Origin of the sequence: Micromonospora sp. CPCC 206171, assembly GCF_036906755.1 — a bacterium.
In the GTDB taxonomy this organism is placed as follows: domain Bacteria; phylum Actinomycetota; class Actinomycetes; order Mycobacteriales; family Micromonosporaceae; genus Micromonospora; species Micromonospora purpureochromogenes.
Window position 1 is genome coordinate 1 of record NZ_JBAKHT010000010.1, and the last position, 57,671, is coordinate 57,671.

Consider the following 57,671-nt stretch of genomic DNA (forward strand, 5'->3'; position numbering starts at 1 on the left):
GTCCTCGGGTTGGGGCACGGTCGAGCAGATCACCGACCCCGAGTACTCGACCAAGGCGTTCCTCAAGGGCCTCAAGCAGGTCGACGGCTGGCAGGACATGCCGCTGACCAAGGCCGCCCAGACCGTGCAGGTCTCGGCCTACCCGGACCACTACGCCCAGTGGGAGCAGCAGGCCGCCGACCTCGTCGCCAAGCACTGGAACAACTGACCCACCTGAACGACACGCTGGCCGGCACCCCGAACCCGGGGTGCCGGCCAGCGGCATATCCGCCCGGGGTCAGACGCGGAAGCCGGCGGCGCGGGCCGCCTGGCGTTCCCGGCGGCGGTCGGAGCGGCGGCGCAGGAACCAGAAGAGGAAGGCCACCAGCCCCAGCAGGAAGGCCAGCACCAGCACCGGCAGGACGATCGCCACCAGGGACATGACCACGCTGGTCGCGTCCTCGGCGGTGCTGGCCACCGGCGCGCCGAAGCCCGCGGTGGTGGCGTTGACGACCGGCCGGGCGGCCGACTTCAGCAGGTGCACGCCGAGCGCGATGACGACACCGCTCACCACCGGCACCCACTGGTGGGACGAGAAGAAGCTCCCGGGGTCGCTGACCGTCACGGTCTCCGAGCTGGCGCCGGCACCGAACGCCAGGCCGCCGGCGGTCGGGCGGACGACGGTCTGCACGAGATCGTTGACGTGGTCGACCACCGGGACCTTGTCGGCGACGACCTCGACGGCGAGCAGCACCGCCAGGATCAGCACGACCCAGCCGTTGCCCAGCCACTGCCAGCCGCTCGGCAGGTCGATCAGGTCGGTGTAGCGGGCGAGCAACCCCATGATGATCAGAGGGATGTAGGCGTTCAGGCCGGCCGACGCCGCGAGACCGGTACCCGTGAGAACTTCGAACACGAAATCAGCATCGCACCGGCGCGCCAGGTCCGCTCGGTGGCTACGGCCGGGTCCTCGGCTACCCTCGTCGGGTGCGGCTGGTGATTGCGAAGTGCTCGGTGGACTACGTCGGACGGCTCTCGGCACATCTGCCGCTGGCCACGCGGCTGCTGATGGTCAAGGCGGACGGCTCTGTGTCGATCCACGCCGACGACCGGGCGTACAAGCCGCTGAACTGGATGAGCCCGCCCTGCCGGCTCGAGGAGGCTCCGGGCGTCTGGCGGGTGGTCAACAAGGCCGGCGAGGAGCTGCGGATCACCCTGGAGGAGATCTTCCAGGACACCTCGTACGAGCTGGGTGTCGACCCGGGCCTGCGCAAGGACGGCGTCGAGGCGCACCTGCAGGAGTTGCTCGCCGCCAACCCGGAGACCCTCGGCGAGGGCTTCACCCTGGTCCGGCGCGAGTACATGACCGCCATCGGCCCGGTCGACCTGCTCTGCCGGGACGCCAACTCCGGCGCGGTGGCCGTCGAGGTGAAGCGGCGCGGCGAGATCGACGGCGTGGAGCAGCTCACCCGCTACCTGGAGCTGATGAACCGCGACCCGCTGCTCGCCCCGGTCGCCGGCGTCTTCGCCGCGCAGGAGATCAAGCCGCAGGCCCGCGTGCTCGCCACCGACCGGGGGATCCGGTGCGTGGTGGTCGACTACGACAAGCTGCGCGGCATCGAGCGCGACGAGCTGACCCTCTTCTGACCCACCGCCCGCTCAGCGCCGGCCGTACATCACCTTGGCGGCCTTGACCAGGCGCGCCACGTCGGCGGGGGTCCGCTCGAAGGTCATCGACGGCAGCAGCGACCGGGCCCGCCGCCGGGTGATCGACTTGGCCCGGCCGAACTCGCGCAGCCCGTCCTCGCCGTGGATCCGCCCGAAGCCGGAGTCACCCACCCCGCCGAACGGCAGCGTGGACATGCCGGCGAAGGTGAGCGCCGAGTTGACCGAGGCCATGCCCGAGCGCAGCCGCCGGGCGATCGCCACGGCGCGCTTGCGACCGAAGACCGAACCCCCCAGGCCGTACGACAGCGCGTTGGCCCGGCGTACGGCCTCGTCGGCGTCGCTCACCCGGCTGATCGTCAGCGTCGGGCCGAAGGTCTCCTCGCGGACGGCGGCCGAGGTCTCGGGGACGTCCACCAGCACCGTCGGGTGCACGTACGGCGGCTGGACCGCGCCCGGCCCGCCCAGCACGGCGCGGCCGCCGGCGGCGACGGCGTCGTCGATGTGCCGCCGGATCACGTCGAGCTGGCTGGGCATGGTGATCGGGCCGATGTCGGCGCCCTCCGCGCCCACGGTCAGCCGGCCGGCGCGGGCGACCACCTTGTCGACGAAGGCGTCGTAGACCGGTTCGACGGCGTAGACCCGCTCGATGCCGATGCAGGTCTGGCCCGCGTTGGTCAGCGCGCCCCAGACGCACGCCTCGGCCGCCGCGTCCAGGTCGGCGTCGGCGTCCACGATCATCGCGTCCTTGCCGCCGGCCTCCAGCAGCACCGGGGTCAGCGACTCGGCGCAGGCCGCCATCACCTTCTTGGCGGTGGCGGTCGAGCCGGTGAAGGCCAGCTTGCCCACGCCCGAGCGGCACAGCGCCGCGCCGACGTCGCCGAGACCGTGCACCGCGGTCAGCACCGGCTGCTCCGGCACCACCTCGGCGAAGGCGTCCACCAGCCACTGCCCGACGGCGGGGGTGTACTCACTGGGCTTGAGCACGACGGCGTTGCCGGCGGCGAGGGCGTACGCGGTGGAGCCGATCGGGGTGAAGACCGGATAGTTCCACGGGCCGATCACCCCGACCACCCCGTACGGCTGGTATTCGAGGTGCCCGGAGAACTCGGCCAGGATCAGCCGCGAGCGGACCCGGCGCGGCCCCAGCACCCGGCGGGCGTTGCGGGCGGCCCAGTCGATGTGCTCGATCGCGGTGAGGATCTCGACGATGGCGTCGGCGACCGGCTTGCCGCCCTCGACGTGGACCAGCTCCGCCAGCTCCTCGATCCGCCGGGCGAGCAGGCCGCGCCAGCGCAGCAGCCGCTCCCGGCGCCCGGTGAAGCCCAGACCGGCCCACCACTCGCCGGCGGCCCGGGCCCGCTCGACCGCGCGGGCGACGTCGTCGGGGGTGGCCACGGGGAAGCGGCCGGCTTCGGCGCCCGTCGCGGGGCTCGTCGAGACCAGCCGATCGCCCTCGATGACCGGGGTGCCGGGGACATGGACAGCCGTCATGGCGGAAGTCTAGACCCGGAGATTACCCACCGGTAGGGGTGGCCGGAGCCGTCCTCGGCCGCCCGTCGCGGACCGGCCGTGCCGCGCGCCGCCGACCGTCGCCGCCTCCGCCGCGCCGTCCGCTCGCCGCCCGACCGGTTGACGGTAGTTGTCCGGCCGGGGTCGCGCAGGTGTCCCCGCGGGTGGTGAGGTGGGCGGGGGGAACTGGCACGCTGACGCGGGGGCGACACTGGGTGGGGAGCTGACAGTCCATGGAGGACCATCCGGAACTGATACCGCTGTTGACGGTGGCGGGCGGGGCGATGCGCGGGGCCAGCTTCCGGCTGAGCATGCGGCCGCAGGTGATCGGCCGCGCGCCGACCGCTGACATCGTGGTGACCGACGCGCACCTGAGCCGGCGGCACGCGGAGGTGCGGCTGACCGACGCCGGGGCCGTCCTGGTGGACCTCGGCTCCACCAACGGCACCTGGCTGAACGACCGGCGGATCACCGGCCCGGAGCAGCTCTGCGACGGTGACCTGGTCCGGCTCGGCCGTACCGAACTGCGCTTCTTCGACCCGGGCCTGGCCACCACCGACCCGGTGGGGCTGCGCTTCGCCGGCGGGGGCCCGGTCCGCCGGGACCACCGGCCGACCCTGCCGCTGCCGCTGGCCAACCCTGCTACCGCACCCACCGACGCCTGGCCCGCCGGCGGCGCACCGGTCGCGTCGGCGGCCGGGACCGACGGCGGGGCCTGACCGCTACCACCGCTCGGCGGTGCGCCGGGTCGGCGAAAGCCCTGCACCGGGGCGAGCGGGTCGGGTCCGCGTGCGTCCGGCACATCCGGCAGCGAAGGATCGTGGGCGGCCGGCCCATGGACCGGGGGACGCCGCCGTGGCAGCATGCCGCGGATGGAGATCGCGCAGCGGACCGTCACCGCGAACGGCATCACCCAGCGGGTACGGGTGGCCGGACCGCCGGACGGCGTGCCGGTCCTGCTGGTGCACGGCAACGGCTCCTCCTCGGCGTTCTGGGAGCCGCTGGTCCGCCGGCTGCCCGGGACGCTCCGGGTGGTCGCGCCCGACCTGCGCGGGTACGGCGACACCGAGACCGCCCCGGTGGACGCGACCCGGGGACTGGCCGACTTCGCCGACGACGTGGCCGCCCTGCTCGACGAGCCGGGTCTCTTCGCCGCCGGCGCGCGCCCGGTGGTGGTCGGGCACTCCCTCGGTGGCGGGGTGGGGATGCGGCTGCTGGTCGACCACCCGGACCGGGTGGCGGCCCTGCTGCTGGAGGCCCCGGTCTCGCCCTACGGCTTCGGTGGCACCCGCGACCTCGACGGCACCCCGACCACGCCCGACTTCGCCGGCACCGGCGCCGGCTCGGTGAACCCGGACTTCGTGGCCAGGCTCGCCGCCGGCGACCGGAGCGCGGACGCCCCGACCAGCCCACGCAGCGTGCTGCGGACGACCTACGTCGCCGACCCGGCCTCGCTGGGCGAGGACGAGGAGCTGCTGCTGGACAGCCTGCTCAGCACCGCCACCGGCGAGGACAACTACCCCGGCACGGCCGGCACCTCGCCGCACTGGCCGGGCACCGCGCCCGGGTCGCGCGGCGTGCTCAACGCGCTCGCCCCGGCTTACTTCCGGCTCGCCGACGAACTGGTCGCCGTCGAGGTCAAGCCGCCCGTCGCCTGGGTACGCGGCGACGCCGACGTGATCGTCTCGGACACCTCGCTGTTCGACCTGGCGTACCTGGGTTCGCTGGGGATGGTGCCGGGCTGGCCGGGGGAGCAGGCGTGCCCGCCGCAGCCGATGGTCGGGCAGACCCGGGCGGTGCTGGAGCGGTACGCCGCGACCGGCGGCACGTACCGGGAGGTGGTGCTTCCCGGCTGCGGGCACAGCCCGCACGTGGAACGGCCGGCGGAGTTCGTGGCCGAACTGCTGGCGCTGACGGGGGTGCCGGCGACGAACTGACCCGGTGCGTGAAATATCCCACGGCGTCTCGACAACGCAGCGTCGCGTGGCAGACTCCGGCGCATAACCTTAGTCGCCGTTCAAGTCGGCGGGGTGCGGAGCAACCAGGGGAGGCCGGTCGTGGCGCGCGAGTTCACCAGTGTGGGTGTGGTGGGTCTGGGCACCATGGGTGCCGGCATCGTCGAGGTGTTCGCCCGCAACGGCATCGACGTCGTCGCGGTGGAGATCTCCGCGGCCGCCCTGGAGCGCGGCCGGGTCACCCTCACCGGCTCCACCGACCGGGCCGTCGCCAAGGGCAAGCTCGCCGAGGCCGACCGGGACGCCCTGCTGTCCCGGGTGACCTTCCAGGTCGGGCTGGACGCGCTTCACTCGGTGGACCTGGTGATCGAGGCCGTCCCCGAACACCTGGATCTGAAGCAGCGGATCTTCGCCGAGCTGGACCGGGTCTGCAAGCCCGAGGCCATCCTGGCCACCAACACCTCGTCGCTGAGCGTCACCGAGATCTCGGTCGCCACCACCCGGCCCAACCAGGTGATCGGCATCCACTTCTTCAACCCCGCCCCGGTGATGAAGCTGGTCGAGGTGGTCCGCACGGTGGTCACCTCCGCCGACGTGGTCGCCGACGTCGAGGCGCTCTGCGAGCGGCTCGGCAAGGTCGACGTCACCATCAGCGACCGGGCCGGCTTCATCGCCAACGCGCTGCTCTTCGGCTACCTCAACCACGCCGTCAGCATGTTCGAGTCGCGGTACGCCACCCGCGAGGACATCGACGCCGCCATGAAGCTCGGCTGCGGCCTGCCGATGGGTCCGCTCGCGCTGATGGACCTGATCGGCCTGGACACCGCGTACGAGATCCTGGACACCATGTACCGGCGGGGCGGTCGCGACCGCCGGCACGCCCCGGTGCCGCTGATCAAGCAGATGGTCACCGCGGGTCTGCTCGGCCGCAAGTCCGGCCGGGGCTTCTACACCTACGAGCGGCCGGGCTCGCCGGTGGTCGTACCCGACGAGCAGACGCCGGTGGCGTCGGAGTCGGCACTCGCCGACGGCGCCCGGGCGATCGCCAAGGTCGGCGTGGTCGGTTCCGGGACGATGGCCACCGGCATCATCGAGGTCTTCGCCAAGGCCGGCTACGAGGTCGTCTCGGTCACCCGGGGCGCGGAGAAGTCCGCCAAGGTCTTCGAGTCCGTCAAGACCTCGCTCAACAAGGGCGTGGTGCGGGGCAAGCTCAGCGAGGCCGACCGGGACGCGGCGCTGGGCCGGATCAACTGGTCCGCCACGCTGGAGCACCTGGCCGACGTCGACCTGGTGGTCGAGGCCGTGGTCGAGGAGCTGAGCGTCAAGAAGGCCCTCTTCGCCAGCCTCGACGAGATCTGCAAGCCGGGCGTCGTGCTCGCCACCACCACTTCCTCGCTGCCGGTGATCGACGTGGCGATGGCCACCCAGCGCCCGGCCGACGTGGTGGGCCTGCACTTCTTCAACCCGGCGCCGATCATGCCGCTGGTCGAGGTGGTGCAGACCATCCGCACCTCGGCGGAGACCACCGCCACCGCCAAGGCGGTCTGCGCGACGCTGGGCAAGACCGGCGTGGTCTGCGGTGACCGCTCCGGGTTCATCGTCAACGCGCTGCTCTTCCCGTACCTGAACGACGCGGTGAAGATGCTGGAGGCCAGCTACTCCACCGCCGACGACATCGACTACGCGATGAAGCTCGGCTGCGGCTACCCGATGGGCCCGTTCGAGCTGCTCGACGTGGTCGGGCTGGACGTCTCGCTGGCCATCCAGCGGGAGCTCTACCTGGAGCTGCGCGAGCCGGGCTTCGCCCCCGCGCCGCTGCTGGAGCACCTGGTCACCGCCGGTTACCTGGGTCGCAAGAGCGGCCGGGGCTTCCGCGACCACACCCGTCGCTGACCCGGCCGACACGTCGCCGTGACGGTGTCCTGAGGGTGTGATCTTCGACGGCGTCCCGGTGGCCGATGACCTTGGCGAGCCGATCGGCGGAGACTGACCGTAACCTTGGGTAGGTGAGCCCCCGTCGCAATCGTCCCCGCCGGGACGACGCCGCCCACCTGGAGCCCGACCGCGTCCGCCAGGGCGTCGCCGCGGTGCAGCAGTGGCGCGACGGCGAGTGGCAGGTACGCGGGATCGGCGGCGGGGCGTCCACCAAGACGTACCGCTGCCCCGGCTGCGACCAGGAGATCCGCCCCGGGGTGGCGCACCTGGTGGCCTGGCCGGCCGACGGGACGGGCGACCTCACCGACCGCCGGCACTGGCACAGCGGCTGCTGGCGGGCTCGGGACCGGCGCGGCCCGGCGATCCAGCGCGGGCGCAGCGCGCCGAAGTACCGCTGAGCGACCTGGATCACCCTGTTTCCGCCCGGGCGGGCGGCGGCGGTGAACTCGCGCCAGACTTGAGCGGTGAGCACACCGATCCGCGCGTCGTCGATCCTGCCCGGCCACCGGGAGGACATCGAGCTGCACACCGCCGACGGCCTGCGCCTGGTCGGTGAGCTGGCCCGGCCGGTCGACCGGGAGCCGGTGGCCACCCTGGTCTGCCTGCACCCGCTGCCCACCCACGGCGGGATGATGGACAGCCACGTCTTCCGCAAGGCGGCCTGGCGGCTGCCGGCCCTGGCCGACCTGGCCGTGCTCCGGTTCAACACCCGGGGCACCAGCAGCGTCCGCGGCACCAGCGAGGGCGCCTTCGACGCCGCGGTGGGGGAGCGCTACGACGTCGCCGCCGCGATCGAGTACGCCGAGTTCCACGAGCTGCCGAACATCTGGCTGGTGGGCTGGTCGTTCGGCACCGACCTGGCCCTGAAGCACGGCTGCGACCCGGCGGTGGCCGGCGCCATCCTGCTCTCCCCGCCGCTGCGTTTCTCCGAGCCGGCGGATCTCGCGGTGTGGGCGAAGTCGGGCACCCCGCTCACCGCGCTGGTGCCCGAGTTCGACGACTACCTGCGGCCGGACGAGGCGCGCGAGCGCTTCGCGGCGGTGCCGCAGGCCGAGGTGGTCGGGGTGCCCGGCGCGAAGCACCTCTGGGTGGGCGACGCCGAGACGGTGCTGGACGAGATCGTCCGGCGGGTCAATCCGGCCGTGCCGCTGCCGCTGCCCACCACCTGGGACGGCCCGATGGAGACCGGCGACGTCAGCGCGTACGCCGACCGCACGGTGGCCTCCTTCGCCGACACGCCCGTCCCGGGCCCGGCGCGGGACTGAGGATCAGCGGGCCTCCTGCCGGGGCAGCACCACCTCGCGCAGGATGAGCTGGAGCGCCGCCACGGTCGGGATGGCGATCAGCGCGCCGACCACGCCGATCAGCGCCACCCCCAGCAGCGCGGCGAGCAGGGCGGCCACCTCGTTGACCTCCACCGACCGCCGCATCACCTTCGGGTAGATCAGGTAGTTCTCCACCTGCTGGTAGATCAGGAAGAAGGCCACGCAGGCGATCCCCGTCGGCAGCCCGGTGGCGAACCCGACCAGGGCGACGATCACCGCGCCGAGGGTGGCGCCGATCTGCGGGATCAGGTCGGTCACCGCGACCACCACGGCCAGCGCGAACGGGTACGGCAGCCCGACGGCCAGCGCGAAGACGAAGGTGCTCACGCCGGCCAGCACGGCGATGCTCAGCGCGCCCACCATGTACGCCCCGACCTTGGTCAGGATCGCGTCGCCGATCAGGCTGACCCGCTGCCGCCGCGAGCGGGGGACCAGCGCGTACGCCAGGGCGCGCAGCTTGTCGAAGTAGGCCAGGAAGTAGATGGTCAGCACCAGCACGGTCAGCGCCCGGAGCAGGGTGCCGAAGATGAGCTGGGCGCCGCCCAGCACACCGCCGAGCGCCCGGCCCACGGTGTCGGCGTTCGCCGCCGACTGCACGCGCTCCATCACGTCGTACCGTTCCACCAGGTCGTTGACCGTCTGGCTGCGCCGCAACTCCTCGATGTAGCTGGGGATCTGGTCGACGAACTCCCCGGTCTGCGTCACCACCGGCGGCACGAGCGCCACCAGGCCGCCGGCGATCAGCAGCACCAGGGTGAGCACCACCGTCGCCACCGCGAGACCGTGCGGCACTCCCCAGGCGCGCAGCCGGACCACCGCCGGGTTGAGCCCGACCGCCAGGAAGAGCGCGATGACCACCAGGACGAGGATGCCGCCGGCGTTGCGAACGCCCAGATAGAGCGTGTACGCCAGCAGCACGCCGAGCGCCCCGGTGAAGCCCACCAGGAAGCTGCTCCGCCGCAGCGGCCGCCCCGGCTGGCCGTAGCGCCCCGAGGGGGTCGCCACCGGAGCGGCCGGCTCGAATTCGGTCGGGTCGGTTTCGGTGGACGTGGTCGCGTCCGCGCCGGCCGCAAGCCGTTCCCCGGCAGGCTCGAAGTCCGTCGGGTCGGCGTCGGTCGCCGGGTGCTCGCCGTCGCGCGGGGAGCGTCTCCCGCCGGGCGTGGTGGGTCGCCTGCCGGCGTCGTCCCGAAATTCGCCCGCCACCGGTTCGTCCTGTCCCACCCCGACCTCCCCGGATCGTGCCCCGGCGGTACCGGACCCGTCGGACCGTCCCGGCCCGAGCCCCGGGCCGGCTCCCTGCCCGGAGGGTAGTGGCCGGCAGGTGCCCGAGCCAGCCCTGCCCGCGATGTCCGGCCGCCGTCCAGCTCTGCCGGACCAGTCACGCCCCGTCGGCTGGACGGTCTTCCGCCTGGGTCCGCCCGCGCCGGCTGCCTGCCGACCGCGGTCCGTCACCTGGAGGGTCGCACCGCGCCGGCACCCCGACGGTCCCCTCGGCTCCTGTGCTCTGCTGCCCAACCGGCGACACTGGGAGCGCTCCGCTGTTGCCGGGACCGCAGCAGAGCAAGCGTGCGGCGCAGGGGTGTCGTCGGGGCCCGGTCGCCAGGACGCTGGCGGGGGTCGGCGCGGCAGCGGTTGGGGACCGTCGTGGGTAGGGACCGTCGTGCGTCGCGACCGTGGCGGCGCCCAGACGGTTGTGGGTCCGAGACCGCACCGGTTGCGGGCCGTCGTGGGTCGGGACTGTCATGCGTCGCGACCGCGGCGGCGCCGGGACGGTGGTGGGTTGGAGACGTGGCGCCGCCGGCACGATTGTGGGTTCGAGACCCTGGCGGGGGCTGGGTCGGCGGTGCCTCGGGACCGTCGTGGGCCACGTCGAGGCAGTTCACGACCGGGACAGGCTCAGGACCGCGGCGGCGGAGGGCGATCCGGTCCGGCCCGGTGGCGACACGGGCGGCCGGATCACCGCGCGGCCGGGCGGCCGTTCCGGCGCTCGCCGCCGCCGGAACGGCCTCGCTCACTCCGACTCGGCGGTGACCTTGCTCGGCTTGGCGCCGCGCTCGTCGGTGGTCGGCTTGGTCGGCCGCTTGCCGTTCTCGCCGGTGCTGGTGATCTTGGTCGGGGTGGCCTCGCGGCCGCCCGTGCCGGGCACCGCGGCCACCGTCGGCTCCCCGTCGACACCGGCGCTGGCCGTGCCACCGTCCACGGTGGTCACCGGCTCGGCCGCCGGGCGGGCCTTGGGCTTCGTCCCGTCCGTGCCGGCGGCCGGCTGCGCGTTCGGCCGGGCCCCGTCCGTGTCCGACGCGGTCCTCGCGCCGTCGCCGGAGACCCGGGCACCGTCGGCGATGGCCTTCACGGCGTCGGCCTTGGGCTTGGCGCCGTCGGCGGTGGGCTTCCCGCCGTCGGTGCTCGGGGTGACGCCGGCGAGCGCCGGAGCGGCACCGTCCGTCGTCGGTACGGCCGCCGTCCCGGTGACCTTCCGGAGCTGGAGCTCGGTGATCTGCCGCTGGAGCTCGTCGGACTCCTGCCGCGCCTGCCAGGTCTCCTGGCGCAGGTCGGCGAGCTGCTGCTGGGCCTGCGCGATCTCCAGCATCACCTGGGCGAGCTGCTGCCGGCCCGCCGCCGCCTCCTGCTGCGTCGCGGCCAGGTGCTGCTGGGTGGTGGCCAGGTGCTGCTGGGTGGTGGCGGCGTACTCCTCGAACTGCCGGCGGGACGCCGCGACGTGCTCGTCGGCCTTGCGGCGCTTGTCGGCCGCGTCCGTCTCGGCCCGTTGGAGCAGCGTGGTGGCCTCCTCCTCAGCCCGGCGACGCATGGTGAGCGCGTCGACCTCGGCGGACCGACGGACCTCGGCGGCGCCCTGCTCGATCTCGTCGCGGCGCGCCGTCCACTCCCGCTCCAACTGGTCGTGGCGGGTCTTGTGCTGCTTCTCCAGCTCGTCGCGGCGCTTGGCGTACTCCTGCTCGATGGCGGCGCGGCGCTGGGCCAGCTCCCGGTCGGCGGCCTCCCGCCGGCCGTTGACCTCCTTCTCCACGCCCGCCCGCCAGGCGCCCAGCTCCTGCTGCGTCTGAGCGCGGGCGTGCTGCACGTACGCCTCGGTCTCGCTGCGCATCCGCTGCACGTACGCCTCGGTCTCGGCGCGGTTGCGCTTGGCCGTCTCGGCGGCCTCCGTGGTCAGCCGGTGCGCCTCCTGCCGGGCCCGACCTCGGGTGCCCTTCGCGGCCTCCTCGGCGTCGTCGGTGATCCGCTTCGCCTCCTGGAGGGCCTTGGCGTGGGTGGCCCGCCCGGCCTCGGCCGCCGACTCGGTGAGCCGCTTGGCCTCCTGCTGGGCCTTGGCGTGCACCTCCTTGGCCGCCTCGCGCAGCTCGGTGGCCTCCTTCTGCGCCTTCGCCAGCGCCTCCTTGGCCGTCTCGCGCAGCTTGGTGGCCTCCTGCTGGGCCCGGCTGTGGATCTCCTTGGCCGTGTCGCGGAGCTGGGTTGCCTCCTGCTGCGCCTTCGTCAGCGCCTCCTGGGCGGCGGCGCGGAGCCGGGTCGACTCGTCCTGGGCGGTGGCGCGCAGCCGATTCGACTCGTCCTGGGCCGTGGCCCGCAGCCGGGCCGCGTCCTCCTTGGCGCTCTTGAGCGCGGCCGTCGCCTCGGCCTTGCGGGCGGCGGTGTGCCGCTCCTCCTCGGCGCGCCGCGCCGCCAACGCGATCTCGAAGTCCTTGAGTGCCTGGGCGGCTTGCTCGCGGGCCTCGTCGATGATGTGCTCGGCGGCGGCGCGACGGGCCTCGATCTCATCGTTGGCGGCGCTCAGGATGGCGTCCGCCTGCTCCTCGGCGAGGGCGAGGATCTGCTCGACCCGGGGCCCCAGGTGCTTGAACGAGGCGCGGTCCACCACGCCGATCTGCTTGCGCACCTGGGCCAGGTCCCGCTGGAGATGCTCGACCTGCCCGGCCAGCTTGTGGATCTGGGTGTACGCCTGTTCCCGCTCGGCCGTCAGGGTCGCGATCTCGTGCTCCGCACGAGCGACGTACCGGTCGACCTGTCGTTTCTCGTACCCCCGCAGGGCGGACTCGAAGCTGGGCTCCGTGGTCACGTCCCCGCCGAGAGCGAACAGTTCCTCGCCGTGCGACATGCCCCCATCCTCACACGCATCCGGTCCTGCTGGGGCGATACGGACGCCCCTGTTGCGACCTACTTCACCACGGCCGTACCGGCCGTATCAGGGGTTGGGAAACGCATACGGCGCGGGGTGTCACCGGTCACCCGGTGTCACCCCGCGCCGTGAACTCATGCCCCGACGGTGCGGTGGGTCAGCTGGCCGTCTCCGCGGTCGCCCGCTGCTCGGTGCCGGCGGCCTTGGGGGCCTCCGGCTTCGCCGGCGCGGCGGCCGGCTGCTGCGCCGGCACACCCGGCACGATGCCGGCCAGGCCGGAGAGCATCTGGCCGAGCTGGGAGGTGACGGCGTCCTTCTGACGGGTGAGGTCCTCGACCTCGCGGCGGGCCGCCTGGGTGGTCAGCTCCGCCTCGGTGCGTGCCTCGGTGAGCAGCCGCTTCGACTCGGCCTTGGCCTCGTTGAGGGTCTTCTCGGCCAGCGCCTTGGCCTTGTCGACGGTCTCGTTGGCGGTGCGCTCCGACTCGACCCGGCGGGCCTCGGCGCGCTGCTCGATCTCCTTGGCGCGCTCCTGCGCGGCGCGGGCCCGCTGCTCGGCCTCGCCGACCAGCTTCTGGGTCTGCGCGACCTGCGCGGCGTGCCGCTCGGACTCCTCGCGCTCGGCCTTCTCGCGGCGCTCGGCCAGCTGGAGCTCCAGGGCCTGCAGGTCCTTGTCCCGCTTGTCGCGGGCGTCGGTGAGCAGCTTGGTCGCCTCGGCCCGCTTCTCCTCGGCCTCGCGTGCGGCCTTGGCCCGCTGCTGGGTGATCTCCCGCTCGGCGGTGGCGCGCAGGGTGGCGACCTCACGCTCGACCGTGGACTTCAGCTCGGCCACCTCGTGCGCGGTGACCGTACGCAGCTGCTTGGTCTCCCGGTCGGCGTCGGCGCGCAGGGTGTCGGCCTCGCGGCGGGCCTGCACGCGGACCTCGGCGGCCTCGCGCTCGGCGGCGGTGCGGACGTTGCCGGCCTCCCGCTCGGCGGTGGCCTTCATCGCCGCGGCCTCGGCGCGCGCCTTGTCGGTGATCTCCCGGGCCTCCAGGCGGGCCGCGGAGAGGATGCCCTCCGACTCGCGCTTGGCCTCGTTGCGGTGGTCGTTGGCCTGCTCCTCGGCCAACCGCAGGATCTGCTCGACGCGAGTGCCCAGGCCGGAGAGGGTCGGCCGGCTGTTCTCCTCGAGCTGCTTGCTGGTGTCGGTGAGCTTCTGCTCGAGCGCGCTCTGGCGCTGCTCGGCCTGGCGGAGCCGACGCTGGGCGTCGTTCATCCGCTGCTCGGCCTCGGCGCGGGCCTGCTCGGACTGGGTCAGCGCGGCGGTCATCCGGCCGATGAAGTCATCGACCTGGTGGGTGTTGTATCCGCGCAGGCCGACGGTGAAATCTGGCTGCGAGTTCGCGTTATCGAAGAACGCGAGAGGGGAGGACTGCTGCTGGGGCATTGGGACATACTCGCAGACCCCCCGGGGTCGTTCGCAAGAGCGGTCCCGAGCTTTCGTGTCCTCATTACATGGTCAACTTCCGTACTCGGCGGACACCGGACCAATCGGCGATCTTGGCAGGTCCCGGGCAGGCCGAGGTCACGCCGAGTGAGCGGGAAAAGGGCCGCGGGGGATGCCCGCGGCCCTTTGTCCGTCGTCACTCGAATGGGGGTGCGCCGCCCATGTGGAAAGGCAATGGCGGCCTCACCGCAATGGGCATGCCGGCATCACCCGGACGGCTCAGTGGCCGCGGAACCGGTTGATCGCGTCCTCGTGCCGGGAGCGCAGCTCGGTGTCCCGGACGCCCAGCCCGTCGGTGGGGGCGAGGCAGCGCACGCCGACCTTGCCCTGGTGGGCGTTGCGGTGCACCTCGTACGCGGCCTGCCCGGTCTGCTCCAGCGGGTAGGTCCGCGACACCGTCGGGTGGATCAGGCCGAGGGCCACCAGCCGGTTCGCCTCCCACGCCTCGCGGTAGTTGGCGAAGTGGCTGCCGACGATCCGCTTGAGGTGCATCCACAGGTAACGGTTGTCGTACTGGTGCAGGTAGCCGCTGGTGGAGGCGCAGGTGACGATGGTGCCACCCTTCTTGGCGACGTAGACGCTGGCGCCGAAGGTCTCCCGGCCGGGGTGCTCGAAGACGATGTCCGGGTCCTCGCCGCCGGTCAGCTCGCGGATCCGCTCGCCGAAGCGGCGCCACTCGTCCTGGTCCTGGGTCTGCTCGTCCTTCCAGAAGCGGAAGCCCTCGGCGGTGCGGTCGATCACCAGCTCGGCGCCCATCTTCCGGCACAGCTCGGCCTTCTCCGGCGAGGAGACCACGCAGACCGGGATCGCGCCGCCGTTGAGCGCCATCTGGGTGGCGTAGCCGCCCAGGCCGCCGGAGGCGCCCCAGATCAGCACCACGTCGCCCTGCTTCATGTTGGCGCCGTGGTGCGAGACCAGCTGCCGGTACGCGGTCGAGTTGACCAGCCCGGGGCTGGCCGCCTCCTCCCAGCTCAGGTGGCGCGGCTTGGGCATCAGCTGGTTGGCCTTGACCACGCACAGCTCGGCCAGGCCGCCGAAGTTGGTCTCGAAGCCCCAGATCCGCTGCTGCGGGTCGAGCATGGTGTCGTCGTGGCCGGCGGCGTCCTCCAGCTCCACCGAGAGGCAGTGCGCGACGACCTCGTCGCCGGCCTTCCACTTGGTCACGCCGGGACCGGTGCGCAGCACCACGCCCGCCGCGTCCGAACCCACCACGTGGTACGGCAGGTCGTGCCGGCGGGTCAGCTCGGAGAGCCGGCCGTAGCGCTGAAGGAACTTGAAGGTCGGCAGCGGCTCGAAGATGCTGGTCCAGACCGTGTTGTAGTTGATGGCGCTGGCCATCACCGCGACCAGGGCCTCGCCCGGGCCGAGCTCCGGGGTGGGCACCTCCTGCAGGTGCAGGGCCTTGCGCGGGTCCTTGTCGCGGGTGGCCATCCCGTCGAACATCCGGGTGTCCTCGGCCCGGACGACCACGCCGCGGTAGGTCTCCGGTACCGGCAGTCCGGCGAGACCGGCGAGTTCGCGCTCCGGTCGGTCGGAGCCTTCCGCCGCCATGATCGCTTCGAGGATGTCCTGCACGGTGACCTCCCGTTCGTCCGCACCCACGCCGGGGGGCAGGGGTGCTGCCATCGTCGGCGCCGGTGCGACCGACCGCCATGTCGGCAATCGACACATCCGGCACCGGTCGCGCTCCTTGTTGGGCCGGGACGTTACTGAACGGTAGCTAGGGCCGGAAGTCCTGTGTGAAAAAGTGCATTGGCCGATGCGTAGAGGTGTCCGCGCCGCACCCGTACCGCGCACCCCCGCGCTTGGCCCTGTTCCCCGGGGCCGGCCGGCGGGGTCCGCCGGCACCGTTCGCGGCATGTCGCGGTGTCCGGCGACGGGGACACCGCGACATGCCGCGAACGGCACTGCGGAACGGGCGGGCGACGGTCAGTGGGCGTCGGCGGCCGGCTCGACCAGCTCGACCAGGACGCCACCGGCGTCCTTGGGGTGCACGAAGTTGATCCGGGAGTCGGCGGTGCCGCGCTTCGGCTTCTCGTAGAGCAGCCGTACGCCCCGCTCGCGCAGCGCGGCGCAGGCGGCGTCGATGTCGACCACCGTGTACGCCACCTGTTGCACACCCGGCCCGTTGCGGTCCAGGAACTTGGCGATGGTCGACTCCGGGGTCAGCGGGGCGAGCAGCTGCACGCAGCCGCCCTCGGTGGTCGGGCCGACGGCCAGCATCGCCTCGCGTACGCCCTGCTCGGTGTTGGTCTCGACGTGCACGCACCGCATGCCGAAGGTGCGCTGGTAGAAGTCGATCGCGGCGTCGAGGTCGGCGACCGCGACCCCGACGTGGTCGATGCGGCGCAGGCCGATGTCTGTGACATAGTCGGCAGCGGGCTCGACGGGGGAGTTCTCAGCCATGGCGCTAGTCTGACCGAACAATCGTTAAGGCGTACAGGTCGGCACCCCCTCGGAGGCAGGCAATGGCTTCGGTGATCATCAGCGGCGCGCGGACCCCCATGGGGCGCCTGCTGGGCAACCTCAAGGATCTCCCGGCGACGAAGCTCGGCGGCGTCGCGATCAAGGCGGCGTTGGAGCGCGCCGGCGTCGCTCCGGACCAGGTGCAGTACGTGATCATGGGGCAGGTGCTCCAGGCCGGCGCCGGGCAGATCCCGGCCCGGCAGGCGGCGGTCGAGGCCGGCATCCCGATGTCCGTACCGGCGCTGACCATCAACAAGGTCTGCCTCTCCGGTCTGGACGCGATCGCTCTGGCCGACCAGCTCATCCGGGCCGGCGAGTTCGACATCGTGGTGGCCGGCGGCATGGAGTCGATGACCAACGCCCCGCACCTGCTGCTCGGCCAGCGCTCCGGCTACAAGTACGGCGACGTCACGATCAAGGACCACATGGCGCTCGACGGGCTGACCGACGCCTGGGACTGCTGCGCGATGGGCGAGTCCACCGAGAAGCACGGCGTGCGGCACGGCATCACCCGCGAGGAGCAGGACGCGTTCGCCGCGAGCAGCCACCAGCGGGCCGCCGCCGCGCAGAAGAACGGCCACTTCGCCGACGAGATCACCCCGGTGGTCATCCCGCAGCGCAAGGGCGAGCCGCTGGTGATCAGCGAGGACGAGGGCATTCGTCCCGACACCACGGCCGAGTCGCTGGCGAAGCTGCGCCCGGCGTTCACCAAGGACGGCACCATCACCGCCGGCAGCTCCTCGCCGATCTCCGACGGCGCCGCCGCCGTGGTCGTGATGAGCAAGGCCAAGGCCAAGGAGCTGGGGCTGACCTGGCTGGCCGAGATCGGCGCGCACGGCAACGTCGCGGGGCCGGACAACTCGCTGCACTCGCAGCCGTCCAACGCCATCCAGCACGCCCTCAAGAAGGGCGGTCTGAGCGTCTCCGACCTGGACCTGATCGAGATCAACGAGGCGTTCGCCCAGGTCGGCATCCAGTCGGCCCGCGACCTCGGGGTCAGCCCGGACAAGGTCAACGTCAACGGCGGCGCGATCGCGCTGGGCCACCCGATCGGCATGTCCGGCGCCCGGCTGGTGCTCACCCTCGCGCTGGAGCTCAAGCGCCGGGGCGGCGGCACCGGCGCGGCCGCGCTCTGCGGCGGTGGCGGTCAGGGTGACGCGCTGATCATCCACGTGCCGGCTGGGGCCGAGAGCCAGCAGTGAGCGCGCGGAGCGAGTCGGTGCTGCGAGCTTCGCAGCCGTGAACAAAGGGACCACAGTGAGCGACGCCGTCGATCACGTCCCGGCGACGGCCACCGGGCCGGTGCGCCGCAGCCGGGACGTACCGATGCTGGTGGAGCGGGCCCGCGCGGGTGACCCCCGCGCGGTGGCCCGGCTGATCACCCTGGTCGAGTCCGGTGACGAGGTGCTGCCGCAGGTGGCGGCGGCCCTCGCGCCGTACGCCGGTCAGGCCCAGGTGGTGGGCCTGACCGGCTCGCCCGGGGTGGGCAAGTCGACCACCACCAACGAGCTGGTGCGCGCGCTGCGGGCGCGGGGTCACCGGGTCGGGGTGCTGGCGATCGACCCGTCCAGCCCGTTCACCGGCGGCGCGATCCTCGGCGACCGGGTCCGGATGCAGGACCACGCCACCGACCCCGGGGTCTACATCCGCTCGATGTCCAGCCGCGGCCACCTCGGCGGGCTGTCCGCGGCCACCCCCCAGGCGGTGCGGGTGCTGGAGGGCGCCGGCTGCGACGTGGTGCTGGTGGAGACCGTCGGCGTCGGCCAGGCCGAGGTCGAGGTGGCCTCGCTCGCCGACACCACCCTGGTCCTGCTGGCCCCCGGCATGGGCGACGCGATCCAGGCGGTCAAGGCCGGCATCCTGGAGATCGCCGACGTCTTCGTGGTCAACAAGGCCGATCGGGACGGCGCCGACGCGACGGTCCGCGACATCCAGGGCATGATCGCCCTCGGCGAGCGTGGGCCCGGCGAGTGGCGTCCGCAGGTGGTCCGGGCGATCGCCGCGCGCGGCGAGGGGATCGACGACATCGCCGCCGCCATCGACAAGCACCGCGGCTGGCTGGAGCGGCACGACGAGCTGCGCCGCCGCCGGGAGACGCGGGCCGCCGCCGAGATCGAGGCGATCGCGCTCGGCGCGCTCCGCGCCCGGATCGGTTCACTGCGCGACGGTACGGAGCTGTCGACGCTCGCCGCCAAGGTGGCCGAGGGCGCGCTCGACCCGTACGCCGCCGCGGACGAGCTGCTGGCCCAGCTCGGCTCCTGACCGGTCCACTGCGGACCCGCCCGCCTAGTACGCTCGCACCGCCACATGGCGAGCGTGGGGCTGGACGAGTGGGCGGGTAGACCATGGCTGACGAGGCGACGCAGGAGCTGTCGGTGACTCCGGACGCGGTGGCGGGCGGGACGACGCACGTCTCCGACGAGGTGGTGGAGAAGATCGCGGTGGTCGCGGCCCGGTCCGTGCCCGGGGTGGCCGAGCTCGGTGGCGACGTCGCCCGGTTCTTCAACGCCGTGCTCGACCGGGTCGGCCTGGACCAGGTCGGCGACGCGCGGCGGGGCTGCTCGGCGCACGTGACCGACGGTGCGGCCGTGGTCAACCTGGTGCTGGTGATCTCCGCCGGGCACCCGGTGCCGCAGGTGACCGACGCGGTACGGGCGGCGGTGACGACGGCGGTCGAGGCGTACGGGCTGCGCGCCGACGAGATCAACATTCGGGTGGACGACGTCGCGCTCGACGCCCCGGCCGGATGAGGTTACCGACCGGTACGGACTTCCTTAGCGATCGTTCAGGACTCCGTTCTACACTCGGTGTTCAGTCGAGGACTCGAGGAGGAGCCCCGCGGATGAACGCCGACGAGATCGCAGCCGGACGGGCACGCTGGCAGGCCCGCTACGACGCCGCGCGAAAGCGGGACGCCGACTTCACCACGCTGTCCGGGATGACCGTCGACCCGGTCTACGGCCCGCCGGAGGGCGCCGCGTACCCGGGCTTCGACCGGATCGGCTGGCCGGGCGAGTTCCCGTACACCCGGGGCCTCTACCCGACCGGCTACCGGGGGCGCACCTGGACGATCCGGCAGTTCGCCGGGTTCGGCAACGCCCAGCAGACCAACGAGCGCTACAAGATGATCCTGGGCGCCGGCGGCGGCGGGCTCTCCGTCGCCTTCGACATGCCGACCCTGATGGGGCGCGACTCCGACGACCCGCAGTCGCTCGGCGAGGTCGGCCACTGCGGCGTCGCGGTGGACACCGCCGCCGACATGGAGACGCTCTTCGACGGCATCGACCTGGCCGGCGTCACCACCTCGATGACCATCTCCGGCCCGGCCGTGCCGGTCTTCTGCATGTACCTGGTCGCCGCCGAGCGGCAGGGCGTCGACCTGTCCAAGCTGGACGGGACGCTGCAGACGGACATCTTCAAGGAGTACATCGCGCAGAAGGAGTGGCTCTTCGACCCCGAGCCGCACCTGCGCCTGATCGGCGACCTGATGGAGTACTGCGCCCGGGAGATCCCGCGGTACAAGCCCCTCTCGGTCTCCGGCTACCACATCCGCGAGGCCGGAGCGACCGCCGCGCAGGAGTTGGCGTACACCCTGGCCGACGGGTTCGGCTACGTCGAGCTGGGGCTGAGCCGCGGGCTGGACGTCAACGTCTTCGCCCCGGGCCTGAGCTTCTTCTTCGACTCGCACGTCGACTTCTTCGAGGAGATCGCCAAGTTCCGCGCCGCCCGCCGGATCTGGGCCCGCTGGCTGCGCGACGTCTACGGCGCGACCAGCGAGAAGGCCCTCTGGCTGCGGTTCCACACCCAGACCGCCGGGGTGTCGCTGACCGCGCAGCAGCCGGTCAACAACGTGGTACGGACCGCCGTGGAGGCGCTCGCCGCGGTGCTCGGCGGGACCAACTCGCTGCACACCAACGCCCTCGACGAGACCCTGGCCCTGCCCACCGACGAGTCCGCCGAGATCGCCCTGCGTACCCAGCAGGTGCTGATGGAGGAGACCGGCGTGGTCAACGTCGCCGACCCGCTCGGCGGCTCCTGGTACGTCGAGGCGCTCACCGACAAGATCGAGGCCGAGGCGGAGGAGATCTTCGCCCGGATCCGGCAGCTCGGTGGCGAGGGCCCGCACCAGATCGGCCCGATGACCTCCGGCATCCTGCGCGGCATCGAGGACGGCTGGTTCACCGGCCACATCGCCGAGTCGGCCTTCGTCTACCAGCAGGCGCTGGAGAAGGGCGACAAGCGGATCGTCGGCGTCAACTGCCACACCGGCACGGTCGCCAAGGAGCTGGAGATCCTGCGCATCTCGCACGAGGTGGAGCTGGAGCAGCGTCGGGTGCTCGCCGAGCGCAAGGCCGCCCGGGACGACGCCGCCGTCACCGCCGCCGTCGCCCGGATGGTCGAGGTCGGCCGCACCGGCGAGAACATGATCCCGGCCATGCTGGACGCCGTCCGCGCCGAGGCCACCCTCGGCGAGATCTGCGACGCGCTGCGCGCCGAGTGGGGCGTCTACCGGGAACCCGCCCGCTTCTGACCCCGCCCCCGCCCTCCGCGACCGGTGCCTCGCCGGTGGCCCGAAAGCACCGCGAAAGGTGCGAACGGCCACCCGTGCGGGCGCGCTCGCGGAGGGCGGTCGCGGTAGCGGCCGGGTGGGCGGTGAGCAGGGGTGAGAGTTGCAACTGTCGCCGTCGCGGTTGATCTGAGTTCCGCGGGACACGTGCGAGACTAGATAACCATGAGCGACCCACGGATCACCTCGTCGATCTTCACCCGCGGCGCGGTCGACCTCAGCGCGCTGCGCAGCACCGCACCGGCCAACACCCGCCCCAGCACACCGACCCAGGCCGGCTCGTCCGCCGGTCTCCCGGGCGGCCCCGCCACCGGTGGCGGCGGCCTCGCCATGGTCGACGTGACGGAGGCGACCCTCCAGTCCGAGGTGCTCGAACGTTCGCTGACCACACCCGTCGTCGTCTTCTTCGGCGCGGCCGGCTACCCGGAGAGCGACCAGTTCGCGCCGGTGCTGGAGCGGCTGGCGACCGAGGATGCCGGTGCGTGGGTGCTGGCCCGGGTCGACGTCCAGGAGAACCCCCGGATCGCCCAGATGTTCCAGATCCAGGCGATCCCGACCGTCTACGCGGTCGTCGGCGGCCGGCCGATCGACGCGTTCCCCGGCGTCGTCCCCGAGCCGCAGCTGCGCCAGTGGATCGCGGCGGTGCTCAAGGCCGGCGGCGTGGCCGTGGCCGAGCCGGAGGACCCGCGCCTCGACGAGGCCGACGACGCGCTGATGAGCGGCGACCTGGACGCCGCCGAGCGGGCGTACAAGAAGATCCTCGCCGAGTCCCCGGCGGACCCCGCGGCGGAGGCCGGCCTGGCCCAGGTCGGGGTGGCCCGGCGGGTCGCCGGCGTCGACCCGCAGGCGGCGGTCGCCGCCGCGCAGGCCGCCCCCGACGACGTCGAGGCCCAGCTGCTCGCCGCCGACATCGAGGTGCTCAGCGGCCTGGCCGAGCAGGCGTACGCCCGGCTGGTCAGCCTGGTCCGGCGGACGGCCGGCGACGACCGGGAGAAGGTACGCCAGCACCTGGTCTCGCTGTTCACCATCGCCGGCCCGGACGACCCCGCGGTCGCCTCGGCCCGGCGGGCCCTGGCCAGCGCCCTGTTCTGAGTTCTAGCACGCCAGCGCGGGCCGGCGTTCCGGCCGGCCCGCCCGACCACCGAGGACGGGAGCCCATGATGCGCCGGATCGCCGTCCTCGACGCGCCGACAAACCTGGGACTGCGCCCACCCACGTCCACCTCCGTCCCCGGTTGTGGCAAGGCGCCCGGCGCGCTGCGCGACCACGACCTGCTCGCCCGGCTGCGGGCCCGCGACGCCGGCTGCCTCACCCCGCCCCGGTACGACCCGGGCGACTGGCGGCCCGGCGACGGCGTCTGCCACGCCCGGGAGATCTCCGGCTACTCGGTGGCGCTGGCGGACCGGATCGGCGCGATCATCGACCGGGGCGAGTTCCCGCTGGTGCTCGGCGGCGACTGCTCGGTGCTGCTCGGCTCGGCGCTGGCCATGCACCGGCTCGGCGAGGCCGTCGGTGGCCGGATCGGCCTGGTCTTCGTCGACGGCCACTCCGACTTCCGGCACCCCGGCAACGCCTCGTACGTGGGGGCGGCGGCGGGGGAGGACCTGGCCCTGGTGACCGGGCGCGGGCAGGCCGACCTGGCCGCCATCGAGGGGCGGCGCCCCTACTTCCGCGACATCGACGTGGTGGTGCTCGGCATCCGCGCGCAGGACGAGTACCGCCTCGACCTGCAGGCCGCCGGCATCACCACCCGGCCGGTGCCGGCGCTACGCGCCGAGGGCGCGGCCCGCACCGCCCAGTGGGCGCACGAGCAGCTCGCCGACTGCGCCGGCTACTGGGTGCACATCGACGTGGACGTGCTCGACCCGGCGGTGATGCCGGCGGTGGACGCCCCCGACCCGGGCGGGATCGCCTTCGCCGAACTGGAGATCCTGCTCGCCGGGCTGGTGGACACCCCGCACTGCCTCGGCGTCGAGCTGACCGTCTTCGACCCCGACTACGACCCGGACGGCTCGTACGCGGCCGAGATCGTCAACACCGTCGTGGCCGGCCTGGCTCCGGTGTCGGCGCCGGAGGCGGTACCGCCCCGGCTGCTGCCGGCTGCTCCGCCGCCGCAGCGCGTCCGGTCCACCGGGCCCGGGGCCCTCGCCCGTGCCGCCACGCCGCCCAACGGCGGTGCCGGGCCGATCCTGGCGCAGGGCTCGCCGGTCGGCATCACGCCGCTCGGGTCCGGCGAGCCGGCGGTGGACGGGGTCGACGCCGGCCGGACCGTCGAGGGCGAGGTCGGGCCGGGCGCCGCACCGGGCCCGGCGACCGGGCTGCTCGTGCCGGCACAGGTGGAGACTCCGGTGGCCGTCGAGCCGGTCGGCCCGCCCGCCGCCGTCGGGCCCGGCCTGCTCCGGAGGGTGCCCCGGGCCGAGGAGGACGGGGCCTCGGAGGACGGCACGTCGCCGTCGTCCGCCGGCATCGCCTGACGGACCCGCCGCACGCCGTGCGGGCCGGTCGCACGCCGCGCGGGCCGGTCGCGCCCGGCGCGGTCCCGGCCGGTGTCGCCGGGGTGATGTCGGCTCGCCGCCGGGACACCACCCGGTGCCCCCGCCTCTTGCGCCCAGGGCTCGCCCGCCCGTGACCAACGCGCGGACGGCCCGGAGCGCTGGCCGGGGCGGGTCAGCGGAGGGCGCGGAGGAAGCGCTCGCTGATCGGGACCGCGCTGTCCGTGCTCGACCCGCCCTGCTCGACGAAGACCGCGAACGCGACGTCGCCCTGCCAACCGACGAACCAGGCGTGGGTGTGCGCCGGGTTGTTGTCGTACTCGGCGGTGCCGGTCTTGCCGTACACCGGGCCGCCGGGGACGTCGGCCAGCGCCTTAGCCGTGCCGGCGGTGACCACCTCGCGCATCATCGCCTTCAGCGGCTCCACCGACTCGGCCTTGAGCTGCGGGCCGGGCTCCGCCGGCTTGGCCGGGGCCGGGTCGAGCACCAGCTTCGGCTGCTCCCAGCGGCCGCGGGCGACCGCGGCGGTGGCCCCGGCCATGGCCAGCGGGCTGACCACGGTGGTGCCCTGGCCGATCGCGGCGGCGGCCTGCTCGACCGGCGAGCCGTTGGCCGAGACCTTGCCGGTGAAGGCGTCCGTGCCGAGGTCCCAGTTGCCCTCCAGGCCGAGGGTACGGCCGGTGACGGCCAGCCCGTCGGGGCCGAGCTTCGGCGCCAGGGACGCGAAGGCGGTGTTGCAGGACCTGGCGAAGTCGGTGCGGAACGGCACCTTGCCGAGGACGAAGTCGTCGGAGTTCTTGAAGGGGCGTCCGTCCACGGTGAACGTCTTCGGGCAGTCCACGACGGAGTCGGCGCCGACCGCGCCGCGGTCCAGCAGGCCGAGAGCGCTGACCACCTTGAAGGTGGAGCCCGGCGGCACCTGGGCGGTGAAGGCCAGGTTCTCCCCGGCCGCGCCCGGCCCGTTCGCCGCGGCGAGCACCGCGCCGTCGCTGATCCGTACCGCCACCAGCGCCGAGCGGCGCTTCTCGCCGCGCAGCGCGGTGTCGGCGGCGTTCTGGGTGGCCACGTCGAGGGTGGTCTTCAGCGGCTGGCCGGGCTGCGGCTCATGCCGGAAGACCTCGGTCGGCTCCGGAGTGCCGTCGGGGCCGGCCGGCCCCTGCACGAGCACGGTGAGCCCGGGAGTGCCGCGCAGGCGGTCGTCGTAGCGGCCCTGGAGACCACCGTGCCCGACCAGATCGCCCTTGGCGTACCGGTCGGGGTGGGCGGCCAGGTCGTCGGCCTGCGCCTCGTCGACGGAGCCGAGCAGCGCCCGGGCGAACTCCCGGGTGGGGGCCAGGTCCCGCTTGTCGGTGGGGAACCGGGTGCCGGGCAGGTCGTAGATGCGCGACCGGATCTGCCGGTATGCCTCGTCCCGCAGCGTCACCACCTCGACGAAGGCGCCCGGATCCGCCTCGCTGAGCCGTTTCGGCAGGTCGGAGAGGTCGACCGGGGGATTCAGCGCCGGCCGGATCGCCTTGAACGCCGCGTCGAGCTGCCGGACCAGCGCCTTCGCGTCGGTCACCTCGCTGGGCTGCACGCCGACCCGGACCACCTGCCGCGGCGCCACGATCGGCTGTCCCGCCGCGTCCAGCACCCCGGCCCGGGGGCTGGCGGTCCGGCGTACGGTCAACCGGTCGCCCTCGCCGAGCTGCTCCTGCACCAGCTGCGGCTCCCAGATCACCTGCCACTGGTCGTCCCGGCCCTGCCGCAGCCGCACCGGTCGGTCGTACGCCCAGGTGGTCTTGCCCGGCAGCGCCCACTCCACCCGGACCGTGGCGGTGGCGATGTCCTTGGTGACCTTGGCGTCGCCGGAGCGGCGCAGGGTGGGCGGGGTGGCGGCCAGCTCGCCGGAGAGTTCCTTGATCTCCTTGGCGACCTCGGTGGCCGGCAGCCGGGCGCCGGTCGGGTCGATGAACCCGACCGCGCCGAGGTCCCCGGAGCGCCAGCCGGCCAGGAAGGCGTCGACGGTCCGTTCCGGTCCGTCACCGTCCGAACACCCGGTGAGCGCGCCGGCCGCCAGCACGGTGGCGGTCAGCGCCGCGAGGGCCGACCGGATGCGCGTACGGGGACGGCGGAACGGGTACGACACGGGCATGGAGCGGTACCTCCGGATCTCGGACTGCCCTGCACGCTAGTACGGCCGTGCTCCCCGTACCGCCCCGGCGTGGCCGCACGCTGCGTGAAGAGCCCGACGGCGGTGTGATGAACATCGCGAGTCGGGGTACTCCGCAGCCGGCCGACCACGCATCTGCAACGGGTGAAAGGACAGAGTCCCGAACCGGACGTCCGGCCGGTGGTCCGCCGACGAACGGACAGAGTGGCAGGGCCTAGGCTGGGCGGCAGAGTGACCCACAACGCGGTGGGTCGAGGGGAGTGGCACCGATGGACCGGCGTCCGGCGATCAAACCGGGACCCGACCTCCGGCAGGCTGACACCGGCCGGGACGACAGCTTCGATTCGGCGACCGACGGGGACGGCTTCGGCCGACTCGACACAGGAGTTACCGGGATGACCGGTTCGAGTATCGACACCCTCTACGACCTGGGGCTTCCTTCCGAAGCGCTCGGTGACGACGTGGAGGACGCGGAGCTCGACGAGCCGGTACCCAACGCGGAGCGCCTGGTAGCCCAGGCGGTGGCGTTGGCCGGCGACGACCACGACGCGGCCACCCTGGTGGGCCGTTTCTGGCGGTTCGCGCCGGACGAGGAACTGATCGGATTCACCGCCGAGGAGATGCTCGACGCCGCCCGGGCGCACCGGGACCTGGCCCAGCAGCGGGTGCCGGGCGAGCTGAAACTGCGCATCCACGAGCCGGACGCCGAGCAGCACCACACGGTCATCGAGATCGTCACCGACGACATGCCGTTCCTGGTCGACTCGGTGACCGCGCTGCTCAACTCCCACCACCTCGACGTGCACCTGCTGGTGCACCCGCTGGTCGTGGTCCGGCGGGAGCCGCTCGGCCGGCTGACCGAGGTCTCCGCCGACGTCGAGCCGGACGACGCGATCGCCGGCGACCTGGTCGAGAGCTGGATGCGGATCGAGATCGACCCGGTCCGGGACGCGGGGGAGCGGGAGAAGCTGCGCCGCGAGCTGCAGCGGGTGCTCACCGACGTGCGCGAGGCGGTGGAGGACTGGCCGAAGATGCGCCAGCGTGCCTTGGCGCTGGCCGACGAACTGGCCTCGGCCCGGACCTCCGACAACCGTCCGCCCGTGCCTGAGAAGGACATCACCGACTCGGTGGAGCTGCTGCGCTGGCTGGCCCACGACCACTTCACCTTCCTCGGCTACCGGGAGTACCGGCTGGTCGACAGCGACGGCGGCGACGGACCGGCGCTGGAGGCGGTGCTCGGCACCGGGCTGGGCATCCTGCGGTCGGACTCGCCGGAGGCCCGGGCGCTGTCGTCGATGACACCCGAGGCGCACGAGAAGGTGATGGAGAAGCGCCTGCTGATCATCACCAAGGCGAACTCCCGGGCGACCGTGCACCGCTCGGCCTACCTGGACTACATCGGGTTCAAGATCTTCAACGAGGCGGGCGACGTGGTCGGGGAGCGCCGGTTCCTCGGCCTGTTCTCCACCGCGGCGTACCGGACCAGCGTCCGTGAGCTGCCGGTGGTCCGCCGCAAGGTCGCCGAGGTGCTGGACCGCTCGGGCCTGAGCCAGCGCAGCCACTCCGGCAAGGACCTGCTCCAGATCCTGGAGACCTACCCGCGCGACGAGCTGTTCCAGATCAAGACCGACGACCTGTACCACGCCGTGATCGGCGTGCTGCGGATGGCCGGTCGCCGGCAGCTGCGGGTCTTCCTGCGCCGGGACGCGTACGGGCGGTTCATCTCCTGCCTGATCTACCTGCCCCGGGACCGGTTCACCACCCAGAACCGGCTGCGCATGCAGGACATCCTGCTGCACGAGCTGAACGGCGTCGGGGTGGACTACACCACCCGGGTGACCGAGTCGATGCTGGCCCGGGTGCACTTCATCGTCCGCACCGACCCGACCAACCCGCCCGGCGAGGTCGACGCCGACCTGCTCGCCGAGGAGCTGGCCGACGCCACCCGGCTCTGGGACGACGACTACCGGCTGGTGCTGGAGCGCAAGCTCGGCGACGAGCAGGCCAAGCACCTGTTCAGCCGGTACGCCGACGCCTTCCCCGAGGGCTACAAGGACGGCCACACGCCGTACGAGGCGATGAAGGACCTGGCCAAGCTGGAGCTGCTGGAGGAGCCCGGCCAGCTGGAGATGCACCTGTTCCGCAAGCAGCTCGCTCCGCGCGGGGCCGGCGCGGACGCCGACGAGGCCATGGACGTGCGCTTCAAGGTCTACCGGTACGGCGAGCCGATGATGCTCTCCGCCGTGCTGCCGGTGCTGCACTCGCTGGGCGTCGCCGTGGTCGACGAGCACCCGTACGAGGTGGACCGGGTCGACGGCCGGGTCTTCCTGTACGACTTCGGCCTGCGCCTGCCCGAACGGCACCAGGAGCTGGCCGAGGTGCGTCCGCACGTGGAGAACGCCTTCGCCGCCGCCTGGCGGGGCGAGGCCGAGGTGGACGGCTTCAACGAGCTGGTCCTGCGCGGCGGTCTCACCTGGCGGCAGGTGGTGGTGCTGCGGGCGTACGCGAAGTACATGCGCCAGGCCGGCACCGTCTTCTCCCAGGACTACATGGAGCAGACCTTCATCGCGTACCCGAAGATCGCCGCCCTGCTGGTGGAGCTCTTCGAGACGCGGTTCGCCCCGGGTGCGGCGAGCATCGAGGAGCGCCGGCAGCGCGGCGACGAGCTGGTCGGCGCCATCAGCGCGGCCCTGGACGACGTGGCCAGCCTGGACCAGGACCGGATCCTGCGGTCGTACCTGACGCTGATCCAGGCCACCCTGCGGACGAGCTTCTACCAGAAGCCGGTCGGCGGGCGACCCAAGTCGTACGTGGCGTTCAAGCTGGACCCGCAGGCCATCCCGGACCTGCCGGCCCCGCGGCCGAAGTTCGAGATCTTCGTGTACTCGCCCCGGTTCGAGGGCGTACACCTGCGGTTCGGGCCGGTGGCCCGGGGCGGGCTGCGCTGGTCCGACCGGCGGGAGGACTTCCGCACCGAGGTGCTCGGCCTGGTCAAGGCGCAGATGGTGAAGAACGCCGTGATCGTGCCGGTGGGCGCCAAGGGCGGCTTCGTGCTCAAGCAGAAGCCGGGGGACCGCGACGAGGCGGTCGCCTGCTACAAGGAGTTCGTCGGCGCGATGCTCGACGTCACGGACAACATCGTCGGCGGCGAGATCGTGCCGCCGACCGACGTGGTCCGGCACGACGCCGACGACCCGTACCTGGTGGTGGCGGCGGACAAGGGCACCGCCACGTTCTCCGACATCGCCAACGAGATCTCGGCGGCGCACCAGTTCTGGCTGGGCGACGCGTTCGCCTCCGGCGGCTCCGCCGGGTACGACCACAAGAAGATGGGCATCACCGCTCGGGGCGCCTGGGAGTCGGTCAAGCGGCACTTCCGCGAGCTGGGCCACGACACCCAGACCCAGGACTTCACCGTGGTCGGCGTCGGCGACATGTCCGGTGACGTGTTCGGCAACGGGATGCTGCTCTCCGAGCACATCCGGCTGGTGGCCGCCTTCGACCACCGGCACATCTTCCTGGACCCGGACCCGGACGCGGCCAGCTCGTACGCGGAGCGGAAGCGGCTGTTCGAGCTGCCCCGGTCGTCGTGGGAGGACTACGACCGGAAGCTGATCTCGGAGGGCGGCGGGATCTTCCCGCGTACCGCCAAGTCGATTCCGATCACGCCGCAGGTCCGGGCCGCGCTCGACCTCGACGAGGACACGACGCAGCTCAGCCCGCAGGAGCTGATGAAGGCGATCCTCACCGCGCCCGTCGACCTGTTCTGGAACGGCGGCATCGGCACCTACGTGAAGGCGTCGTCGCAGACCAACGCCGAGGTGGGCGACAAGTCCAACGACGCGATCCGGGTGGACGGCAAGAGCCTGCGCTGCCGGGTGGTCGGCGAGGGTGGGAACCTGGGCTGCACGCAGCTCGGCCGGATCGAGTACGCCCTGGCGGGCGGACGGATCTACACCGACTTCATCGACAACGCGGCCGGGGTGGACTGCTCCGACCACGAGGTGAACATCAAGATCCTGCTCAACACGGCGGTCGCCGACGGCGCACTGGACGTCCCCGAGCGGGACGAGCTGCTCGCCCAGATGACCGACGAGGTCGCCGAGCTGGTGCTGCGGGACAACTACGACCAGGCGCGGGCGATCAACAACGCCCAGGCCCAGGCCGCGTCCCTGCTCCCGGTGCACCGGCGGATGATCAACGAGCTGGAGCGGGCCGGTCAGCTCGACCGGGCCCTGGAGGCGCTGCCGCCGGACGAGGAACTGGCGGTCCGCACCGAGTCCGGGCTGACCGCGCCGGAGTTCGCGGTCCTGCTCGCGTACGTCAAGATCGTGCTGGAGCGGGAGATCCTGGCCGAGGGGCTGGCCGACGAGGAGTGGACGACCGAGGTCCTGGTCAACTACTTCCCGACGCCGATGCGCGAGCGCTTCGCCGACCGGATGGCCCAGCACCGGCTGCGCCGCGACATCGTCACCACGGTGCTGGTCAACGAGGCGATCAACCGGGGCGGCATCTCGTTCGTCTTCCGGGTCGTCGAGGAGACGGCCGCGTCGCCGGCGGACGTGATTCGGGCGTACGTGGTGGTCCGCGAGGTCTTCGGGCTGCGCGAGCTCTGGGACGCCGTCGAGGCGCTCGACAACAAGGTCTCCCCGGAGCTGCAGACCAGCGTCTACCTGGACACCCGGCGGCTGCTCGACCGCGCGGTGCGCTGGCTGGTCACCAACCGGCGCTCGCCGATCGACGTGCCGGCCGAGATCGCCCGGCTGCGCGACGGCGTCGCCCGGCTCCTGCCGGACCTGGAGGAGCGCTTCTACGGCAGCGAGCGGGAATCGCTGGCGGCGCACATCGACTCGATGGCCGAGCGGGGTCTGCCGCGCGACCTGGCCGAGCAGGCTACCCGGCTGATGTACAGCTTCGGCCTGCTCGACGTGGTGGAGACGGCCACCTCCAGCGGGCGGGACGTGGGCGAGGTGGCCTCGGTCTACTTCGTCCTGTCCGACCTGTTCCGGGTGGACTCCCTGCTGTCGAAGATCTCCCTGCTGCCGCGGGAGGACCGCTGGCAGACGCTGGCCCGGATGGCGCTGCGCTACGACCTGTACGCCGCGCTGGCCGCGCTCACCGCGGAGGTTCTCGACTCCACTCCGGACAACCTGCCCTCGAACGAGCGGGTGCTCCAGTGGGAGCAGTCGAACGCCACCTCGATCCACCGCGCCCGCCGGGCGATGGGGGAGTTCGACGAGTCGCGGGCCGACCTGGCCGCCCTGTCGGTGCTGCTGCGCCAGATCCGCACCCTGGTGCGGACCTCCGCCGCCGCCTGACGAGTACGCCGACGCGCCTCCGGCGGGACCAAGGTCCCACCGGAGGCGCGTTCGCGTTCAGGCGGTCATCGTCGCGAAGACGACGATGTTGTCGGGGTAGCTGCGGGCGGCCTGGTCGAACTCGCCGCCGCAGGTCACCACCCGCAGGGCGGGCTTGTCGTTCGGGCCGTACACCAGCTCCGTGGGGAAGGACACCTTCGGGTACGACCGGACCTCGTCGACGGCGAAGGTGGCCTTGACCCCGTCGGCGCGGGTGACGGTGATGGTGTCACCGGGCTGGAGGGCGCCGAGTTCGAAGAATACGGCGGGGCCGAGCTTCGCCGAGTCGACGTGCCCGACGATCACCGCGTTGCCGATCTCGCCGGGACTGGGCCCCGGGGAGTACCAGCCGGCGCGCTGGGCCTGGTCCAGCGGGGGGACCTGGACGGTGCCGTCCGGGTTGGTGCCCAACGTCATGATCTCGGCGTCCACCCCGATGCGTGGGATCGAGATGGTGCCGGGGGCGGATCGGGACAACGCGACGGGGGGCACCTCCACCGCCTCGACCGGGCCTTCGCCGCCTACGGTGTTCGGCTCGGCGGGGGTCTGCGGGGCGGACTGGGCCTGCGGCTGAGGGGGGCGGGGCGGGGGTTCGGTTCGTAGCGACGCGCCGATCATGCCGGCGCCCACCATGGCCAGCAGGACGACGACGGCCGCGCCGGCGGCGCGCCACGGTCTCCCGTGACGGCCGCCGGCCCGTGTCGCCGTCTGGTCAGACGAGGCCATCGGCCCGACGCCGACGCATCAGCACGATGCCACCCAGGGCGGCCGCGCCGATCATGCCCGCCCCGCCCAGGGCCATGCCGCGGTCGGTGCTGGTGCTGGTCATGCCACCGTCACCACCGTCGACGCCACCGTGCGGCAGGACCACCAGCTCGCCCTCGCCGCAGGAGCCCTTGAGCTCGTACTTGCCCGGACGGGCGTCCTTGGAGACCTTGGCCTCGCCGTAGTAGACGAAGTCCTTCTTGTGCTCCCAGCGGTCCTCGTCCTTGCCGTAGCCCGAGTGGTCGTCGCGGCCCTTGTCGTCCCGGCCCTTGTCGTCGTGGCCGTTCTTCCAGTCGCCCTTGTCGCCGTACTCGTCCGAGCCGTACTCGTCGGAGCCGTACCGGTCGTGGTCCTTCTTGCCGTGCTCGTCGGACTTCTCGTCGTGGCCGTTGCGGTCCCGGCCCTCTTCCTGGCCGTACTCGTCGTGGCCCTTCTTGTCGTCGTCCTTCTTGCCGTGGTCGTCCTTCTTGCCGTGCTCGTCGCGACCCTCCTCGTGGTCCTTGGCGTCGCGGTCCGGCCCGGAGTCGGCGGCGAAGCCGCCGCCCGCACCGTTGGCCGGAGGCTGGCCGCCCTCGTTCGACCACTGCGAGCCCTTGCCGTCCTCGCCCTTGCCGTGGTCGTCCTTCTTGCCGTCGTCCTTCTTGTCGTCGTCCTTCTTGCCGTGGTCGTCCTTCTTGCCGTGCTCGTCCTTCTTGTCGTCGTCCTTCTTGCCGTGCTCGTCCTTCTTGTCGTCGTCCTTCTTGCCGTGCTCGTCCTTCTTGTCGTCGTCCTTCTTGCCGTGCTCGTCCTTCTTGTCGTCGTCCTTCTTGCCGTGCTCGTCCTTCTTGTCGTCGTCCTTCTTGCCGTGCTCGTCCTTCTTGTCGTCGTCCTTCTTGCCGTGCTCGTCGCCCCGGCCCTCGTCGTCCTTGCCGTGCTCCCAGTCCTTGTCCTTGTCCTTGTCCTTCCAGTCCCCGTGCTCGCCGCCGCGGTCGTCGCCCCGGTCGTCATGCCGGTTCTTGTCCACCGGCTTGAGCTCCACCTTTCCGGTGACCTTCGACCAGACGAAGGCGTGCTCCTGCCGCTCCGGGCAGATCTCGAGGAGCTTGACCTCGTCGCCGGCCTTCACGACGTGCGGCTTGGCGATGACCTTGCCGTCGCGGTCCTCGCCGTCGTGGTTGTTGTCCGCGAACGCGATCCCCGGCGCGAACACCAGGAGGGACGCGCCGCCGAGGGCGGCACCAGCTACGACCTTCCCGAGCATCTTCTTTGCCATGACCTGCGTCACTCCATCCCTGTTGTCCTGAGCCCGACGACAGTCGAGCTATGACCGACGTTAGACCGTTTCGCGACTTATCTGGGGAAAGATTCGTGTTTAAGAGTTTCTAGGCATAGAGGGCGATAAGGGTGCTAGGCGGCTTCTGCCCCGCCGTCGACCTACCGGGCGCTCTGGGCCTGCGTGCGACGGGAGGTATCTCCAGTGCCCTTGCGTGCGGGTTTCCGGAAGGTATCGAGGCATTGCCATGGAAGCGCTCCCATGCAAGAATCGCTGCACGCGGTTCGGGGAGCCACACCGCGCAGGCAGACGTCGAGGGCAACCGGTCCGACCGGACGGCGTCGCCGCTGGACCGGTTCGCGTGGCCGGTCGACGTCACCACCACGCCCGTCCGGGTCGGGCACCCCCGAGATATCCCGTTGGCGCCGAGGACCGTCCCCGCGGGGACGTCCGCCCGGGCCATTCCGCCGGGCCGTACGCGGATCCGGTCTCGCCCAAGGAGTTCAGTGGCATGAATCTGTGGAGAAACCTGTCCGGCCGGCGCCGGGCGGTCGCGCTAGCCGGTGCGAGCGCCCTGGTCGCGGGCGGGATGGTGGCCATCCCGGTCACCGCGGCGCAGGCCGCGACCCAGTGCAGCGTCGACTACACCACCAACGACTGGCCGGGCGGGTTCACCGCCACCGTCGTCATCAAGAACCTCGGTGACCCGGTCAGCTCCTGGAACCTCGGTTTCACCTTCCCGAACAGCAGCCAGAAGGTGCAGCAGGGCTGGTCGGCGAAGTGGTCGCAGACGGGCCAGAACGTCACGGCCACGAATGAGTCCTACAACGGCTCGCTCGCCTCGGGTGCCAGCGCCAGCATCGGATTCAACGGCGCCTGGAGTGGCAGCAACCCCAAGCCGACCTCGTTCACCCTGAACGGCACGGTCTGCAACGGCGGCAACCCGACGCCGACACCGACGAACCCGACTCCCACGCCCACCGACCCGACCCCCACGCCCACCAACCCGACCCCGACGCCGACCACGCCGGGCCAGAAGGTGGACAATCCGTACGTCGGGGTCAAGGGGTACGTGAACCCGGAGTGGAAGGCGAAGGCGGACGCCGAGCCCGGTGGCAGCCGGGTGTCCAACAACCCGACCGCCGTCTGGCTGGACCGGATCGCCGCCATCAACGGCACCACCGGCAGCAGCTCCAACGGCTCGATGGGGGTGCGGGACCACCTGGACAAGGCTCTGGCCCAGGGGGCCGGCTACATCCAGTTCGTCATCTACAACCTGCCCGGCCGGGACTGCGCGGCGCTCGCCTCCAACGGTGAGCTGGGTCCGGAGGAGCTGCCCCGGTACAAGGCCGAGTACATCGACCCGATCGCGGCGATCCAGTCCGACCCGAAGTACGCCAGCCTGCGCATCGTCAACATCATCGAGATCGACTCGCTGCCGAACCTGGTGACCAACACCTCCGGCCAGCCCGGCGGCACCGCGATGTGCGACACGGTCAAGGCCAACGGCGCGTACGTCAACGGTGTCGGGTACGCCCTGGCCAAGCTGGGCGCCATCGGCAACGTCTACAACTACATCGACGCCGCCCACCACGGCTGGATCGGGTGGGACAGCAACCTCGGCCCGACCGCGACCCAGCTCTACCAGGCCGCCACCGCCTCCGGCAGCACGGTGAAGAACGTGCACGGCTTCATCGTCAACACCGCGAACTACTCGGCGCTGCGGGAGCCGTACATCAAGGTCACTGACACGGTGAACGGGCAGACCGTCCGCCAGTCCAAGTGGATCGACTGGAACCAGTACGTCGACGAGCTGTCATTCGCCCAGGCGTTCCGCAGCAAGCTGATCTCCGTCGGCTTCGAGTCCAACATCGGCATGCTGATCGACACCTCCCGCAACGGCTGGGGCGGCACCGCCCGGCCCACCGGTCCGGGCGCGCCGACCAGCGTGGACACCTACGTCAACGGTGGCCGCATCGACCGGCGCATCCACGCCGGCAACTGGTGCAACCAGGCCGGGGCGGGCCTCGGCGAGCGGCCCAAGGCCGCGCCGGAGCCGGGCATCGACGCGTACGTGTGGGTCAAGCCTCCAGGCGAGTCGGACGGTTCCAGCAGCCTGATCCCGAACAACGAGGGCAAGGGCTTCGACCGGATGTGCGACCCGACCTACACCGGTAACGCCCGCAACGGCAACAGCCTCAGCGGCGCCCTGCCGAACGCGCCGATCTCCGGCGCCTGGTTCTCCGCACAGTTCCAGGAGCTCATGAAGAACGCCTACCCGGCGCTCTGAGCACCGGGCGGACGGCCCACCCGCCGCGGCGGGAGTGAGGCACTGCCGCGACGGGTTCCCCACGGGCCCCTGGCTCGACCGGTCGATCCGGTCGGGTCAGGGGCCCCCGCCGTACCCGCCGGTCGGGCCGCGGGCCTGCCGGTCAGGGGACGGTCCGCTCGATCGCGGCCCGGCCGTGCTCGGCCAGGTCGCGGCGGGCCCGCTCGAGATTCTCCGGCGTCATGTCCTGCCCACGGGCCATCACCAGGTCCTCCGGCTCCCAGGGCTGCTCTGCCCCGGTGCGGATGTTGTCCCCGCCGGCCCCCGTGCCGGTCCCGGTGGCGCCGGTGCCGGCCGCGTACGGGTCGCCGAGGAGGTCCTCGGTCGGCACGCCGCCGCCCGCGCCGCCACCGGGCTCGGTGAAGGACGGGTTGTTCCGGTCGGCGCCGCCCCCGGTGACCAACTGTGGCACGGTGGTCTCGTCGTCGACCGCGGCGGCCACCTCCGGGCTCTCTTCCAGCGGTCGGCGGTTCGGGTCACGATCCGTCATGGTGCTGACCTCCTGTCCCAGGCGTGTCCCTTATCCCGCGTACCCCGCTGGGACCGGGCCATGCCGGCGGAGGTCACGCCTTCCGGTCCGCACGCGAACGCCCCGGCCGATGGTGCGGCCGGGGCGTCCGGTAGGTGGTCAGCGTCCGAGGACCCGGTCCAGGAAGTCGCGGTACTGGCGCACGGCCACCCGCAGCTGCTCGGTGTCCGCCGAGCCGGCCGTCTGCCAGCCGCCGAGCTTCTCCTTCTGCGCGGCGAGCGCGTCCGAGAGGGCCCGGATCGCCTCCTCGACCAGCGACTGGGCCTCGCCGACCGCCGCGCGGGGGTCGTCCACGAAGCGGAGCTGCACCTCCCGCCAGCGGTCCCGGAAGGCCTGCGCCGCGTCCGCCTCGAAAAGCGTCGCCGCGTGCGTCGGGACGTTCGCTCCGGACGGCCGGGCCGCCTCGGCCACCCCGGCAGCCCCGGCAGCCCCGGCGGCACCGGCGGCACCGGTCGCGCCGACACCCGCCGCGGCGGCCGCCGCACCACCCTCCGGCGCCTCGGTGTCCGGGTCGACCATGGTCGGCGTGGCGCTGCCGTATCCGGCCGCGCCCTCTGCCGGCGCGTCGCCGTCCGGGCGTACCCCGCCCGGGGTGTGCTCGGCCTCCCACCGCTGGCGGTCGTGGATCCGGTCCGCGGCGGTCGGGTCGGCCCGTTCGTCGTCGAAGGGCTCGGTCCGCCCGGGCGCGCCGTCACCCGGCGCCACGGTGTCCTCGCCCCGGGGATCCCGTTCTTCCGCGGGGCCGCCGGCCAGGGCCGACGCGGCGACCGCGTCGCCCACGGAGGTCGCCCCCACGAAGGCGGTCGGCGGCAGCGCCGGCTCGTGGAACTCCGGCCGTCCGTCGCTGTCGGCATCGTCGCGGTCGAGGTCACGCACGTCGTACGGGCGGGTCTCGTCGGGGTCGTCGGCGCGCCGGTCGGCGGCCACCCGCGGGTCGTCGAAGGTGCCCCGGTCGTCCAGCACGTCGTCGGGAATGTCGGCCCGGCCGTCCCGATCGTCCCGCGGCGTCCGGGTTGCGGCGTCCGGAGCGGGGACCGGCACCGGGGCGGAGCGGACCGCCTCCGGGTGGTCGGTGCTGCCCTGCTGCTCTTCCTGGCGCATCGTCGGCTCCTCAGTGGCTGGTGACGTCGTGCGGGCTGTCCGGGCGGCGCTGCTCCGGCGGCCGGTGCCCGACCGGCTCCTCGCCGAGCAGGTCGGCGAAGAGAGCGCGGTAGTGCACGACGGCCTGGCGGAGTTCCTCGGTGCTGGCCTCACCGCGCTCGTTGCGCACCCGGATCTCGTGCGCGTCCCGGTAGTGGGTGAGGGTGCGGGCGTGGTCGACGGAGAGATGGGCGATCTGGTCCGAGAAGTCCCCGGTGGGGTAGCCCCGCTCGGCGATCAGCCGGCTGACCAGCTCGTCGGCGTCGCCGACGGTCTCGCCGGGGGAGTCGACGAAGCGGACCTGGAGCTCCTCCCAGGCGGCGGCGTACCGGGCCCGGGACCCGGGGTCCAGCGGGGTGAGTTCGAGCTCCGCGTGCCGGCGTTCCCGGTCGCGCAGCTCCCGTTCGGCGGCGCCGCGGCTGTCCTGCTCCGCGACGACCCGGTCGTACTCGGGGCCGAAGCGGCGCTTGAGCGCGCGCCGCCGGCCGGCCAGGACGGCCGCGGCGACCAGCGCCACGACCACCAGCACGACGAGAACCACAACGATTACCTGCGTGGGCGACATGGCTCCTCCTTCGCCACCTGGTATTCCCTCCGCGTGCTGGCCGCCAATCCCGATCCCGCGCACTTTCCTGGCCATTTCCCGATCGGGGCATGGTGCGGGCCCCACCGGGGCCGCCATCGCAAAGACCTGACTCGCTCCAGATTCGAGCCGTCCTCGGTCAACCGGCTGCGAGAGGCCGGCGGGTCGCACCGGGGTAGGGCACCTCTGCCAGCGCGACGAGGACCACCGGAGGCCCTCGGTCGCCGAGGGCCTCGGCATCTCGGTCAACGATCGACCGTCCCGGTCGGTACGTGGCGCACCGGCGGGGCGTCCGTCGTCCCCGGTGGTTGTCCTTGGGCGACGGTCCACAACGGATTGGTAGTGATGGGCGAGACGGACGGTAGTGCTACGGCTTGGGATTACGTATCCTGCCCAAGGCGCCCGAGCCGGTGCCCGGCGCGCCGGGACGTTGCCCGGCCGGTGCCGGCGCCACCGCTGCCACCCCTTCGGGCGAGGACTCATGGACACCCGCGACTGGCCGATCCGCGCCAAGCTGACCGCCCTGGTCGTCACCCCGGTGGCCGCCCTGCTCGCGCTCTGGATCTTCGCCACCACGCTGACCTTCGGCCCGGCGCTGGATCTGCTCTCCGCGCGGACCCTCCTCTACGACCTGGGCCGCCCCGGCGAGGTGGTGGTCACCGAGCTGCAACGCGAACGCCGGCTCTCGGTGGTGCACCTCGCCGGCCCGGCGGCCCTGCCGGCCCTGGCCGACCAGCGCCGCCGCACCGACGCGGCGATCGCCGAGCTGCGGGACCGGGTCGGCGGGGACAAGCTGCGCGACGCGGCCGGCGACCTGCTCGACGCCCGGCTCGACAAGCTGGTCGCCGCCCTCGACGCCCTGCCGGCCGGGCGCGGCTTCATCGACCGCCGGCAGGTGGACCGGGCCGGCGCCGTCGGGCTCTACAGCGGCATGATCTCCTTCGCCTTCCAGACCTTCTCGGCGATGGCCGCCCTGCCCGACCCGGAGCTCAACCGGGAGGCGCTGGCGCTCACCGCGCTCGGGCGCTCCCGCGACCTGCTCGGCCAGGCCGACGCGCTGGTGGCCGGCGCGCTCGCCGGTGGGCGGTTCTCCGACGGCGAACACCTGCTCCTGACCCAGACCATCGGCAACGAGCGGTTCCTGATCGACACGGCCGTGGCCGACCTCCCGCCGGAGGCCCGCAGCACCTACCAGCGGCTGACCGAGGATCCGGCCTTCGTCCAGCTGCGCACCCTCCAGGAGGGGCTGCTCCGGGCGGACCCGGCCACCCGGCCGCCGGTCGACGCCCGTAGCTGGCAGACCAGCCACGACGCCGTCCAGCAGGCGCTGCGCGACTTCGAGCTGAGTCAGGCCGACGGGCTGGCCGAGCGGTCCGTGCCGGTGGCCGTCGGCATCCTGGTCCGGCTCGCCGCCGCAGGGCTGCTCGGCCTGGCGGCGATCGTGGTGTCGCTGCTGGTCGCCGTCCGGGTCGGGCGGACGCTGGCCCGCCGGCTGACCGGCGTGCGCGGCGCCGCGCTGGAGATGGCCGAGCGGCGGCTGCCCGACGTGGTGGCCCGGCTGCGCCGGGGCGAGCAGGTGGACGTGGCCCGGGAGGCGCCGCCGCTGGAGTACGGCGCCGACGAGATCGGTGAGGTCGGGCGCGCCTTCAACGAGGTCCGGCGGACCGCCGTCCGGGCGGCGGTCGACGAGGTCACCCTGCGCCGCGGCCTCAACGAGGTGTTCCTGAACATCGCCCGGCGCAGCCAGGGCCTGGTGCACCGCCAGTTGGCGCTGCTCGACCGGATGGAACGGCGTACCGAGGACCCGGACGAGCTGGCCGAGCTGTTCCGGGTCGACCACCTGGCCACCCGGCTGCGCCGGCACGCCGAGGACCTGGTCATCCTGGCCGGCGCGGCCCCGGGGCGGGGCTGGCGGCAGCCGGTGGCCGTGCTGGACGTGGTGCGCGGCGCGGTCTCCGAGGTCGAGGCGTACGACCGGGTGGACATCGGGGCGGTGCAGCCGGCCGGGGTGGTCGGTCGGGCCGTCGCGGACGTCATCCACCTGCTCGCCGAGCTGATCGAGAACGCCACCGCCTACTCGCCGCCGGAGACCCGCGTCGAGGTCTCCGGCCAGCAGGTGCCCCGGGGCTACGTCGTGGAGATCACCGACCACGGCCTCGGCATGACCCCGCAGGCGGTGGAGAACGCCAACCGCCGGCTCGCCCGGCCGCCCGAGTTCGACCCGGCCGACAGCGCCCGACTCGGCCTGTTCGTGGTGTCCCGGCTCGCCGCCCGGCACGGCGTCCGGGTCACCCTGCGCTCCGAGGCTCCCGGTGGGGTGACCGCCGTGGTCCTCGTCCCGTCCGACCTGATCACCGAGGAGCTGCCGGCCGCGCCGGTCAACAGCGGGCGACCGGCCTCGGTGGTCACCCGGCTGGCCACCCTGCCCCGGCCCCGCGCCGGCCGCGCCGGGCGGGACCGGGCCGAGCAGACCGTGCTGCCGTTCGCCCCGGCCCGCATCTCCTCGGTCGAGGCCGCCCCCGACGGCGACGGCCTGCCCCGCCGGGTCCGCCGGCGCGGACCGGTCGCCCGCCCCCGCCCGCAGGTCGCCGAGGCCTCGGCCGCCCGCTCCCCGGAGGAGGTACGCCGGCAGATGTCCGCGCTCCAGGCCGGCACCGCCCGGGGCCGGCGCGACGGCGCGATCCGCTCCGTGCCGCCGGGGCGACCCGACGGCGCCGTACCCGCCCCGACCGGCGGCCGTACCGAGGGGCAGGGCGGGGATCCCGCACCGTCCCCGCCGCCGGATGCGACGGCGGCGACCCCCGATTCCCCGACCGCGACTGAGAGGGACGCCTAGTGGTGGACACGACGAGGCAGAACGTCGACCTCGGCTGGTTGCTCGACGAGCTGGTCGACCGGGTACCGGCCGCCCGGGAGGCCGTGGTGCTCTCCGCCGACGGGCTGATGCTCGGCGCCTCCGCCGAGCTGGATCGCGCCGACGCCGAGCACCTCTGCGCCCTGGCCTCCGGCTTCTCCAGCCTGGCCAAGGGCGCCAGTCGGCACCTCGCCGGCGGCGGGGTGCGGCAGACCGTGGTGGAGATGGAGTCCGCGTACCTGTTCGTGACGGCCGCCGGGCGGGGCGCCTGCCTGGCGGTGGTCTGCGCGGCCGACGCGGACATCGGCCTGGTGGCGTACGAGATGGCGATGCTGGTCATCCGGGTCGGCGAGAACCTGACCGCGCCCGCCCGGGCGACGGTGGGGGCCGTCGATGCGGGCTGAGCCGCCGGGCGCCCAGCACGAGTGGCTGGACGCGGCGGCCGGTCCGGTGGTTCGTCCGTACACCCTCACCGGCGGGCGGGTGCGCCCGGCCGTCGACGGCTTCGACCTGGTCGCGTTCGTGCTGGCCGGCGCGGGTGCGGACCCGTCCGGCCAGCCGGGCCTCCAGCCGGAGCACCGGCGCCTGGTCGAGCTGGCCCGGCGTCCCGTCGCGGTGGCGGACCTCGCCGCCGACCTGGACCTCGCGGTGGGCGTGGTCCGGGTCCTCCTCGGTGACCTGCTCGCCCGGGGCCTGGTCTCGGTGCACGAGCCGCCGGCCGCCGGCCTTCCCGACAACGACATCCTCAAGGCGGTGGTCAGTGGACTACGTGCGCTCTGACCGGGACTCCTCCGGGCCCCGGTTGCCGCTGGCTCTCAAGATCCTGATCGCCGGGGGGTTCGGCGCGGGCAAGACGACGTTGGTCAGCGCGCTGAGCGAGGTCCGCCCGTTGCAGACCGAGGAGGTGCTGACCGGGGCCGGCATCGGCACCGACGACCTCTCCGGGGTGGAGACGAAGTCGACCACCACCGTGGCGATGGACTTCGGTCGGATCACGATCAACGAGGACCTCCAGGTCTACCTCTTCGGCACGCCGGGGCAGGACCGCTTCTGGTTCCTCTGGGACGAGCTGGCGTTCGGCGCGCTCGGCGCGGTGGTGCTTGCCGACACCCGGCGCCTGGCCGACTGCTTCCCGTCGATCGACTACTTCGAGCAGCGGGGCATCCCGTTCGTGGTCGGGGTGAACTGCTTCGACGGGTCCCGCCGGTTCGGCATCGAGGCGGTACGCCAGGCGCTGGACATCGACCCGGACGTGCCGGTGGTGCTCTGCGACGCCCGGGACCGGCAGTCCGCCAAGCTGGTGCTGATCTCGCTGGTCGAGCACGTCGCCCGGCAGCGGGGTGAACCGGTCCCGGTCTCCTGACCGGCTGGCGGCGGGGCCCGGGGCGGTGGCGCCCGGAGCCCCCGTCGCCGGCGTTCGGAGGAAATTCCGGAAAACAGGGCTAACGCCCGGGTCGACCGGGAAGCCTCTGGTGGGAGCGAGAGCAGGATCGGCGGAGGGTGCACCGGTGACGAACACGATCGTCCACATCGGCGGCTACACGGCGGCGAGCGGCGGGCGGGGGGACGGCATCGTCGCCGCCCGCCGGGATCCCGACTCGGGGGAACTCACCGCGCTCGGCACCGTCGCGGTGACCGATTCGCCCTCCTTTCTCGTCCGGCATCCCGCCCTGCCCGTCCTCTACGCCGTGAACGAGCTGCCGCAGGGGCAGGTCAGCGCCTTCCGGGTGGGTGGCGACGGCGCGCTGACCCCGCTGGGCGTCCGGCCGACCGGCGGGGCCGACCCCTGCCACCTGGCGGTCGCGCCCGACGGGCGGCACCTCTTCGTGGCCAACTACGGCGGCGGGAGCGTGGCGGTCTTCCCGCTGGCCGCCGACGGCGCGCCGGCCGAGCGCAGCGACCTGGTGGTGCACCAGGGGCACGGCCTCGACCCGGGGCGCCAGGAGCAGGCGCACTGCCACATGGTCTCCCCGGACCCGGGGGCCGGGCCGCTGCTCGCCGTCGACCTGGGGACCGACTCGATCTACCGGTACGACCTGGACGCCGGCCCGGGCCGGCTGGTGACCCGCGAGCCGCGGATCCGTACCGCGGCCGGCACCGGTCCCCGGCACCTCGCCCGCCACCCGGACGGGCGGCGCTGCTGGGTGACCGGCGAGCTGGACGCGACGGTCACCGCGTACGAGTCGACCCCGGACGGGGCGTTGCACCAGCGGGGACGGGTGGACGCCAGCGGGCGGACCGGGCACGTCCAGCCCTCCGAGATCGCGGTGGGGCCGGACGGGCGTTTCCTCTACGTCGGCAACCGGGGAGTGGGCACGGTCGCGGTCTTCGCGCTGGACGCAGAGCTGCCCCGGCTGGTCGCCGAGGTCGACACCGGGGGCGAGTGGCCCCGGCACTTCGTACTGACCGGGCCGCACCTCTACGTGGCGGACGAGCGGGCCGACATGGTGCGGGTGTTCCGCGTCGACCCCGGCTCGGGCGTTCCCGACCCGCTCGGCGAGCCGGTGCCGGTGCCGAGCCCGACCTGTGTCCTGCCCTGAGCGGCACTGTCCGGTGTGGATCGCGGCAACGGCGCGAGACTAACTGATTACTCACTGTGCCGAAAGTGCGATCAACTGTATCTCCTGCGTAACTTTCAGCCGAACGGTTATGGCACTATCCGAACGAGATACGCAAGATGGTCAGCGTGTCTGGCCGCCATCGCATGCGTTCAAGTATCCGTGGAGCAGGAGCCGCCGCGGCGGCGACTGCGCTCGTCGTCGTGGTCGGGGGTACCTGGTTCGGTTACCAGCAGTTGGCCGGACCCTCCTGCTCCGGTGAGATCCAGCTGTCGGTGGCCGCCGCTCCCGAACTCGCCCCTGCGGTGCAGAAGGCCTCGGCGCAGTGGGTCGAGGACGGCGCGGCCGTGAGCGGCACCTGCATCGCGGTGAACGTGAGTGCCTCGGAGCCGGTGGACGTGGCGGCCGCGGTCGCCAGCAAGCACGGCGCCACCCTCGCGGGTGTCGGCCAGGCCAGCGGCACGGTGACCACGCCCGACGTCTGGATCCCGGACTCCTCCACCTGGCTGCTGCGGCTGAAGAACAACGGCGCCACCGCCTTCGCTCCGGGCAACGGCGCCTCCGTCGCCCGCAGCCCGGTGGTGGTGGCGATGCCGGAGCCGGTGGCCTCCCGCTTCGGCTGGCCGGAGAAGAAGCTCGGCTGGACCGACCTGCTCAACGCGGTCAGCACCGGCAAGGGCCTGCGCGCCGGGATCGTCGAGCCGACCCAGGACGCCGCCGGCCTCTCCGGCCTGCTCTCCCTGACCGCCGCGGCGAGCGCCTCCGGCGGCGACACCGCGAAGGCGACCACCGGGGCGCTGCGGGCGCTGGCCACCGGCCGTTCCAATCTGCGGCAGGACCTGCTCGCCCGCTTCCCGCGCTCCAACGACCCGACGTCAATCGCCAGCGGGCTCGGCGCCGCCGCGCTCTCCGAGGAAGACGTCATGGCGTACAACAGCACCAAGCCGCCGATCCCGCTGGCCGCGCTCTACCTGGAGCCGGCGCCGATGCCGCTGGACTACCCGTTCGCGGTGCTGCCGGGCATCGAGCCGGCCAAGCAGTCGGCCGCCCGGGTGCTCTTCGAGCTGCTCACCACGCAGGGTTTCAAGAACCGGCTGGCCGCTCAGTCGCTGCGGGCGCCGGACGGCAACTGGGGTGACGGCTTCAAGGCGCCGCAGGGGGCACCCAGCCCGGCCGGTGGTCCGGCGACCGCCCCGCCGGCGGGTGTCGGCGCGGTGGGTGGCCTGGACCCCTTCGCGATAGACCGTGCGGTCTCCGGTTGGTCCATCGCCACCCAGTCCGGTCGGATGCTCGCCGTCGTCGACGTCTCCGGCTCGATGAAGGCGAAGGTGCCCTCCGCGGGCAACGCCACCCGGGAACAGGTCACCGTGGCGGCGGCGAGCAGGGGCCTCGGCCTGTTCGACGACTCCTGGTCGATCGGCCTCTGGACCTTCTCCACCGAGCTGGTGGGCTCGCGGGACTGGCGCGAGCTGGTGCCGATCAAACCGCTCTCCGTCAACCGCGGCCGGCTGGAGCAGGGCCTCGCCGGGATCCGCCCGTCCAGCGGCAACACCGGCCTGTACGACACCGTGCTGGAGGCGTACAAGACGGTGCAGCAGGACTGGGAGCCGGGTCGGGTGAACTCGATCGTGCTCTTCACCGACGGCAAGAACGACGACAAGAACGGCATCTCGCAGGCCTCGCTGATCAGCCAGCTCAAGCAGCTCAACGATGCGGAGCGCCCGGTGCAGGTGGTCATCATCGGCATCGGCAACGAGGTCTCCAAGACCGAGCTCCAGTCGATCACCAATGTCACCGGCGGCGGCACCTTCGTCACCGAGGACCCGAGCAAGATCGGTGACATCTTCCTGAAGGCGATCGCGCTGCGCCCGAACGCGCCGCGCTGAGTCTTCGAACAGTGCGGGGAACCGCCGCGCCGGAGATTTTCCGGTGCGGCGGTTCGCATTTCCGGTGTCCGGGCCGGAAGGCAAAGTGACGGCAATACGTCCGAATCAATCGGCGAGCATCATTGTCAGGCAGGATGTCCGGTACGCTCCGGCGTCGATGTCCCGTCCGGGGCGGTCGTCGGCCGGAGCCGGTGCGCGCGATGTGGGGAGGCTGGGTGACCGCTGCGACGCTGTCCACGCCGGCACGGGTCCCGCGTGCCCCGGCCGGCCCGCCCACCGGCCCGGTCGCCCGGGCCGACCAGCGGGCGTACGTGCGGATCCTGGTGGTGCTCGACACCGCCGTGCTCTCCCTCGCCGTCCTGGTCGGGTACGCCGCCCGCTTCGGTGACCGGGTGCCGGTCGGCTCCGAGATCCCGTACGTGCTGGTGGCCCCCGCCCTGGTGCTCGCCTGGCTGCTCTCGCTGCGGATGCTGCGCTGCTACGACGACCGGGTGCTCGGCTACGGCGCCGACGAGTACCGGCGGGTGAGCACGGCCAGCCTGCGGCTCGCCGGTGGCATCGCCATCGTCGGTTACATCGCCGAGGCTGACGTGTCCCGGGGGTTCCTGGGCATCTCGTTCGCCGTCGGCACCGTGGCGCTGGAGGTGAACCGGTTCGCCGCGCGCAAGCGGCTGCACCGGGCCCGGTACTCCGGTGCCGGCTGGTCCCGCCGGGTGCTGGTGGTCGGCGACACCGCCCACGTGCTGGAACTCGTGCACACCCTGCGCCGCGAGCCGTACGCCGGTTATCAGGTGGTCGGTGCCTGCATCCCGGACGCGCTGCTCGCGCCGGTGCCGCAACGGCTCAGCGACGTGCCGGTGGTCGGCTCGCTGCGCGGCGTGCCCGAGGCGGCCGCCGCGATCGGCGCGGACACGGTCGCCGTCACCGCCTCCGGCGAGCTGACCGCGGCCCGGCTGCGCCGGCTGGGCTGGCAGCTGGAGGGGACCGGAATCGACCTGGTCGTCGCGCCGGCGCTCACCGACGTGGCCGGCCCCCGCATCCACACCCGGCCGGTCGCCGGGCTGCCGCTGATCCACGTCGAGGCGCCCGAGTTCCGGGGCGCCCGCAAGCTCGTCAAGGAGTTCGTCGACCGGGCCGCCGCCGCGCTGGCGCTGCTGCTCCTGCTGCCCCTGGGGGCGGCGGTCGCGCTGGCCATCCGGCTGGACAGCCGGGGCCCGGTGCTGTTCCGGCAGACCCGGGTCGGGCGGGGCGGCCGGGAGTTCGGCGTGCTGAAGTTCCGCACCATGGTGGTCAACGCCGACGATCTCCTGGACGAGCTGGCCGTGCGCAACGAGACCGACGGGCTGATGTTCAAGATGCGCGACGACCCGCGGGTGACCCGGGTCGGGCGGCTGCTGCGCAAGTGGTCCCTGGACGAGCTGCCACAGCTGGTCAACGTGCTGCTGGGGCAGATGAGCCTGGTCGGCCCCCGGCCGCCGCTGCCCTCCGAGGTGGCCCGCTACGACGGCGACGTGGCCCGGCGGCTGCTGGTCAAGCCCGGGATGACCGGGCTCTGGCAGGTCAGCGGTCGCTCCGACCTGAGCTGGGAGGACGGCATCCGGCTCGACCTGTACTACGTCGAGAACTGGTCGCTCGCCGCCGACCTGACCATCCTCTGGAAGACCTTCGGCGCGGTGCTGCGGGGGCGCGGGGCGTACTGACCCCTCAGGGCTGCGGGCCGGTCCAGTCCAGGCAGACCACCACCGCGTCGTCGATCAGGTCACCGGCGACGAACGCCCGCAGGTCGCCCAGGAGCGACCGGACGGCGTCCAGCGGTTCCATCGGCCCGGTACGACGCAGGAACCGGTCCAGCGCCGTCTCCCCGTACCGGACGTTCTGGCCGGTCGCGTCGATCACGCCGTCGCTGAGCACGAAGAGCCGGTCGCCGCGGTGCAGCTCGAAACACTGCTCCTGGTAGTCGGTGCCCTCGAACATGCCGAGCGGGAACTGCTTCTCGAGCACGTGCTCGCTGATCTCCCCGTCGCGCAGTCGCACCAGGCGCGGCGACCCGGCGTCCACCACCGTCAGCTTCCCCGAGGCGAGGTCCAGCTCCATCAGCAGCACGGAGAGGTGCTGCTCGCCCCGGTGCAGGGCGTAGATCGCCTGGTCCGCCAGGGCGGCCTGGTCGGCCAGCCCGAGCCCGGCCCGGCGGGCGTTGCGCAGCGCGTAGGTGGCCAGCGAGGTGAGCAGCGCGGCGGCCACCCCCTCGCCCGACCCGTTGATCGTGGCGAGCCAGACCCGGTGCCCGTCGTCGGACCAGTCGAAGCTGTCGCCGCGCACCGCGTACGCCGGCTCCAACTGACCGGCCAGGCTGAACGACGGGCGGATCCGGCTGCGGCCGGGCAGCAGCTCCCACTGCATCTCGGCGGCGAGGGTGAGCCGGCGGGCCCGGCGGGCCGCCCGGTAGATGTCGGTACCGGCGGAGACTGCGGCGAGTTCGTGCCCGAGGGCGGTGGCGATGGCGGCGAGTTCCTCGACCTGGGCGGGGTCGTCGGCGACCGGGGCCAGGCGCAGCACCCCGCGCCGTTCGCCGCGCATGCCGACCGGGAACCAGCCGACGCCGCCGGCCACGATCGGCTCCTGGTGGTCGAAGCAGCGCCAGGCCGGGTGGCCGGGCTCGGTGATCGGATCCTCGTCACCCAGCGGCAGCAGCACCGAGAGGCGGTAGTCGACCTGGAAGAGTTCGCTCTCCGTGATCCTGAACGTCCGTTCCAGCTCGGCGGTGAGCCGGTCGAGCAGGAGGTCGGCCGGTGCCTCGACCAGCACCCGCCGGGCGTGATCGTCCGGTCCGCTCATCATCACTCCTCCTGACAGGGGCCGACCACCCGGTACTCCGGGTAGTCTCGGGCCCACCATGGCCGACGAACATGGTCCCGCGGGACCGGAACTGAGTATGGCCGCCGAGCTCGACGGCGCGGCGGGTGCCCTGCTGTCGGTGTGGGAGGCGGCGCGGGAGGGCACCACCAGCCGCCTCTCCGCCGCTCAGCTGCGCGCGGTCATGGTGGTGGAGCGGCACGACGGGATCAACCTGCGCCGGCTCGCCACCCTGCTCGACATGCTGCTCTCCTCGGCCAGCCGGCTCTGCGACCGGCTGGTGGCGGCCGGCATGCTGGAGCGGGAGCCGGGGCGCCTCGACCGGCGGGAGATCTCCCTGCACCTGACCCCGGAGGCCCGGGGACTGCTGGCCGAGCTGCGCCGGGACCGGCGGCGGCGGCTGGCCGACGTGCTGGCCGGGATGAGCGACGAGGGCCGCCAGGCCCTGCTGCGGGGAGTTCGCGAGTTCGACCGGGTCGCCCGCGACCTGGAGGAGTCGGCGCCGCCGGTGGTGCCGTGGCAGGGCACCGGAGTCCCGCCCCAGGACAGCGAGATGGGCGACCCGTCGGCGGCCCGTTCCGCCTGATCCTGACCCTCCGGGGGTTGCGGTCACCGCCGGCCGTGGGTCAGCTCCGGGCAGGGCCGGCCGGCCAGCCAACCGGACGGCCGGGCGATGATCCGGCGGACCACCGACCCGGCCCCACCGACCGCGGCCGACGCCGGGCCGAGCGCCGCCGCGCGGACCGTGACCGGCGACCAGGCGGCGGTGAGCACCCGGTCGGTCAGCTCGGCGAGGACCGGGGGGCGCAGCCACGGCGCCAGGGTGGCGTATCCGCCCCCGAGGACCACGGTGTCCAGGTCCAGCAGGTTGACCACGCCGGCCACCGCCACCCCGAGGGCGGTGCCGGCGGCGCGCAGCGCATCGAGGGTGGCCGGGTCGCCCGCCTCGGCGAGGTCGGCCAGCCGGCGCGCCGCGGTGTCCGCCGGCAGGTCCGCCCCGGAGAGTCCGGCCGCGCCGAGGACGGCCTCCTGACCGGCGTACGTCTCCAGGCAGCCCCGCGCGCCGCAGCGGCACCGCGGCCCGGCCGGGTCGACCGGTACGTGGCCCAGCTCGCCGCTCCAGCCCCGGGCGCCCCGGAACAGCGCGCCGTCGAGCACGATCCCGGCCCCGATGCCGATCTCGCCCGAGACGTGCAGGAAGCTGGCCGTCGCCGGGCCGGCGTGCAGCTCACCGAGGGCGGCCAGGTTGGCCTCGTTGTCGACCACCAGCGCCGGCACCCCGTCGACCGGCCCGGCCAGCGGCGGATGCGCGGCGAGCAGGGCGGGAACGTCGACGTCGCGCCAGCCGAGGTTGGGCGCGAGCCGGACCAGGCCGTGGCCGTCGACCAGCCCCGGCACGGCCAGCGTGGCCCCGGCCAGGGTCAGCCCCTCCCGGTCGGCGGCGGCCCGGGCCCGCCCGGCCAGCTCGACCAGCCGGGCGAGCGCGTCGGCGGGGGCGACCGGGCGCAGGTCCGCTCGGCGTACCTCGTGGTGCCGGACGGTGCCGGCGAGGTCGACGACGCAGGCGGCCAGGTAGTCGACGTTGACCTCCAGACCGAGCCCGGCCGGGCCGTCGGTGGCGAGCCGCAGGCCCCGGGCCGGGCGACCCGCTCCGCCGCGCGGCGCGGGGTCGGCCTCGGTGACCAGGCGACCGGTGATCAGGTCGTCCACCACGGCCGAGACGGTGGCCCGGGTGAGGCCGGTCTGGCCGGCGATGCCGGCCCGCGATGGTGGCTGGTCGGCGCCGGCGATCCGCCCGAGCACGACGGCGAGGTTGAGCTCGCGCAGGCTGCCCTGCCGGACCGCGCCCGCGGTGCTGGTGCTGGTCACCCCTTGACAGTGCCACAGCACGGTCATTTAATCCATCCATTGAACAAATTGCGGACACCACCGGAGGTCTGCCATGGCACCCCGTCCCACCCCCGCCGACAAGTTCTCCTTCGGGCTCTGGACGGTGGGCTGGCAGGCCCGCGACCCGTTCGGCGACGCCACCCGCGCTGAGCTGGACCCGGTGGAGGCGGTGCACCGTCTCGCCGAGCTGGGCGCGTACGGGATCACCTTCCACGACGACGACCTGGTCCCCTTCGGCGCGGACGCCGCCGCCCGCGAGGCCCACCTGACCCGGTTCCGCAAGGCGCTCGACGAGACCGGCCTGGTCGTCCCGATGGTCACCACCAACCTCTTCACCCACCCCGTCTTCAAGGACGGCGGATTCACCAGCAACGACCGGGACGTCCGCCGGTACGCGCTGCGCAAGGTGCTGCGCAACGTCGATCTCGCCGCCGAGCTGGGCGCCCGCACCTTCGTGATGTGGGGCGGCCGGGAGGGCGCCGAGTACGACCTGGCCAAGGACGTCCGGGCGGCGCTGGAGCGCTACCGCGAGGCGGTCGACCTGCTCTGCCAGTACGTCGTGGACTCCGGCTACGACCTGCGCTTCGCCATCGAGCCCAAGCCCAACGAGCCGCGCGGCGACATCCTGCTGCCCACCATCGGGCACGCGCTGGCGTTCATCTCCACCCTGGCCCACCCGGACCGGGTCGGTCTCAACCCGGAGGTCGGGCACGAGCAGATGGCCGGGCTGAACTTCGCGCACGGCATCGCGCAGGCGCTCTGGCAGGGCAAACTGTTCCACATCGACCTCAACGGCCAGCGGAGCATCAAGTACGACCAGGACCTGGTCTTCGGCCACGGTGACCTGCTCAACGCCTTCGCCCTGGTCGACCTGCTGGAGCACGGCGGCCCGGACGGCGGACCCGCGTACGACGGGCCCCGGCACTTCGACTACAAGCCCTCGCGCACCGAGGACTTCGCCGGCGTGTGGGCCTCGGCGGAGGCGAACATGCGCACGTACCTGCTGCTCAAGGAGCGGGCCGCGGCGTTCCGGGCCGACCCGGAGGTGGCCGAGGCACTGGCCGCCAGCAAGGTCGCCGAGCTGTCCACCCCGACGCTGAACCCGGGGGAGGGGTACGCCGAACTGCTCGCCGACTCCTCCGCGTTCGAGGACGTCGACGTCGACGCGGTCGCGGCGCGGGGCTTCGGCTTCGTCCGGCTCAACCAGCTCGCCGTCGAGCACCTGCTCGGCGCGCGCTGAGGCGGGCCGCCGTGCCGCTCGTCGCCGGAATCGACTCGTCCACCCAGTCCTGCAAGGTCGTGATCCGGGACGCGGCCACCGGTGCCCTGGTCCGGCAGGGCCGGGCGCCGCACCCGGACGGCACCGAGGTCGATCCGCGGGCCTGGTGGGACGCGCTGCGCGCGGCGGTGGACGCCGCCGGCGGGCTGGCCGACGTCGCGGCGGTCTCGGTCGCCGGTCAGCAGCACGGCATGGTCTGCCTGGACGAGGCGGGCGAGGTGGTCCGGCCCGCCCTGCTCTGGAACGACACCCGCTCCGCCGACGCGGCCCGGGACCTCGTCGACGAGGTCGGCGGCGCGGTGGCGGGCCGCCGCTTCTGGGCGGAGGCGGTGGGCAGCGTGCCGGTGGCGAGCTTCACCGGCACCAAGCTGCGCTGGCTGGCCCGGCACGAGCCGGAGCGGGCGGCCCGGGTCGCGGCCGTCTGCCTGCCCCACGACTGGCTCACCTGGCGGCTGGCCGGCGCGCCCGGGCTGGCCGCGCTGCGCACCGACCGGGGCGACGCCAGCGGCACCGGCTACTGGTCGCCCCGCACCGGCGAGTACCGCCTCGACCTGCTGGAACAGGCCTTCGGGCGGGTGCTGGCGGTGCCGACGGTGCTCGGCCCGGCCGAGGCCGCCGGCGTCCTGGACCCGGCCACGCTGGGCGGCCCCGCGTCCGCAGCCGGGACCGGCGCGGCCGGCGGCTCCGGGGTCGGCCCGTCGGGTGCCGCCCCCGGCGGAATCGTGCTCGGCCCGGGCACCGGGGACAACGCGGCCGCCGCCCTCGGCGTCGGCGCCGGACCCGGCGACGTGGTCGTCTCGATCGGCACCTCCGGCACCGTGTTCAGCGTGGCCGACGTGCCGGCCGCCGACCCGGGCGGCGCCGTCGCCGGGTTCGCCGACGCCACCGGCCGGTACCTGCCGCTGGTCTGCACCCTCAACGCCGCCCGGGTGCTGGACGCCGCCGCCGCGCTGCTCCGGGTCGGCCTCGACGAGCTGAGCGAGCTGGCACTGTCCGCCCCACCCGGCGCGGACGGGCTGGTCATGATCCCCTACCTGGAAGGGGAGCGGACGCCCGACCGGCCGCTGTCCACCGGCGCGCTGCACGGCCTCACCCTGCGTACCGCCACGCCGGCGCACCTGGCCCGGGCCGCCGTCGAGGGGATGCTCTGCGCGCTCGCCGACGGGCTCGACGCGCTCACCGCCCAGGGCGCCGACGTCCGGCGGGTGATCCTGGTCGGTGGCGGGGCCCGCTCGGCGGCCGTGCGCCGGATCGCCCCGCAGGTCTTCGGCCGGCCGGTGGTGCTGCCCCCGCCCGGCGAGTACGTCGCCGACGGGGCCGCTCGCCAGGCCGCCTGGGTCGCCCTGGGCGGCGCGGCGCCACCGCAGTGGGCCGATGCCGGCACCCGGGAGTACGACGCCGAGCCCGTCCCCGCCGTCCGGGAGCGGTACGCCCAGGCCCGGGACCGGACCGTCGACCGGACGCCGGGCTGAGCGGGCGGGGCCGACCCCGGTGACGCGGCCGTGACCGCGTCCTGATTGGCTGCCGCACATGACCTTGACCACGGGTGGGGCGGCGCGGACCTGGGGCGGCGGCACGGCGCACCGGTTCTACAGCGTCGTGGTCTTCGTGGTCCTCGCCTCGCTGGACAACGTGGCGATCGGCCTGGTCCCGCCCCTGTACGGGCCGATCTCCGGGGCGCTGGGCGTGCCGCAGCGGCTGCTCGGGCTGGTCACCGCGGTCAGCTTCCTGGTCAGCGCGGTGGCGGCGGTGGCCTGGGCGTACGTGGGGGACCGGACGAACCGCAAGCCGCTGCTCATGGTCGGCACCCTGATCTGGGCGGCCGGCACCGGCGGCAGCGCGCTCGCCCAGGACTACCCGACCTTCCTGGCCGCACAACTGGTGGCCGCGGTCGGGCTCGGCGCGGTCGGCTCGGTCGGGTTCTCCGTGGTCACCGACCTGATCTCGCCCCGCCGCCGGGGGCTGGTGATGAGCTTCTGGGGGCTGTCGCAGGGGGTGGGGACGCTGGCCGGCACGCTCACCGGCGGCCTGCTGGGAGCCACCGACTGGCGGCGTCCGTTCCTGGCGCTCACCGTGGTCGGGCTGGGCGCCACCCTGGCCTATCTCTTCACGTACGACATCCGGCGCGGGCAGAGCGAGCCCGAGCTGGCCGGCGCGCTGAACGCCGGTGCCGAGTACGACTACCGGATCACCCGCGCCGACCTGCCCCGGATCCTGCACCGGCGGACCAACCGGTGGCTGATCCTGCAGGGCCTGACCGCGCAGGCGGCGTTCGGCTCGCTGGTCTGGCTGCCGGTGCTCTTCGCCCAACGGGCCGAGGCCCAGGGCTACTCGTCGGCGACCGCGGTCGTGGTGGGCAGCGTCTTCGCCACGCTGTTCCAGCTCGGCGGGGTGTTCTCCATCGTCGGCGGGCTGGCCGGCGACGTGCTGCAACGGCGTACCCCGAGGGGACGGGCCCTGGTCGCGGCGGTGGGCATCCTCGCGGCCGTGCCGTTCTACCTGGCCCTCTTCTTCGTGCCGATCCGCATCGTGGTGCCCGACGACGCGGGCGGCGGGGCGGTGGTCCGGGCGGTGCTGGCCAGCGTGCTGACCGAGCCGACGGTCGGGCTGAGCCTGCTCGCCGCCGTGGTCGCGCTGGCGCTGACCTCGGCGAACTCGCCGAACTGGTTCGCCCTGATCGCCGACGTCAACCCGCCCGAGCACCGGGGCACCGTCTACAGCCTGGGCAACCTGCTCAACGGGGTGGGCCGGGCGGCCGGCAACGGCCTGGTCGGGGTCGCCTTCCACGCCCTACGGGCGGCCTTCCCGCCGCCGCTGAACTACGCCGTCGGGCTGGCCGTCTTCCAGCTCTTCTTCATCCCCACCGGGTGGATGTACTGGCGCGCCTCCCGCTCCTCGCCCGAGGACATCCAGGCGGTGCACGACCTGCTGCACGCCCGCGCCGACCGCCTCTGACCGATCGCCGCCGGGCCGAGCCTGCCACGCCTCGGGGCCGAGGTGGTCGCCGAACATCAGCACGGTGGCCCCGGGCCGCGTCGGGCGGCGCCGGGCCGCGCCGGCTGGGCCAGTTCGGTTCGGGCCGCGCCGGGCCGCGCCGGGCCGGGCCGGGTCGGGCTGCGCCGGGTGGGTCGCTGCCGCGCCGGGTCGGCTTAGCGGCGCTTGGCGCTGGGGCTGAGCCGGCGGATCTACCGGGCCGGGTGCCCCCAGGACGCTATGGACCTGATGTCGTAAACGATTCAGGCCGGCCTGATGTCGGAAGCGAGGCAGACCCCATCCACCCCGGGACGGCGCGACACGTCCGGCGGCGTGCCCCGGGACACGACCCGCCGTGGAACCGGCGCCCGTTCGGCCCGCCCGGCGCCCACCTGCACCAGCCGGCCGCCGGTACCGAGCCAGGGTGCGTCGGCGCGGCGCCTCTGCATCGCGTGCGCCGCCGCGATCGCGACGCGCACACCTGTCCCCGTCACCGACGGGGTTGCGCAAGGGCTCCTCGCCCCGTCCACTGTGGCGGGACGAGGGGCCCGTGCCGGTGCGCTGCGGGGTTGGGAAGCAGGGCTGAGTCGTTGACGACATCAGGTCCGTAGCGAACCAACCGGGTGCTGGGTGGACCGGGTGGAGACACGGCAGTGCCCGTGGCCGCCGTGCCCGAGGCGCCGTGCCATGCCCGAGCCACCCCGCCATACCCGAGGCGCCGCGCTGTGCCCGAGCTACCCCGCCGTGCCCGAGCCGCCGTGCCCCGACGTACCCGAGATCGGTGTGCCGGGCGACGAGGCACCAACCCCGCCGACGCCGACAGGCGACGGCCGCCGGTCCTGCCCGAGCCGGCCAGCCGGCCCGCCGGCCCCGCGGATGAGCGCGGGGCCGGCGGGTTCCAGCGGGTGGTCAGGCGCGGACCCAGACCGTCACGTCGGTGGGGACCCGGCCGTCGGCGTCCAGCGGGGCGCTGCTGTGCAGCACCTCCCCGGCCGGTGGCGGGACGGCCGCTGAGCCGAAGTTGGTCAGCACGGTGAGCCCGCCGTTGCGGAAGGCCAGCACCTCGTCGCCGGAGGAGAGCCACCTCAGCGGGCCCCGGGCCAGTCCGTGCTCGCGCCGCAGCCGCAGCGCCGTCCGGTACATCTCGTACGTCGAGCCGGGCACCCCGCGCTGCCGGTCGAGGGCGTACTCGGCCCACAGCGGCGGCTGGGGCAGCCAGCTGGCGTCGGTCGGCCCGAAGCCGTACGACGGGGCGTCGGCCTCCCACGGGATCGGCACCCGGCAGCCGTCGCGGCCGCGCTGGGTGTGGCCGCTGCGCTCCCAGGTCGGGTCCTGCCGGACCTCGTCCGGCAGCGTGGTGTGCTCCGGCAGCCCCAGCTCCTCACCCTGGTAGAGGTAGGCGCTGCCGGGCAGGGCCAGCATCAGCAGGCTGGCGGCGCGGGCCCGGCGCAGGCCGAGCGCGGCGTCCGGCTGCGGGTCGCCGATGCCGATGCCGTTCGGCCGACCGCCGCCGATGGTCAGGCCGAGCCGGGAGGCGTGCCGCACCACGTCGTGGTTGGAGAGCACCCAGGTGGTCGGCGCGCCGACGCTGTCGGTGGCCTCCAGCGAGCGGGTGATCACCGCGTACTGGGCGGGCGCGGTCCACGAGGCGAGCAGGTACTCGAAGTTGAACGCCTGGTGCATCTCGTCCGGGCGGACGTAGCGGGCCAGCCGCTCCGCCGGCTCCACCCACGCCTCGGCGACCAGGACCCGCTCGCCCGGGTACGAGTCGAGCAGCCGGCGCCACTCCCGGTAGATCTCGTGCACGCCGTCCTGGTCCCACATCGGGGGCCGCGGCTTCGCCACCTCGCTGCCGGAGAGGATCTCCTGCGGCTCCTGCCAGTCGGCCAGGTCGGCCTGCTTGATCAGGCCGTGCGCCACGTCGACCCGGAAGCCGTCCACGCCGCGGTCCAGCCAGAACCGAAGCACGTCCAGGAACTCCTCGCGGACCTCCGGGTTGTCCCAGTTCAGGTCGGGCTGGCCGGTGTCGAACAGGTGCAGGTACCACTGGCCGGGCCGGCCGTCGGGGTCGGTGACCCGGGTCCAGGCGGGGCCGCCGAAGACGCTCTGCCAGTCGTTCGGGGGCTGGTCGCCGTCCGGGCCGAGACCGTCCCGGAAGATGTAGCGGGCCCGCTCCGGGCTGCCCGGGGCGGCGGCCAGGGCGGCGGTGAACCACCGGTGCGCCGAGGAGGTGTGGTTGGGCACCAGGTCGACGATCACCCGCAGGCCCTTGGCGCGGGCCTCGGCGATCAGCTTGTCGGCGTCCTCGAGCCGCCCGAAGAGCGGGTCGACGTCCCGGTAGTCGGCCACGTCGTACCCGGCGTCGGCCTGCGGCGACGGGTAGAACGGCGACAGCCAGACGGCGTCCACGCCCAGCTCGGCGAGGTGGCCGAGCCGGGCGGTGATGCCCGGCAGGTCACCGACGCCGTCGCCGTCGGAGTCGGCGAACGAGCGCGGGTAGATCTGGTAGATGACGGCCTCGGTCCACCACCCGGTGGCCGGGCCACCGGACTGTTCCTGCTGCCTCGCGTCGGTGTTCAGAGCCTTCTCCCTGTGTCGAGCCGTGGTGCGGTCGAATCCGTTCAGTGTGCCCGCGGTGGCGCGGTCGATTCACGCACCACCAGCCGAGTGGGCAGGATCACCGGAGGGGTCGGTGGGTCGTCCGGGCCCCCGCCGACCCGCTGGTCGGGGACCCGGCCGGCGTACGGGCCGGTGGTGCGGGTGCCGAGGGGGTCGAGCAGCAGCCGGGCGGCGAGCCGGCCCTGCTCGGCGGCGGGCTGGGCGATGGTGCTGAGCCCGAGCACGCTGGCCAGGTCGTGGTCGTCGACGCCGATCACACTGACGTCCTGCGGCACCCGCAGCCCGGCGTCGCGCAGCGCGGTGATCGCGCCCATCGCCATCTCGTCGCAGGCGGCGAAGATCGCGGTGGGCGGCTCGCCCCGGGTGAGCAGTTCGGCGGTGGCCCGGTTGCCGCCGTCGATGGTGAACTGCGACTCGACGTCGAGGCTGGGGTCGGGGCGGATCCCGGCCGCCCGCAGCGCCTCCCGGTAGCCCCGGCGCCGGTCGAGGTGGGTGGTGAAGGCCAGTTCGTCGTCGGGGTCGCCGGAGATGTGGGCGATCCGGCGGTGCCCCAGGTCGAGCAGGTGCCGGGTGGCGGTGCGGGCGGCGGCCACGTCGTCGATCCGGACGCAGGGCCAGCCGGGCACCACGGTGCCGGAGCTGATGGTGATCCCGGGCAGGTCCAGCGCGCCCAGCGCGGTCAGGTCGGCCGGCCGCAGGGGCGTGGCGACCAGCATGATGGCGTCGACGCGCTTGTGCAGGTTGGCGTTGCGCAGCACCCGCTGCCGGATCTGCTCCCGGCCGCCCAGGTTGTACAGGAGCAGGTCGTACCCGGCCTGGTGGAGGAACTCCTCGACCGCCTCCACGACGGTGCCGAAGAACCAGCGGGTGATCCGGGGGACCACCACGGCCACCGTCCCGGTCCGGCCGCCGGCCAGCCGCGAGGCGCTCGGCGAGACGGCGTACTGGAGCTGCTCGGCGGCGGCGAGCACCCGGCGGCGCGTCGCGGCCGACACCGTGGGCAGGCCGCGCAGCGCCCGGGAGACGGTGGCCGTCGAGACCCCGGCGAGTCGGGCGACGTCATCAATCTTCGTCATGGTGTTCCCCCGCTCCGCGCCCGGCACCGCCGCCGCCCGCCCGGCGGGCGGCGGCGGTACGAGGC

42 protein-coding genes and 1 pseudogene are annotated in these 57,671 nt (G+C 73.4%); 26 read left to right on the forward strand and 17 right to left on the reverse strand.

The features are described from left to right. A pseudogene (locus V6U89_RS13980) lies at window positions 1-208 on the forward strand (hypothetical protein); the annotation flags it as partial. Window positions 209-277: 69 nt separating this feature from the next. Here V6U89_RS13980 and V6U89_RS13985 read toward each other — a convergent pair. Continuing rightward, on the reverse strand, window positions 278-895 hold the full coding sequence (locus tag V6U89_RS13985) for a DUF4126 domain-containing protein (protein WP_334571418.1): 618 nt from the start codon (window positions 893-895) through the stop codon (window positions 278-280). A gap of 71 nt (window positions 896-966) precedes the next feature. Between V6U89_RS13985 and nucS the strand changes: the two genes are divergently transcribed. Then, window positions 967-1,626 (forward strand): endonuclease NucS, encoded by a 660-nt coding sequence (gene nucS, locus V6U89_RS13990; RefSeq protein WP_238448426.1) that lies wholly within the window; start codon window positions 967-969, stop codon window positions 1,624-1,626. A 12-nt stretch (window positions 1,627-1,638) separates the two neighbouring features. Here nucS and V6U89_RS13995 read toward each other — a convergent pair whose 3' ends face one another. After that, window positions 1,639-3,138 (reverse strand): aldehyde dehydrogenase family protein, encoded by a 1,500-nt coding sequence (locus V6U89_RS13995; RefSeq protein WP_154942296.1) that lies wholly within the window; start codon window positions 3,136-3,138, stop codon window positions 1,639-1,641. 251 nt (window positions 3,139-3,389) lie between these two features. Here V6U89_RS13995 and V6U89_RS14000 point away from each other — a divergent pair, with 251 nt between their 5' ends. The 5 genes from V6U89_RS14000 (at window position 3,390) to V6U89_RS14020 (ending at window position 8,311) form a co-directional block, all read left to right on the forward strand. Continuing rightward, window positions 3,390-3,875, forward strand: a complete 486-nt coding sequence (locus V6U89_RS14000) for an FHA domain-containing protein (protein WP_334571420.1) — start codon at window positions 3,390-3,392, stop codon at window positions 3,873-3,875. 153 nt (window positions 3,876-4,028) lie between these two features. Beyond that, window positions 4,029-5,093, forward strand: a complete 1,065-nt coding sequence (locus V6U89_RS14005; RefSeq protein WP_334571421.1) for an alpha/beta hydrolase — start codon at window positions 4,029-4,031, stop codon at window positions 5,091-5,093. Between the two features lie 120 nt (window positions 5,094-5,213). Beyond that, complete coding sequence (locus V6U89_RS14010; RefSeq protein ID WP_334571422.1) at window positions 5,214-7,004, forward strand: 3-hydroxyacyl-CoA dehydrogenase family protein; 1,791 nt, start codon at window positions 5,214-5,216, stop codon at window positions 7,002-7,004. A gap of 113 nt (window positions 7,005-7,117) precedes the next feature. Continuing rightward, window positions 7,118-7,444 (forward strand): hypothetical protein, encoded by a 327-nt coding sequence (locus V6U89_RS14015; protein ID WP_442933921.1) that lies wholly within the window; start codon window positions 7,118-7,120, stop codon window positions 7,442-7,444. Window positions 7,445-7,510: 66 nt separating this feature from the next. After that, window positions 7,511-8,311, forward strand: coding sequence for an alpha/beta hydrolase (locus V6U89_RS14020; protein ID WP_334571423.1), 801 nt, complete (start codon window positions 7,511-7,513; stop codon window positions 8,309-8,311). A 3-nt stretch (window positions 8,312-8,314) separates the two neighbouring features. Here V6U89_RS14020 and V6U89_RS14025 read toward each other — a convergent pair whose 3' ends face one another. The 5 genes from V6U89_RS14025 to mce all read right to left on the reverse strand — a co-directional run bounded on the left by V6U89_RS14025 (window position 8,315) and on the right by mce (window position 16,392). Then, window positions 8,315-9,592 (reverse strand): AI-2E family transporter, encoded by a 1,278-nt coding sequence (locus V6U89_RS14025; RefSeq protein ID WP_442933922.1) that lies wholly within the window; start codon window positions 9,590-9,592, stop codon window positions 8,315-8,317. 790 nt (window positions 9,593-10,382) lie between these two features. Continuing rightward, window positions 10,383-12,479, reverse strand: a complete 2,097-nt coding sequence (locus tag V6U89_RS14030; protein WP_334571424.1) for a hypothetical protein — start codon at window positions 12,477-12,479, stop codon at window positions 10,383-10,385. 178 nt (window positions 12,480-12,657) lie between these two features. After that, window positions 12,658-13,926, reverse strand: a complete 1,269-nt coding sequence (locus tag V6U89_RS14035; protein WP_334571427.1) for a cell division protein DivIVA — start codon at window positions 13,924-13,926, stop codon at window positions 12,658-12,660. A gap of 279 nt (window positions 13,927-14,205) precedes the next feature. Beyond that, window positions 14,206-15,561: a crotonyl-CoA carboxylase/reductase gene (ccrA, locus tag V6U89_RS14040; RefSeq protein ID WP_334571612.1), complete on the reverse strand. Its 1,356-nt coding sequence runs from the start codon at window positions 15,559-15,561 to the stop codon at window positions 14,206-14,208. Between the two features lie 354 nt (window positions 15,562-15,915). After that, on the reverse strand, window positions 15,916-16,392 hold the full coding sequence (gene mce, locus V6U89_RS14045) for a methylmalonyl-CoA epimerase (RefSeq protein WP_210776218.1): 477 nt from the start codon (window positions 16,390-16,392) through the stop codon (window positions 15,916-15,918). 62 nt (window positions 16,393-16,454) lie between these two features. Between mce and V6U89_RS14050 the strand changes: the two genes are divergently transcribed. The 6 genes from V6U89_RS14050 to V6U89_RS14075 all read left to right on the forward strand — a co-directional run bounded on the left by V6U89_RS14050 (window position 16,455) and on the right by V6U89_RS14075 (window position 23,493). After that, window positions 16,455-17,654 carry an acetyl-CoA C-acetyltransferase gene (locus V6U89_RS14050; RefSeq protein ID WP_334571430.1) on the forward strand — a complete coding sequence of 400 codons (1,200 nt, stop codon included), beginning with the start codon at window positions 16,455-16,457 and terminating at the stop codon, window positions 17,652-17,654. 55 nt (window positions 17,655-17,709) lie between these two features. Further along, window positions 17,710-18,714: a methylmalonyl Co-A mutase-associated GTPase MeaB gene (gene meaB / locus V6U89_RS14055; RefSeq protein ID WP_334571431.1), complete on the forward strand. Its 1,005-nt coding sequence runs from the start codon at window positions 17,710-17,712 to the stop codon at window positions 18,712-18,714. Between the two features lie 83 nt (window positions 18,715-18,797). Beyond that, window positions 18,798-19,202 carry an Asp23/Gls24 family envelope stress response protein gene (locus V6U89_RS14060; RefSeq protein ID WP_334571433.1) on the forward strand — a complete coding sequence of 135 codons (405 nt, stop codon included), beginning with the start codon at window positions 18,798-18,800 and terminating at the stop codon, window positions 19,200-19,202. Between the two features lie 92 nt (window positions 19,203-19,294). Next, window positions 19,295-20,983 carry an acyl-CoA mutase large subunit family protein gene (locus tag V6U89_RS14065; protein ID WP_334571434.1) on the forward strand — a complete coding sequence of 563 codons (1,689 nt, stop codon included), beginning with the start codon at window positions 19,295-19,297 and terminating at the stop codon, window positions 20,981-20,983. Window positions 20,984-21,184: 201 nt separating this feature from the next. Then, window positions 21,185-22,111 carry a tetratricopeptide repeat protein gene (locus tag V6U89_RS14070; protein WP_334571436.1) on the forward strand — a complete coding sequence of 309 codons (927 nt, stop codon included), beginning with the start codon at window positions 21,185-21,187 and terminating at the stop codon, window positions 22,109-22,111. 65 nt (window positions 22,112-22,176) lie between these two features. Next, window positions 22,177-23,493, forward strand: a complete 1,317-nt coding sequence (locus V6U89_RS14075; protein ID WP_334571439.1) for an arginase family protein — start codon at window positions 22,177-22,179, stop codon at window positions 23,491-23,493. Between the two features lie 193 nt (window positions 23,494-23,686). On the opposite strand, the gene V6U89_RS14080 is transcribed toward V6U89_RS14075, so the two are convergent. Next, window positions 23,687-25,645 carry a penicillin-binding transpeptidase domain-containing protein gene (locus V6U89_RS14080; protein ID WP_334571440.1) on the reverse strand — a complete coding sequence of 653 codons (1,959 nt, stop codon included), beginning with the start codon at window positions 25,643-25,645 and terminating at the stop codon, window positions 23,687-23,689. A 287-nt stretch (window positions 25,646-25,932) separates the two neighbouring features. Here V6U89_RS14080 and V6U89_RS14085 point away from each other — a divergent pair, with 287 nt between their 5' ends. Next, window positions 25,933-30,981: an NAD-glutamate dehydrogenase gene (locus tag V6U89_RS14085; protein WP_334571441.1), complete on the forward strand. Its 5,049-nt coding sequence runs from the start codon at window positions 25,933-25,935 to the stop codon at window positions 30,979-30,981. Between the two features lie 57 nt (window positions 30,982-31,038). On the opposite strand, the gene V6U89_RS14090 is transcribed toward V6U89_RS14085, so the two are convergent. Then, a complete protein-coding gene (locus V6U89_RS14090) occupies window positions 31,039-31,746 on the reverse strand; it encodes a class F sortase (RefSeq protein WP_334571443.1) in 708 nt (235 codons plus the stop codon). Then, the gene (locus V6U89_RS14095) at window positions 31,733-33,037 is read right to left on the reverse strand and encodes a hypothetical protein (protein WP_334571445.1); all 1,305 of its coding nucleotides are present in this window, start codon (window positions 33,035-33,037) and stop codon (window positions 31,733-31,735) included. The genes V6U89_RS14090 and V6U89_RS14095 overlap by 14 nt, the downstream gene beginning before the upstream one ends. Before the next feature lie 511 nt (window positions 33,038-33,548). Here V6U89_RS14095 and V6U89_RS14100 point away from each other — a divergent pair. After that, the gene (locus tag V6U89_RS14100) at window positions 33,549-35,327 is read left to right on the forward strand and encodes a glycoside hydrolase family 6 protein (protein ID WP_334571446.1); all 1,779 of its coding nucleotides are present in this window, start codon (window positions 33,549-33,551) and stop codon (window positions 35,325-35,327) included. Window positions 35,328-35,469: 142 nt separating this feature from the next. On the opposite strand, the gene V6U89_RS14105 is transcribed toward V6U89_RS14100, so the two are convergent. The 3 genes from V6U89_RS14105 to V6U89_RS14115 form a co-directional block, all read right to left on the reverse strand. Beyond that, a complete protein-coding gene (locus tag V6U89_RS14105; RefSeq protein ID WP_334571447.1) occupies window positions 35,470-35,856 on the reverse strand; it encodes a hypothetical protein in 387 nt (128 codons plus the stop codon). Between the two features lie 138 nt (window positions 35,857-35,994). Continuing rightward, window positions 35,995-36,996, reverse strand: a complete 1,002-nt coding sequence (locus V6U89_RS14110) for a hypothetical protein (RefSeq protein ID WP_334571448.1) — start codon at window positions 36,994-36,996, stop codon at window positions 35,995-35,997. A gap of 10 nt (window positions 36,997-37,006) precedes the next feature. Further along, window positions 37,007-37,600 carry a hypothetical protein gene (locus tag V6U89_RS14115; RefSeq protein WP_334571450.1) on the reverse strand — a complete coding sequence of 198 codons (594 nt, stop codon included), beginning with the start codon at window positions 37,598-37,600 and terminating at the stop codon, window positions 37,007-37,009. Between the two features lie 499 nt (window positions 37,601-38,099). Here V6U89_RS14115 and V6U89_RS14120 point away from each other — a divergent pair, with 499 nt between their 5' ends. The 7 genes from V6U89_RS14120 (at window position 38,100) to V6U89_RS14150 (ending at window position 46,616) form a co-directional block, all read left to right on the forward strand. Beyond that, entirely contained in the window at window positions 38,100-40,454 is a 2,355-nt protein-coding gene (locus V6U89_RS14120; RefSeq protein WP_334571451.1) for a sensor histidine kinase, read from the forward strand. Further along, window positions 40,454-40,876 carry a roadblock/LC7 domain-containing protein gene (locus V6U89_RS14125; protein ID WP_154942319.1) on the forward strand — a complete coding sequence of 141 codons (423 nt, stop codon included), beginning with the start codon at window positions 40,454-40,456 and terminating at the stop codon, window positions 40,874-40,876. Before V6U89_RS14120 ends, V6U89_RS14125 begins: the two co-directional genes overlap by 1 nt. Next, window positions 40,866-41,252, forward strand: coding sequence for a DUF742 domain-containing protein (locus V6U89_RS14130; protein WP_154942320.1), 387 nt, complete (start codon window positions 40,866-40,868; stop codon window positions 41,250-41,252). Before V6U89_RS14125 ends, V6U89_RS14130 begins: the two co-directional genes overlap by 11 nt. Beyond that, window positions 41,233-41,835, forward strand: coding sequence for a GTP-binding protein (locus V6U89_RS14135; RefSeq protein WP_334571452.1), 603 nt, complete (start codon window positions 41,233-41,235; stop codon window positions 41,833-41,835). Before V6U89_RS14130 ends, V6U89_RS14135 begins: the two co-directional genes overlap by 20 nt. Window positions 41,836-41,980: 145 nt before the next feature. Then, the gene (locus tag V6U89_RS14140) at window positions 41,981-43,012 is read left to right on the forward strand and encodes a lactonase family protein (RefSeq protein ID WP_334571453.1); all 1,032 of its coding nucleotides are present in this window, start codon (window positions 41,981-41,983) and stop codon (window positions 43,010-43,012) included. A 164-nt stretch (window positions 43,013-43,176) separates the two neighbouring features. Continuing rightward, window positions 43,177-44,916, forward strand: coding sequence for a substrate-binding domain-containing protein (locus V6U89_RS14145; RefSeq protein WP_334571454.1), 1,740 nt, complete (start codon window positions 43,177-43,179; stop codon window positions 44,914-44,916). Window positions 44,917-45,131: 215 nt separating this feature from the next. Further along, window positions 45,132-46,616, forward strand: coding sequence for a sugar transferase (locus tag V6U89_RS14150; RefSeq protein WP_334571455.1), 1,485 nt, complete (start codon window positions 45,132-45,134; stop codon window positions 46,614-46,616). 4 nt (window positions 46,617-46,620) lie between these two features. On the opposite strand, the gene V6U89_RS14155 is transcribed toward V6U89_RS14150, so the two are convergent. Beyond that, window positions 46,621-47,751 carry a PP2C family protein-serine/threonine phosphatase gene (locus V6U89_RS14155; protein WP_334571456.1) on the reverse strand — a complete coding sequence of 377 codons (1,131 nt, stop codon included), beginning with the start codon at window positions 47,749-47,751 and terminating at the stop codon, window positions 46,621-46,623. A gap of 97 nt (window positions 47,752-47,848) precedes the next feature. Between V6U89_RS14155 and V6U89_RS14160 the strand changes: the two genes are divergently transcribed. Further along, a complete protein-coding gene (locus tag V6U89_RS14160; protein ID WP_334571457.1) occupies window positions 47,849-48,355 on the forward strand; it encodes a MarR family winged helix-turn-helix transcriptional regulator in 507 nt (168 codons plus the stop codon). A 23-nt stretch (window positions 48,356-48,378) separates the two neighbouring features. Here V6U89_RS14160 and V6U89_RS14165 read toward each other — a convergent pair whose 3' ends face one another. After that, window positions 48,379-49,665, reverse strand: a complete 1,287-nt coding sequence (locus V6U89_RS14165) for an ROK family protein (protein WP_334571459.1) — start codon at window positions 49,663-49,665, stop codon at window positions 48,379-48,381. Window positions 49,666-49,711: 46 nt separating this feature from the next. Here V6U89_RS14165 and xylA point away from each other — a divergent pair, with 46 nt between their 5' ends. From xylA to V6U89_RS14180, 3 genes are read left to right on the forward strand one after another with little or no spacing between them, the layout of a single operon-like run. Next, the gene (gene xylA, locus V6U89_RS14170) at window positions 49,712-50,899 is read left to right on the forward strand and encodes a xylose isomerase (protein ID WP_334571461.1); all 1,188 of its coding nucleotides are present in this window, start codon (window positions 49,712-49,714) and stop codon (window positions 50,897-50,899) included. Window positions 50,900-50,910: 11 nt separating this feature from the next. Further along, the gene (gene xylB / locus V6U89_RS14175; protein WP_334571463.1) at window positions 50,911-52,410 is read left to right on the forward strand and encodes a xylulokinase; all 1,500 of its coding nucleotides are present in this window, start codon (window positions 50,911-50,913) and stop codon (window positions 52,408-52,410) included. 58 nt (window positions 52,411-52,468) lie between these two features. After that, entirely contained in the window at window positions 52,469-53,893 is a 1,425-nt protein-coding gene (locus V6U89_RS14180; RefSeq protein WP_334571464.1) for an MFS transporter, read from the forward strand. Window positions 53,894-54,820: 927 nt separating this feature from the next. Here the strand turns inward: V6U89_RS14180 and V6U89_RS14185 are convergent. After that, a complete protein-coding gene (locus V6U89_RS14185; protein ID WP_334571613.1) occupies window positions 54,821-56,491 on the reverse strand; it encodes a glycoside hydrolase family 13 protein in 1,671 nt (556 codons plus the stop codon). Between the two features lie 41 nt (window positions 56,492-56,532). Next, window positions 56,533-57,606 carry a LacI family DNA-binding transcriptional regulator gene (locus V6U89_RS14190; protein ID WP_334571466.1) on the reverse strand — a complete coding sequence of 358 codons (1,074 nt, stop codon included), beginning with the start codon at window positions 57,604-57,606 and terminating at the stop codon, window positions 56,533-56,535. Between the last annotated feature and the right edge of the window lie 65 nt (window positions 57,607-57,671).

Excerpts from the sequence above, each read along its gene's own strand:
- V6U89_RS13995 (WP_154942296.1), bottom strand. The coding sequence starts at position 3,138 with ATGACGGCTGTCCATGTCCCCGGCACCCCGGTCATCGAGGGCGATCGG.
- V6U89_RS14000 (WP_334571420.1), top strand. The coding sequence starts at position 3,390 with ATGGAGGACCATCCGGAACTGATACCGCTGTTGACGGTGGCGGGCGGG.
- V6U89_RS14005 (WP_334571421.1), top strand. The coding sequence starts at position 4,029 with ATGGAGATCGCGCAGCGGACCGTCACCGCGAACGGCATCACCCAGCGG.
- V6U89_RS14030 (WP_334571424.1), bottom strand. The coding sequence starts at position 12,479 with ATGTCGCACGGCGAGGAACTGTTCGCTCTCGGCGGGGACGTGACCACG.
- V6U89_RS14035 (WP_334571427.1), bottom strand. The coding sequence starts at position 13,926 with ATGCCCCAGCAGCAGTCCTCCCCTCTCGCGTTCTTCGATAACGCGAAC.
- mce (WP_210776218.1), bottom strand. The coding sequence starts at position 16,392 with ATGGCTGAGAACTCCCCCGTCGAGCCCGCTGCCGACTATGTCACAGAC.
- V6U89_RS14050 (WP_334571430.1), top strand. The coding sequence starts at position 16,455 with ATGGCTTCGGTGATCATCAGCGGCGCGCGGACCCCCATGGGGCGCCTG.
- V6U89_RS14060 (WP_334571433.1), top strand. The coding sequence starts at position 18,798 with ATGGCTGACGAGGCGACGCAGGAGCTGTCGGTGACTCCGGACGCGGTG.
- V6U89_RS14065 (WP_334571434.1), top strand. The coding sequence starts at position 19,295 with ATGAACGCCGACGAGATCGCAGCCGGACGGGCACGCTGGCAGGCCCGC.
- V6U89_RS14070 (WP_334571436.1), top strand. The coding sequence starts at position 21,185 with ATGAGCGACCCACGGATCACCTCGTCGATCTTCACCCGCGGCGCGGTC.
- V6U89_RS14075 (WP_334571439.1), top strand. The coding sequence starts at position 22,177 with ATGATGCGCCGGATCGCCGTCCTCGACGCGCCGACAAACCTGGGACTG.
- V6U89_RS14080 (WP_334571440.1), bottom strand. The coding sequence starts at position 25,645 with ATGCCCGTGTCGTACCCGTTCCGCCGTCCCCGTACGCGCATCCGGTCG.
- V6U89_RS14085 (WP_334571441.1), top strand. The coding sequence starts at position 25,933 with ATGGACCGGCGTCCGGCGATCAAACCGGGACCCGACCTCCGGCAGGCT.
- V6U89_RS14090 (WP_334571443.1), bottom strand. The coding sequence starts at position 31,746 with ATGGCCTCGTCTGACCAGACGGCGACACGGGCCGGCGGCCGTCACGGG.
- V6U89_RS14095 (WP_334571445.1), bottom strand. The coding sequence starts at position 33,037 with ATGGCAAAGAAGATGCTCGGGAAGGTCGTAGCTGGTGCCGCCCTCGGC.
- V6U89_RS14100 (WP_334571446.1), top strand. The coding sequence starts at position 33,549 with ATGAATCTGTGGAGAAACCTGTCCGGCCGGCGCCGGGCGGTCGCGCTA.
- V6U89_RS14105 (WP_334571447.1), bottom strand. The coding sequence starts at position 35,856 with ATGACGGATCGTGACCCGAACCGCCGACCGCTGGAAGAGAGCCCGGAG.
- V6U89_RS14110 (WP_334571448.1), bottom strand. The coding sequence starts at position 36,996 with ATGCGCCAGGAAGAGCAGCAGGGCAGCACCGACCACCCGGAGGCGGTC.
- V6U89_RS14115 (WP_334571450.1), bottom strand. The coding sequence starts at position 37,600 with ATGTCGCCCACGCAGGTAATCGTTGTGGTTCTCGTCGTGCTGGTGGTC.
- V6U89_RS14120 (WP_334571451.1), top strand. The coding sequence starts at position 38,100 with ATGGACACCCGCGACTGGCCGATCCGCGCCAAGCTGACCGCCCTGGTC.
- V6U89_RS14130 (WP_154942320.1), top strand. The coding sequence starts at position 40,866 with ATGCGGGCTGAGCCGCCGGGCGCCCAGCACGAGTGGCTGGACGCGGCG.
- V6U89_RS14145 (WP_334571454.1), top strand. The coding sequence starts at position 43,177 with ATGCGTTCAAGTATCCGTGGAGCAGGAGCCGCCGCGGCGGCGACTGCG.
- V6U89_RS14155 (WP_334571456.1), bottom strand. The coding sequence starts at position 47,751 with ATGAGCGGACCGGACGATCACGCCCGGCGGGTGCTGGTCGAGGCACCG.
- V6U89_RS14160 (WP_334571457.1), top strand. The coding sequence starts at position 47,849 with ATGGCCGCCGAGCTCGACGGCGCGGCGGGTGCCCTGCTGTCGGTGTGG.
- V6U89_RS14165 (WP_334571459.1), bottom strand. The coding sequence starts at position 49,665 with ATGACCGTGCTGTGGCACTGTCAAGGGGTGACCAGCACCAGCACCGCG.
- xylA (WP_334571461.1), top strand. The coding sequence starts at position 49,712 with ATGGCACCCCGTCCCACCCCCGCCGACAAGTTCTCCTTCGGGCTCTGG.
- V6U89_RS14180 (WP_334571464.1), top strand. The coding sequence starts at position 52,469 with ATGACCTTGACCACGGGTGGGGCGGCGCGGACCTGGGGCGGCGGCACG.
- V6U89_RS14190 (WP_334571466.1), bottom strand. The coding sequence starts at position 57,606 with ATGACGAAGATTGATGACGTCGCCCGACTCGCCGGGGTCTCGACGGCC.